Raw genomic sequence first — 56,207 nt, forward strand, 5'->3', positions numbered from 1 at the left:
CGTCCGCGGCGCGTCGCACCTCGCGCAGGATGCCGAGCTCGCGGATCGAGACCACCGGGATCTCCGGGTCGGGTACCGCTTCGAGCACGCTCCAGGCGCGGGTGAGCGCGGGATCGGTGGCGGCGGTCGTGGCGGTCGAGGTCGTCATCGCGGGCTCACCAGCTCGCGCCCGGATACTGGCGTGCGAGGCTCTGCATTTCCGCGAGCACGAAACCCATGTGCTCCGAATGCTCGCCGTGCTTGCCGGTGCTCACGTGCCGCAACGTCGCGGGCAGCGTCAGCGTGGCCGCGTCGAGCGTGGCGCGCACGTCGTCGAGCCATGCGGCTTCCAGCGTCGAGGTGCGCGGGCCGACGCCGGCCGCGGCGATCGCGTCTTCCACCGCGTCCGCGCTGAAGAACTCGTACGTGTACGGCATCAGGTAGTCGAGCGCGGCCTGCGCGCGACGGTGCGATTCGTCGGTGCCGTCGCCGAAGCGGATCAGCCACTCGCCCGCGTGATGCACGTGGTACTGCGTTTCCTTGATCGACTTCGCGGCGATCGCGGCGAGCTGTGCGTCGGCGGAACCCGTCAGCGCGCTCCACAGATGCCTCATCAGCGTCGAATACAGGAAGTTGCGCACGATCGTCACCGCGTAGTCCTTCTCTGCCTGCGCGGTGCCGGCGAGCGGCCCGTAGTGCGGCAGTTCGACGAGCGTGTAGTTCGCGAATTCGCGCTCGGCGCGGAAGTACGCGTAGTCGTCCTCGCTGCGCTGACGGCCGGTGAGCTGCTGCTCGAGCGCGGCCGCGTGCGTGTACAGCAGGCGCGCCTGGCCGATCAGGTCGAGGCTCATGTTCGACAGCGCGATGTCCTCTTCGAGGATCGGGCCGTGGCCGCACCACTCGCTGTTGCGCTGACCGAGGATCAGCGCGGTATCGGCGAGGCGCAGCACGTACTGCAGATGTTCGGGCGTGACGGATATTGTGGTCATGGCGCGCTTACATGTGGTTGACTTCGTCGGGCAGCGTGTAGAACGTCGGGTGGCGATAGATCTTGTCGCCCGCCGGTTCGAACAGCTCGGCCTTCTCGTCGGGCGCCGAGGCGGTGATCGCCGCGGACGGCACCACCCAGATGCTCACGCCTTCCTGGCGGCGCGTGTAGACGTCGCGCGCCATGCGCAGCGCCATCGGCGCGTCGGCCGCGTGCAGACTGCCGCAGTGCTTGTGGTCGAGTCCCTGCTTGCTGCGCACGAACACTTCCCAAATCGGCCATTCCTTGTTCATTGCTGATCTCCTGATTCCTGTGATGTGCGGTGCCACTCAGGCGGCGTGCTGTTGCGCGCGCTGGCGCTGTTTTTCGGCATGGGCGAGTGCGGCTTCGCGCACCCAGGCGCCGTCCGCATGGGCCTTCACCCGCGTGGCGAGGCGCTCACGGTTGCACGGGCCGTCGCCATTGACGACGCGCCAGAACTCTTCCCAGTCGATGTCGCCGTAGTCGTAGTGGCCGCGCGCCGCGTTCCATCTGAGCTGCGCATCGGGCAGCGTGACGCCGAGCACCTTCGCCTGCTCGACGGTCGCGTCGACGAATTTCTGGCGCAGGTCGTCGTTGGTGATGCGCTTGATGCCCCATTGCGCCGACTGGTTGCTGTGCACCGAGTCCCTGTCGCTCGGGCCGAACATCATCAGCACCGGCCACCACCAGCGGTTCACCGCCTGCTGCACGAGCTCGCGCTGCGCGTCGGTGCCGGCCATCATCGCGAGCAGCGCGTCGAACCCCTGGCGCTGGTGGAACGACTCTTCCTTGCAGATGCGGATCATCGCGCGGGCGTACGGCCCGTAGGTGCAGCGGCACAGCGGGATCTGGTTCATGATCGCCGCGCCGTCGACCAGCCAGCCGATCACGCCGACGTCGGCCCAGGTGGGCGTCGGGTAGTTGAAGATGCTCGAATACTTGGCCTTGCCCGCGTGCAGCGCGTCGATCAGCTGCTCGCGCGACACGCCGAGCGTTTCGGCGGCGCTATACAGATAGAGCCCGTGGCCGGCCTCGTCCTGCACCTTGGCGATCAGGATCGCCTTGCGCTTGAGGCTCGGCGCGCGGGTGATCCAGTTGCCCTCGGGCAGCATGCCGACGATCTCCGAGTGCGCGTGCTGCGAGATCTGGCGCACCAGCGTCTTGCGGTACGCGTCGGGCATCCAGTCCTGTGGCTCGATCTTGCCGTCGGCGGCCATGACCGCGTCGAAGCGCGCCTGTTCGGGCGAATTCGCGTCCGCGTCCGGTGGGGCGACGTGGCCGGGGATATCGAGGGATTGGGTGTACATCTGCACCATCCAGAATAAGTGGCAATGTGACGCAGTATAAATTAACCGACCGGTCGGGCAATTGAATTTTACTTTCGGTCGATAAGCGGAATAGGATCGGGGATACCCTCGGGCCATCTTTGTGCACGCGGGCCAGATTGCTCTACCGTCAATCCATCCAGGAGGTAGTGATGTCACGGACTGTCAGGTTTACCGAGGCCGGTGCACCCGAAGTGCTTCGATTCGTCGAAGAATCGGTCCGCGGCCCAGGCCGCGGTGAAGTTCGAATCAATGTGAAGGCGATTGGTCTGAATCGCGCGGAAGCGATGTGGCGCACCGACCGGTACATCGAACCGGTGCGCTTTCCGGCCGGGCTCGGGTACGAGGCGGCCGGCATCGTCGATGCGGTGGGCGAGGGCGTCGTCGATTTCGCGCCCGGAGACGAGGTCAGTGTGATCCCGTCGTTCTCGATGAATCAGTACTTCACCTACGGCGAAGTCATCATCGTGCCGGACCATGCGGTTGTCAGGCATCCGAAGTCGCTTTCCTTCGCCGAGGCCGCTTCGGTGTGGATGATGTTCGTCACCGCTTATGGCGCGCTGATCGAAGATGCGAGGGTAGGCGCTGGCGACCATGTCGTCGTACCGGCCGCTTCGAGCAGCGTTGGACTGGCGGCGATCCAGCTCGCGAATTACGCGGGCGCGACGTCGATCGCGGTCACGCGCCATGCCGCCAAGAGACAGCAGTTGCTCGACGCGGGTGCCGCCCACGTGATAGTGACGGACGAGTCGGACCTTTTCGAAGAGATCATGCGGATCACGGATGGAAAGGGGGCTCGCGTCGCATTCGATCCGGTCGGCGGCCCGAACTTCGCGAAACTGATCGAGGCGCTGTCCTTCCAGGGAATCGCGTATCTGTACGGCGCGCTCGACGAGCGTGCTACGACGCTGCCTGTGCTGCAGATGATCGCCAGGATGAATTCCGTGAAGGCGCACAACATCTGGCTAACGAGTGGCGACCCGACGCGCCGGAAGGCAGCGGTGGAGTACGTGCTCAAGGGCCTCGAAAGCGGCGCGCTGAAGCCGGTCATCGATCGCACCTTTGCGTTCGACGAGATCGTCGACGCGCACCGCTACCTCGAAACCAACGGGCAGTTCGGCAAGATCGTGGTAACGATGTAGCCCAGGGCCTGGCATTGCCCTGAGCAGACTTCCCGTGCGTGTCAGGACACCACATCGGCGAGCGGGCGCCTCGGCGCATGACGGACGCGCGGGCCGCGCCCGACGCGAAGCAGAAGCTGCGGAAACGCGTCCGTGCGCAGCAGCGTCCGGAGCCGCTCGCGCAGCGCGTCCACTTCGATCGGCTGGTTCAGGTAGGAAGCGGTCAATCCCGCCGATGCCGCGACCAGCAGCATCCGTTCGAGCGCCTGTCCCGCCGCGAGCCATGCCTCGCGGTCGTCGCGCATCGTCGCGATGCCGACCATCAGCGGCGAGCCATCCACGAGGTGCTGGTGCGTGGCCGGCTGGCCCGCGCCAGCATCGAACACCCGGACGGCCAGGCTGACGAGCGGCGCTGCGAAATCGAGCAGCGCGCCGACAGCGGTACCGTAAGCGGGCATGCCATCCTCGCGTCGCCGCGGGTGAATCCAGCTGGCGAGCTCGCGCCTGAAACGCGGGTCAGCGAACTGCGCTCGATCCGCATCGGCGACCAGTCGCGCGAGCGCCTCGCGCGCGGCTTTCTGCTCCACGCAGCAGGCAAGCGCGCCCTCGTCGTCGCAGGCGTCGCTGAACTTGCGTTGCAGTGCGGCGGGCACACGGTTATCGACGAACGGCGCACGCGTCGTCACGCGCTCTGTCAGCGCGTCGAAAAGATCATGCAGGTGCGGGTCGCGAGGCCCGTCGCGCGACACACGTACGAGCGCCACGATGTCGGGATCCGCTTCCGCAGGAAACAGCGTGATCGCATAAGCGAGACCGAGGCGGCACAGCGCCACGCGAAGATTGAACAAAGCCGCGCCGCAGCTCATCAGAAGTTCGCGATCGAAAGGATCGACCACGGGAAGCGCGCGCATGCGGTCGGCGCAGATCTGTACGGTCTCGCCGTCGACGATGAACCGCCACGGTTGCGTGTTGTGATTCGACGGCGCGAGTACCGCGTAGTGCAGCGCAAAGCGCAATTGCTGTTCCACTGGCGTGGAGGCGGCGAAGTGCGGTTCGCCGATTTCCCACGCATCATGTTGCGCGGCATCGCTCATCTCGAAGGCTCCTGTCGGATCAGGGCCGCAAGCACGCGGTTTGTACCGCTATCGTGTCACCGGGCGCCGCGGCGGGGAAGCACTAGAAATCGTTCTCGTCGTCGAACAGCTTGTGGCGGATCGCATATCGAACCAGCCCGTTCTCGTTCGGCATCTGCATTTTTTCGAGGATGCGCGTCTTGTGGGTGCTGATCGTTTTCACGCTGACGCAAAGTTCATGGGCGATCCCGGTGATGCTCTGGCCTTCGACGAGGCGCCGGAACACGTCGAATTCGCGGTCGGACAAGCGCTGGTGCGGCAGCGTGTCGGCCGGCTCGTTCAGATTCTGCGCGAAGCGTTCGGCCATCGCGAGGCTCACATAGACGCCCCCCGACGCGACTTTCGTCACCGCGCCGACCAGTTCCGCGCTCGCGCTTTCCTTAGTCAGATAGCCCGATGCGCCCGCCTTGAACGCACGCACCGCGTATTGCTGCTCGGCATGCATCGTCAGCACCAGAATGCGCAGATCGGGTTTTTCCTCCTTGATCTGCTTGATCAGTTCAATGCCGTTGCGCCCCGGCATCGACAGGTCGAGCACGAGCACGTGTGCCTGGGTCGCGCGGATCAGCGCGATCGTCGTCGCGCTGTCGCACGCTTCGCCGGCTACCTCGAAGCCGTTCGCTTGCTGCAGGATATGGCGCAGTCCGTCGCGCACGAGCGTGTGGTCGTCGGCCAGCAACACCTTGATCATCGGGTGATCTCTTCCGGTTGCATCCATTGGCAGGAAAACCTGAAGCAATCGCGAAGTTCGCGCTTTGCGCTGTGTCGATGCGCATCGAATCGCCGGGCATCGACGCTTGTTCGCGCAAATCGATTTTAGTCGGCTTTTCGTGACCGTTGGCTCCAGCGGTTTCGCGATCGGCGGCTCGTTCACGATCCGCGATCCACTGACCGCTTGCCCGGCTACCGAGCGGTGTCCGTAACACGCGACGCAGCCGCGACGGCTTCGATACCCGGCTGCATCAACTCGATCACCGGTCGCCAGAACGCGGGCGAGTCGAACGCTGCGATCGGTACCGCGGTGTCGAACGACAAGGTCAGCGCCTGTTCCGCCGGCGTCAGTGCGTCGGCGCTCGCGAGTTGACGCGCGAGCGTGGCGGTGTCCGCGTCGGAGAGATCGCGCGGACCACGCCGGCGCGATTCGATGCGTTGCGCGAGCACCGCTGGGTCGGCACGAAAGTCGAGAATGCGGACCGGTACGCCAAGCCGTTCGGCGAGCGCGAAAAACGTGCCGCGCTGACTCGATGCGAGAAAGGTCGCGTCGACGATCACGCTGTGGCCGCTTTGCAGCACGCGGTGCGCGAGTCCAAGCAGGTGATCGTAGATCGCGTGACGCGCAGCTTGCGTGTAGTGTTCGGCGCCGAGCGTGATTTGCGCGTTGGACACCGGCCGCATGCGTTTGCGTTCCGCATCGCTCGACACGCGCACCGCGCCGCACAGGTCTGCGAGAGCCCGGCTCGCGACCGATTTTCCCGAACCGGAAAAGCCATGACACAGCAGCAGAACGGGTCGCGGCTTCTCTGTTTGCGCCCGCGCGACCTCGAGGTAGCGCAGGGCCGGTTGCGGGACCGCGACGTTGCGGCTCGCCACGTGCCCCGCTTTCAGACACGCGACCCACGCCCGCACCAGCGCCCGATAGGCGACGTACAAAGGCATCAGAGACAGCGCCGCATAGTCGCCCGACGTTTCCAGCCAACGGTTCAACATGCGATTCGCCAGACGCGGTTCCGCTCGCGCACACAGGTCCATCACCAGAAACGCGACATCCGCCGCGACGTCGATCCAGCGTAGCGCATCGTCGAAGTCGATACAGTCGAACATCGCGATGGCGCCGCGCCAGCGCACCACGTTGTCGAGATGCAGATCGCCGTGGCAGCCGCGCACGAAACCCTCGGCGCGGCGCCTCTCGATCAGCGGCGCGAGTTCGTCGAGCTGTCGCGCGCACCACGCGGCAATGCCGGGCAGCGCGGGCTGGCTGCAATTGGCCAGCAGCGGTGCGTTGATCGTTTCGATCTGGGTTCGCACCAGCGTCGCGCTGCCGTAGCGCGACGAGGGCGCGTTGCGGGGGGCGCTCAGGTGATAGTCGGCGAGCCGCCTCGCCGCGCCGTCGATGTCGTGCGGCGTCAATGCTCCGTTCTCCGCGAGACTCGAAAAGAGCATCGCCTCGTCGAAGCGGCGCATCTTGACCACGTGCTCGACAGCGACGCCGCCGGCGCCGAGCGCCAGCACGCCGGCACGGCGCGCAATCGGTATCACGGCGGCGTAGATACCTCGCGCGAGTGGCCGGTTCAGGCGGAGCTGGGCTTCGCAGCAGCGCTGGCGTGTCGAGGCGGAGGTAAAGTCCGCGAAGCCTGGTGCGACGGGTTTGATGATCTTGTACGCGAAGCGCCCGGCGAGATACACGACGGATATATGCGTTTCGATTCTGACGATCCCGCCCGCCGGATGACCGTAGGTGCCCGGCCTGCGCAGCGTCGCGTCGAGTCCGCGCAGGCTGCGACGCGCGGCGCGCAATCGGTTGGCGACATGAAGGATGCCGTGGAGTGTGGCATCAGCTCGGCGTCTGGAAGGCTTGCGGCTCGGCGGCGAACTCATGCCAGGCTCCATGTCGTGGCGAGCGGCGCGCCGGGCCGCGTGTCATTGGGAAACACGAGCGTCTGATTCCACACGGTTGACCTCCACATCGTAGGACGGCCGGCGCCCGCCTTGCGCGCGAGCCAAATCGTCTACTCATTTAAGTCATCGCGTATGGTAACCGGCTTGATCTATATCGACGAGGCGGTCAAGCGGACGATACCGGCGTACGCTTCCATATGAAGTGGAGCGGGGGCACCGTTTGACCCCAGTCGAACCGCGTGCGATCGTGGCAGCGACGCGCGGGCGGAGCAGCGGATGAAGCGATTCGATATTTTCAATGGCGATGCGGACGGCATTTGCGCGCTGCATCAGTTGCGGCTCGCCGAGCCTGCCGACACCATCCTGATCACCGGGGCCAAGCGCGAGGTCACGCTGCTGCACCGCGCGAACGCGCAGCCGGGCGACAGCGTGACCGTGCTGGATATTTCGCTCGATGCGAACCGCGATCCACTCCTCGCGTTGCTGGCTCTTGGGGTAAAGATCGACTATTTCGATCATCATTTCCCGGGACCGATACCCGCAAACGCTTTGCTGACGACGCATATCGATACGTCATCAGATACGTGCACGGCGCTGCTCGTGGACCGCCATCTGCAAGGCCGGTACAGGCGCTGGGCGGTGGTCGCGGCCTATGGCGACAACCTGCATCCGGCAGCGCACCGGGCCGCCACCGCGTGCGCGATGAACTCGTCCGACGAGCGCAAGCTGCGTGAACTTGGCGAAGCGATCAACTACAACGCGTACGGGGATAGCGTCGCCGATCTTGCCGTCGATCCCGTCGACATGTATCGCGCAATTCAACCCTATTCGGACCCGCTCGCATTCATTGCGTCGACCAGCGTGCTGCCCGAACTGCAGGCGCGGCGCACTGAAGACCTCGAGCTGGCCTTGGGACTCGTGGAAGTCCGGCGGCTCGCCAATGCAACGCTGCACATTCTTCCCGACGCGGCGTGGGCGCGGCGCGTGCGAGGCGATTTCGCGAATCTGGTTGCGCGGCGCGACCCGGCGCGTGCGCACGCGGTGCTGACAGCCGGCGCCGATGGCCGATACACGGGCAGCGTGCGGGCTCCGCTCGATTGCCCGCGTGGCGCCGACGTCCTTTGCAGAAAGTTCGGCGGAAATGGCAGGGTCGCTGCCGCCGGTATCGACGGGCTCGATCGGGCGCGGCTCGACGAATTCGCGGCAGCGTTCAGCATCGCGTTTTGCGGCGAATCTCGGGGGGCGGGTGGCCGGTAATCGATTGCTGCATCGTCGCTGCGTCAGCGGGGACGGGCTTGATGCAAGTCAACGATCGCCGGCCGCTGCGCATCGATCATTGGGCTGTACTCGAACGCCCGGCGAGCGGATTCGAAGTGGGTGCCGAAGGGAACACGGCGACGCGTCCTTCAGCGCCTGTCCATTGCGTCGCCTCGTGCCTGCCTGCATCGATGTGCGGCAGCGCAGGGCACTCGATACGGAGGTCACTATGCAAGCCTCGGACATCATGACGACCCAGGTCGTGTCGATCGCACCGGACAGCTCGGTCTACGACGCGGCACAGCTGCTCGCCGACCGCAAGATCAGCGGCATGCCCGTTCTCGACGACAAAGGCAGCGTGATTGGCATCGTCAGCGAGGGCGATCTGCTCCGGCGCGTCGAAACCGGCACCGAAACGCCGCGGCGCTCGTGGCTCGCCCAGTTCATCGCGCCTACGCGTCAACTCGCGGTCGAGTATCTGAAGGAGCGTTCGATTCGGGTGCGTGACGTGATGAGCGCCCCCGCCGTCACCGTCGACGAATCCGCGCCGCTGACGGCGGTCGCCGAACTGCTCGGGCGCAAACACATCAAGCGTCTACCGGTCTTGCGCGACGGCAAGCTCGTCGGCATCGTCAGCAGGGCTAATCTGGTGCGGGCTCTCGCGAGTTGCGCACCCGCGCAGCTCGATTCGCAACCGTCGGACGAGCAGATTCGCGTCGCGATCATGAAGGAACTCGAAGGACAGCGTTGGGCGCTGGACGCCGACGACCTGATCGTCACGGATGGCGTCGCTCATTGCTGGGGGCCGATACGCTCCGAGGAAGAGCGCCAGGCGATCCTCGCCGCCGCCGCGCGCGCGCCAGGCGTAAAAGAAGTAAAGGATCATCTGGAATATCCGGTTCCGTTCACGCCGATGTGAACAGGGGCGCTTCGGTCCCGTCACTGGGCTTCGCTGTCTAGCAGCGCATTGAGCTTGTGAAGGCGCATCTCCCAGATCAGGCTCAATACATGAAAGGAGTCTTCCAGTCCCTGCAGGCACTGTCGCGCGATGGAATGATCGACTCCACCAACAGCAAGTCGACGCACGAGCGCCTGTTGCCGCAGCAGACGTTGATGGGATATGGCAACCCGAGCCCGCGTGGCGGCTTCGTAGCGGATCGCCGCGGACAGTTGCGCCGAATCCGTGTCTTTACGCGCAGTCGCGTCCGCGGCGCAGGCGAAAGCATGATCGCGGAGTTCGGTAACCTCTCCATTCATGACGACATCCATTGTCTGTATTGCGGATCATGTCGCTGTCTCGAACGCCTGGGCGGCGCTCCCGCCGCCGTCCACCGCGACCAGAATGTTGGAGAACACGTCGGCCTCCGCGTCTCGCGTGTTGTCGGTATTCATGATCGGCCGCCGGTTCGGACCAACTACTGACCTACGTCAATCGAACTGCGCTTTGATTGCGCTGCGTCGAGGAACGCTTGATGCTAGCAATCGATGGCATAGTGACCGAGGCAACGCGCTCGGGCGTTGCGGGGGAGGAAAAGTGATGGGCAACCGGTTTCGCGACCGCGTCGACGCGGGCAAACAGCTAGCCCACGCGCTGCGCGACTATCAGGGTCGCGGCGATCTGGTCGTGCTGGCCCTGCCGCGCGGCGGCGTTCCGGTCGCGTTCGAAGTCGCGCGGGAGTTGCGCGCGAAGCTCGACGTTCTGGTCGTCAGAAAGCTGGGCGCGCCTCAAGACGAGGAACTGGCGATGGGCGCCATCGCTTCCGGGGGCGCCCTTCATCTGGAAAGGTCGGTACTTCGCGAACTGCAAATCAGTGACACCCAATTGACCGATGTGATCGCCCGCGAAAGGGCGGAACTCGCGCGCAGGGAAGTCGCGTACCGTGGTCACAGCCCCCCGGCGGCAGTGCAGGGCAAGACGGTGATCGTGGTCGACGACGGCATCGCGACGGGGGCGTCGATGCATGCGGCGATCGACGCACTCCGTGACAGACATCCTGCCCGGATCGTGGTGGCGGTCCCGGTGTCGCAATCCGATGCGGCGATGTCATTCGAAGGAATCGCGGACGCGTTCGTCAGCGTGTTGCAGCCGGACTTGCTGATGGGGATCGGCGGGTTCTATGTGAATTTCGACCAGACGAGCGATGAAGAAGTCCGCGCGTGTCTCGCTGCGGCGCGCGGTTGGGAGCCCGAGCAGAGCTCGGACTCGGTCGGGTGACGGCGCGGCGAACGGATACACGGCGGCAGGCCGTGTCGAACGTGGGGCATGGATCGTGAATGCAGGAACCATCTGTACGCGGGACGTCACCGTCTGCCGACGGCAAGCGACGATTCTCGAGGCCGCGCAGCTGATGCGCGAACAGCATGTCGGCGACCTCGTGGTGGTTGAGACGATCGGCGGGCACAGCGTGCCTGTCGGGATGCTGACCGATCGCGACATCGTGTTGGCCATCGTGGCCAAACAGGCCAACCCCGAGAAGATTTTCGTGAACGACGTGATGTCGTCGCCGCCGGCGCTCGTGGCCGAGGGGGACGATCTCTGGCTTGCCGCTTCGCGAATGCGTCTGAACGGCGTGCGGCGCCTGCCGGTCGTCGACACCGCAGGCGCGCTCACCGGCATCGTGACGCTCGACGATCTGCTCGAGGGGGTGGCTGGGCTTCTGTCGGAGCTATCGCTGGTGACGGATCGCCAGCCCCACATCGAAGAGAAGAACCGCGCGTGACGCCGACCCGGTGCATGCGTTGACCCGGATCAACATCCGCGCCGCGAGGCGCCGTAGGCTTGTAAGTGGAACGCCGGTCAGACAGCGGCCAGCAAGACGACGCGATTGACCGGATGCAATTCGACCGTCTTGATCGAAGGCACCGCAAATCATGGAAGACGCTCTCGAAAGGCGCGCGCTGCTGCTTCATCTGGGGCGCGTGATGCAATTGATCGTTCGGCTCGACGATATGGCGCCGAGCGCCGCAACCATTGGCGAGCTGATCGCGCGATACCCGATTCTCGGTGACGAGCCGCTGCTCGCGCAGCTGCGCCCCGATTTGCCCGTGGACGCGTTCAGAACCCGTGCGCTTCATGCGTTCTGCAGGTGGCCGCAAGGGTTGCTCGACGACCCACTCGACAGGGACGCGCTGGCCGCATCCGTGCGCGCGTCTCTGTTCAGTGATCATCCGCGAGGCTGGCGTGCCTATGTTGTCGGCTTGCGCCGCGACGTCGCGTGGTTCGATGCGAAGGCGACGAAGCGGCGCTCGTCGCGTCGCGTCGCGGACGTGGCGCCGCCGCTTCAGGACGACGGCCCGCCGGCACTGGACGCGCCGGCCGGCCGAGGCATCGCGACGGACATCGAGCGCGGCTTCGGCGCCGCGGGTCATCCGATCGAAAGCGTGGAAGGGGCGAGACGGCTAGATGACGGCCGCGCCGACGAGCAACGGGTCGCGCAGTGAGACTAGCGCTCAGGCGTCGTCGACTGTCGGGAGATGACGTGTCGATGGCTCATGTTCCGAGCGACACGTACAAGAGCACGATCGGTGCCTTCGAACCATTTGGCGTCGCCGAGCGTAATGGCGCGCCGTAGGTGCAGCGAAAATCCACGAATCTCGACCATTGAAAGCGCACGCCCGCGCCGACACCCGCGAGCAGACCGGGATTATTCTCCGCTGGCTGATCGATGGTGGTCCATACGCGGCCGGCATCGAAAAACACAAAAGGTTGCACGACTGCGTTGCTCGCGCCGAGAGCGATCGCAGGCGTGCGCACCTCGGTCTGGATGTTCCAGCCGCGATCGCCGAGCGTCACGTATGGGTCGTAGCCTCGCACACTGGACTCCCCGCCGAGCCCCATCTCCTCGCTCGGCAATAACGTGTTCGGCGTCCACTGAAACGTTCCGTTCGTGATCAGTGTGAAGCCTGCCCCAAGCGCGGTGGCGCGCGACGCAGTCAACTGCATATAGATGTAGCGGGCCGTCGCGCCCTGCCGCGCGGCGTTGAATGCCGCGTCCTGGTTGCTGCCATCCCATCCACCCGGACTGGCGACGAGTGTCGCCGCGGCATGCGCCGTGCCCGCGTCGGTCGGTTTGCTGATGCTGTAAGCCAACACGAACTGATGGATGTGCGTATTCGAGTTGAAAACCTGGGAGCCGCCGAATTCCAGATCGTTGTTGCTCCGCTTGAAGTCGTATCCGATCTGGACGAGCTGGGTCGTGTCCGTGATGGTCGGCAGTCGCAAGTCATAACGGAAGCTAAGCTGCGCGGAAATGCCCGTTTGCCCATACGTGTCGGGAAGGCGTGGCGTGCTCTGCGCGTAGACGCCGAACAACTCGATCGTGTCGAGCCAGGGCAGCGGCGCCGTGTAGTTCAGCGCGTGCGCGGTGAAGCGGGCGCGGTTCGGCCGGCCTTCGATATCCGGATTGCCGCTGAAAAAATCGTTGCTGGCCGTGAATTGATAGGCGATCTGCTGATCGAGCCCAAACAGGTTGCCGTAGCCGATGCCCGCAAAGAACCGGTCACGGCCGAGGTCCGGCACGCCTTCATTGTCGTAACCCGCGCTGACCCGAAGCGGCAGACGGTCTTCGGTTTGCAGCACGACGTCGGTCGTGTCCGCTGCTTCACCGGGTGCAAACACAGCATCGACCCGTCGATAAGGATTCGCGTTGAGCACGGCGAGTCCCTTCGAGACCGTCGCTTGCGGGATCGGTGCGCCGGGCTCGAGCGGCATTTCACGTTCGAGAAGGCTGCTCGAAAAGTAGCTGTTGCCGCTGGCATGAACCCGCCCGAGCTTGAACTCGGCAATGGCGATACGCACGACGCCGGAGCTGACGTCCTGTTCCGGCACGTAGACGTCGACGAGCGGCTTTCCCGCTGCCCGATACCGCGCGACCACGGCGCGGCGAATCTCGGCGAGGCGGCCGAAAGTCAGCGGCTTGTCCAGGTCCGTGGCGAAGCTCTGCAGGAACGCGTCGTCGAGTACGGGCAGTCCTTGCGCGACGATGCGTTGTTGCTGCATTGGTGATGCCGTCGCAGGCGCGGCGGCCGGTTCGAAGACGAGCCCGGCGAGCCGCTCGACTGCGATCCGTGCAGAGTCCGCCTGCGTTTCCGGGGAGGAGGGCGGCGGCGCGCTTCGCGGCGCCTGCGGGGCGGATTGAGGGGCGACATCGCGCCATGCCTGTGCGGCTACGGGTGAGGTCTGCATGAGTCCCGCGATGCACGACGCGGTCATCAGGACGGCAGTGCAGTCGGCGGATCGCGGTTTCATCGAGCGCTTTCATGCAAAGCGCTGAGCCTACCGGCAGCAGGCTGCGGCGACCAGGCGCGCGCGTCGCGCTGCAAACGATGCCATCGCGCATGTAATAGGAGCCTGCCGTTGTTCATCGCGATACCTGATGACGGATGTAGTGCATCGAATGCGCAGCCGCGCGTCGAAATCATTCTAGTCGAACCGTCTCGCGCGAAATTCCAAAAGAAACTTGAACCCTCTAAACGGCTCCGGTCACTTCTTGCCGCGTCCGGGGGTGTGTAGGAAACATTCAGTAAGGGTATCCACCATGTGTACTGCCGCGAATCTTGTCTTTACTCTTCCAGACTTGTCATACAACTGATGCAATTTGTCCGGAGGAGACCCGATGTCCAGGCTGTCGTGCGATCTTGATAAAAATGCGCCCGCAACGGGCGACACCTTGCGCATTTCGCGCCGTGGCTTCATTGGGCTGGGAGGCGCGTTGGCGGGCAGCGCACTCTTGCAGGCGTGCGGCGGGGGCGGCGTTTCCGCTGCCGCGGGCGGAGGCGGCAGTTCGACGCCAGCGGCCGGAAGCACGCCGTCAACGGCCGCGGCCGACCCGATCTGGGGCCCCGACGGCTCGGCGACGAACATCATCAATGCGCTGCAGAAAATCACCCAGAGCGCTTTCCCGGCCGTCGATTTCCCGGTTGAACAGTACGGTGCCCAACCGTGCGCGGTCATCGCGCAGGCCAGCCCTTATACGGGCAGTTCATCGCCGGTGAGTACGGGTGCTGGCGCGACCAACGCACCGGGATCGTTCGATTCACGTCCCGCTTTCCTCGCGGCAATCGCGGCGTGCAGTGCCGCCGGTGGCGGCCGGGTGGTGGTGCCGGCCGGCACGTGGTATTGCGCGGGTCCGATCGTGCTGCAGAGTAACGTCAACTTCCATCTGAGCGCGAACTGCACGATCTATTTCAGCCCGAATCCCGCCGACTACGCGAAAGACGGCCCCGTCAATTGCGGCGCCAACGGCAACCTGTACTACAGCCGCTGGCAGGCAAACGACTGCCTGAACTTCGGCTCGCCCGTGTACGCGCGAAACGCGAACAATATCGCGCTGACTGGCGAAGGTCCGACATCGGTGCTGAACGGTCAGGCGATGACGCCGTTCGCCGGAAGCGGAAACACCAGCACTTGCTGGTGGACCTACAAGGGTACCAGTGGCGCATACGGCTGCGCCGGGTCGTCCACGCCGTCGCAGGCTTACACCAACCCGAACAACGTCGATCTGATGGTGGCCGTCCCCACCATTTCGGCCTCGCTGTACGCGCAGTTGACCAATCCGGCTACGCCCTGGCAGCAGGACCAGAACTACCTGCCAGCGCTCTCCGAAGCGGGCGTGCCAGTCGCGCAGCGAATCTTCGGTCTCGGCCACTATCTGCGGCCGTGCATGGTCGAATTCCTCGGTTGCACGAACGTGCTGATGGAAAACTACCGGACCAACAACACGCCGTTCTGGCAGCATCATCCGACGGACTGCACGAACGTCGTGATCCGCGGCGTGACAGCCGACAGCATCGGACCGAACAACGACGGCTTCGATCCCGACGCCTGCAACACGGTTCTGTGCGACAGCGTCACGTTCAACACGGGCGACGACTGCATCGCGATCAAGTCAGGCAAGGATCTCGACACGGAGTACGGACCGGCGCAGAACCATGTGATCCAGAACTGCATGATGAATAGCGGTCACGGCGGCATTACGCTCGGCAGCGAGATGGGCGGCGGCGTGCAGAACATCTACGCACGCAACCTGACCATGCTCAATCAGTTCTGGGCAACCAATTCGCTGAACATTGCGATCCGTATCAAGACGAACATGAACCGCGGAGGCTACGTCAAGAACTTCTATGTGAACGGCGTCACGCTCCCGCACGGGGTGAGCCTCACCGGCGGCGGCTACGGCAGCAAGATGCTGACAGGCAGTCCGATCAACAGCACCGTGCCCATCGGTGTGGCCACCGCGACCGCCGCAAATCCGTCCGCGTCGCAAGGCGGCCTGATCACGTTCGATTGCGATTACCAGCCTGCTGCCGATGCCATCCGCACCCGCCCCGCGCTCATTGACAACGTCAACATCACGAACGTCAATGCCGCGAACGTGACATTGGGCAGCACAACCGGCTCGTGTTTCCAGGCCATCGTTGCACAAGGTCCAGTCGCGTTCGACTACAACGGTCCGGCGCCTGCACCGAGCGTCCCGGCAATCACCGGCGTGACGATTTCCAACTGTGATTTCGGCACGCCTGCGGCCGCGGGCCCTGCTAGCGCCAGCACGCCGGGACCGATCTACCTCTACAACGTGCACGACATCACGTTGCAGAACGTGATCATCGCTGGGCAGACGCTCAATCAGACGCTGTCGGATCCGCGTTAAAGGCGACGGGCCAAAGAGCGGCGAGGCGCCGCTCTTTGGCGTCGCAAGGCCGAAGTGAAGTCGTCGCGCGCGGGGCTGTCACGACGAGGCATTTTGCAACTCGTGCAACTCGCCGAGCAGACTCGCCGCGTAGGCCGGAATATGCGCCGCTTGCTGTGGCGCGGCGAAGTAGTATCCCTGAATGATCTCGCAGCCGGCCTCGGCAAGAAAAGCCAATTGCTCCGCTCGTTCGACGCCTTCCGCGACGACTTCGAAACGCAGGTTGCGGGCAAGTGCGATGATCGCCCCGATAATCGTCTCATCCGCACGATTGCTGCCAATGCCGCGGATGAACGACATGTCGATCTTCAGACGGTCAGCGTGGAAGCTGCGCAGGTAAGCCAGGCTCGAGTAGCCCGCGCCAAAGTCGTCGATCGCTATGCACACGCCAATGTCGTGCAGCGCGCGCAGCGTGGGCAGCGCGCCCGGGGCAACGAGGCCTCCTTCGGTAATCTCCAGTTCCAGCCGGTCCGCGGCCAATCGCGACGCGGCAAGAGCACGGCGCACGACGGCGCCGAAATCACTCGACGTAAGCTGGCTCGGCGACACGTTGACCGACATGCGCAGCCCCGGCAGCGCTTCTTCCCAGCGCTTTGCCTGTGCACACGCAGTTTGCAGCACCCATTCTCCGATTGGCGCAATCAAACCGATGTCTTCGGCCAAGGGTATGAACGTCGTCGGGCTGACCGTGCCGAAGTCCGCGTCGTGCCATCGGATCAGCGCCTCGACCCCGCTCAGCCGGTAACTGCGTATGTCCACTTGCGGCTGGTACACCAGCTCGAAGCCGTTCTGCTCGACGGCGTTGCGCAGCTTGTGCGATAGCGCGATGCGCTGAGCCGCTTCATGTGCGAGCGAAGGCGCAAATCGCTCGACGCCGTTGCGCCCGCCTGCCTTGACCCGATACATCGCAAGGTCGGCGTGTTTCAGCAGGGTTTCGCAGTCCGTGCCGTCCTGCGGATAGCAGCTGACCCCAACGCTCATCCGGACCCGCAGTTGCATGTCGTCGATTTGCACCGGCTCGTCCAGCGTTTGCGTCACGCGCGCCAACAGCGCCCAGAGTTCGGCATCGCCGGTTGAACCCTTCAACATCGTCACGAACTCGTCGCCGCCATAGCGGGTGACCACGCCATCCGATCCGACCGAAGCCGACAGCCGCCGCGCGACTTCCTGCAACAGGCGATCGCCGGCGCCGTGGCCCAGGCTGTCGTTGATGTCCTTGAAATGATCGAGGTCGATGAACAGCAGCGCGAACTCGTGACCCTCGAAGATCGCCGTGTCGACCAGTTCGCGCAGCGTCACGCGGTTGGGCAAGTCCGTCAGCGCATCGCGGCGCGCCTGCCTGACGAGCAGATCGCGCGACTCGATGAGCTCCGTCAGGTCGCTCACCACGCTGATGTGATGCGTAACCTTTTCCGACTCGTCGCTTACTTGTGCAACGTATAGCTGATACCAGAACTCTGTTCCGTTTGCGCGTTGGCTTTTCGTCAGCGTGGTGGCCTCGCGTTTCTCGGCAATCGCCGCACCGATCTGTTGCCACAATCCGGGTGTTTCCGGCCGCGCGGAGTGATCGCCTGCGTTCTGCGGGCGCTCATAGCCGGTTATTTTCTCGAATGCCGGGTTCGCGTATTCGACCACGTCGCCGTTCGGATCCGGTCGAGTGATGAGCACGCCGTTGCCAATCGCGTCGAGGGCACGGCTTCGCAGCAATAGCGCGAGCTCGGCGTTCTTTCGCTCCGTGACGTCGACAGCTGTGATGAAGCACGCTCGATGACGGCCATAGGTCAGGAAGTGGTACGACAGTTCGACGTACACGGGCGTGCCGTCGCTGTGTCGATGCCTGCAGACACCGGCCGAGCCGCTGGTGGTGGCCGCGGCCAGCAGCGCGTGCAGATCGCGCAGAAACGACGGCAAGTCGGCTTGCGCATACAGGGCGGCCATCTCGAGCGAACATAGCTGGCGGCGCGTGCGCCCGTATTGCGATGCGGCGGCGCGGTTCGCAGCGAGGATCGATAGCGTCTCGACGTCGAAAATCAACATCGGCAGTGGATGATGATCAAAGTACTGACGGAACCGGCGCTCGCTTTCTGTTGCGATGACGCGCGCGCGTTGCCGCGCGAGACGGGCGCGATAGTGAGCGATCAGCGCATAGCAAAGAAGCAAACATGCCGCCAGCGCCGTGGTTGCAAGCACGGTCCGTTCTATCACCAGGTGGCGCGTCGCGCTGTCGGCTGCAGCCCTCAGGGAAGCGGTCTGCGCGTCACGGAGGGTCACCAACTGGGTGACGATGTTCGCCAGCATGCGGTTCGCTGCGAGCAGCTCAGGGCTGTCGACCGAGACACGGCCATCCGCGACGTGCGCACGTACCGCGATGTCGGCCAGCAGCCACGCCCAGCCGGCCGTCTCACCGCGCAGACGCCGTACCACCAGTTCGCTTCGCGGGTCGCTTGCGTAACTTTGTTCCAGCCGGTCGAAGCAGGTGGCGGCCAACACTACACGCTGCACCGGCCACGCGAAAGATGCAACCCGTGCACTGTCTAGCCCCTGCAGGAAGTCGGCGTTCGCCTGAATGTGCACGGCTTGCAGCGTCTCGATGTCATCGCGCGCACGCAGGGCGTGAATGCGCTCTGCAACGGACCGCTCGTGCCATACCAGCGTGTAACCGATGCCGACAGCAAAAATGACGAGGCCGGTCAACACCAGTGCGACGGTGATGATCAGTTGCCGGTCGACGCCATGTCGCCGCCTCCACCGGCCAATGACGCCAGCGATGCCTAAGCTCGGAATATGTTGCATCGATTCAGAATCAGCGCGCGTGAGTGCGGAACATTGATACTCGACGGCGGCATGGCTGTGCGTCAGCATCTTTTACCGGTTATTGCGCGCAGTAACCGGGCTATTGTCTCCTCAGTGAAGGTATCGGCAGCAATACGAAGAACTTGAGAATCAATCTGGATCGACCGCAGTCTGGCGGACCGATGGTTCGACGGAGAACGTTCAAAATGTGAGCCGCCGTCAGCTTGATAATTCGCTCGGAGTTTGCGCGTAGAATCCATTCACGAATCCAATACGCCAGTGTCCGGCCAGCGCTTGTGCCTGGCGTTCGTCGAAGGTCGCACATCGGAGACGCCACAGTGAAAAGCTCTGCCACTAGCTACGGTTCGATTGCCCAATTCCTTCACTGGTGCACGGCAATTCTCGTGCTCGTGACGTTCATTTATGGTCCAGGTGGATCTGAGCAGCGCGTCTACTCTTCGGCCCACGAGTTCGACCGGCGACTCCACGAGACTTTGGGTTTGTGCGTATTTGCGCTCACGCTCATCCGCCTGTCGTGGCGGCTAGTCGACACGCGTCCCGAGACACCGCCAATTTCTCGCTGGATGGTTGTTATGTCAGCAACCGTTCAATGGATGCTGTATCTGCTTCTCCTTGGATTACCGCTGACCGCCATCTCTGGCGCGTGGCTAGAAGGGCATCCGCTGACGCTGATCGGCGCTCGCAATATCCCGCCGTTGCTCGGTACTTCACATGGAGCAGGCTCAGCCATCGCATCGCTGCACACGTGGCTCGGCGACGCCATTATGTGGCTTGCGGGGTTTCACGCGTTCGCGGCTATTTTTCATCATGTGTTTCTTAAGGACGACGTCCTGGTCGGCATGCTTCCACGCTGGTTTCCGACGGGGCGGGCGCGTACTGGCCGATAAACCCGAATGGCAAGACCGCACGCCTAGTGATTCACAGCGGGACTGGCCGCCGCCTCTGTCTCTGCGGGAAACGCCTCCATGAAGGCAGCAACGGCTCGGATGTCCCGATCCGACATATTGTCGGAGATAGTCTTCATCACTTCGCCACGGGGGCGTAGCCCGGCACTCCGGAACACCAGTATCTGTTTTTCAACGTAGTCCGCGTACTGCCCGGCGAGGCGAGGAAATCCCCCTATCCCTTCCCCACGCTGGCCGTGACAGGCACTGCACGCCGGTACACCTTTGTCCGGAATGCCCAACAAGAAAATCGTCCTGCCCGAATCGATGAGCCGATGATCGGCTGGCGCTCGTGGTACCGGAGGCGGCTGGCTGGAGAAGTACGCGGCGAGTTGTTCGATTTGCGTTTCACTCAGATGCGTGAAGCCCCACATGAATCTTCTGGCATTCGGGTCGCTTCGCGCATGAGCCTTGAAGTCCGTCAGTTGATTGACGAGGTATTCCCGTGGTTGGCCCGCGAGTTTCGGAAACGTGGGAGATACCGAAACGCCATTTACGCTATGGCAATTCGAACATACCTGCAACGCGATCGTCTTTCCGGCGACCGCGGGATTGTCGATCTGTCTGGACTGCTCCAGGTTGTGGCAGCCGGTTGCGCCGAGCGATAGGGCGACGAGGATCAATCGCGCTCGTGGGAAGCGGCACGTTGAATCCTCAATGGAATTCGCTGGATGTTTCATCGATGAGCCTTCTAAAGAACGTGAGCCGATACCGTCACCAGTACGCGGCCCATAGGTATAGAAATAGCGTGTCGTTGTCGCTCGCATTGCGTCCATGGCCGTCGTAATTCGACCGGGCGCCGAGGTATTTGGTGAAATGCGTGTATTGAAGACCGACGCGGATGTTCGGAACCGGAATCCAGAAGATCTCGGGCATCCACCCTTGCGTGGCCGGCGACGAGTTCGCGCTGCCGGCGTACGCAACACTATCGGCGGTGCCAGTCACGTTGAAGAACGAAAGACTCACGCCATATTTGGCCTGATAGATGTACGAGGCTTTCAGGCGTAAGGAATTCAGATTCGCTGACTGGCTGTTGCCAAACACGAAATTATTTGGATCGCTGATGTTTTCATGGATGTAGCGTGCCTGTGCGGTGACGGTGTTCGGCTCGAGGATGTACTGGTACTGCGCATCCACACCGATGTCGCGATAGCGGGTGACTCCCTGGGTAAAGAGCGGCATCGAGTTCGCGTCGTTCGGATAGACGTTCGCATTGATGCCAAAGGTCCCCACCATGATGTTGTGCGGCCCCCACTCATGAGTCAGGGCCAGACGCCAGTACGGATTTTGACCCTTCAGATAGATCTGCGGATGGTTGGGGTCGCCGGCCTTGTTGCCCTTGCTCATGAACGACCAGATGCCATCAGCGGTGCTATACAGCGACACCTCCGCATAGACGGTCCGGTTCCAGTAGAGGTAGCCGCCTGCACCCACGACCTGCTGCGCGAGTGTGCCTTCAAGGAGTGGCAGAAACTGGGGTGAGCCGACCGTGCTGATCGAAGAGGAAATGTACGGATAACTCCATGCCGGAGAACTGTTCCACACGTCCTGCACGGTCGGATTGTTGTGCAGGGTGGTGCCGAGAATCAGGTCGCTGGCGTCCCCTATGATCCTGTCCACATAACGGAAATCCATGTTGTCGGATGCCCAGTGGCCGATCCAGTGTCCGTCGCTGCCCTGATGATCGTAGTTCGAGTAGGTGAATTGCGTGAACGCACCGATCCTGTCGGTGATCTTGCCGGCGAGGAAGATGCTGGCTGAATCAAAGATCGGCAGACCGTCTTTGGGCGAGACGATATTGCCGCTGGCATCATGGTTGAGCCTCGTCCTGGTCATGTCGAGCATCGCCATCACGGCGATCGGGACCGTACGTTCGCCGAAGGTATATCCATTGAGCTTGAACATTCGACCGTACGGCGTCAGTTCGGGAAACTGTCCGCCCGCGTGACACGCGACGCAGCTTTGCCCTGTTTGACGGGCGAATATAGGCAGCGCTCGAACGACCGGAGCAACCAGCAGGCAAAACACGGCGAGCGCCAGCATCCAGAAGTGACCCATCAGCCGATGGGCGGCATCGTCGCCTGCAATTGCCTTTGACATGTCCGTCTCCCCGACAGCCAGTTCCGCATTCGGTCATGCGCAGCGCGCACGAATCCCTGCCCACTGCGGAAACTGGGCGACAGCATCGCACTTCGCGCTCGGCATGACCGGCGTCGGATTTACATCGGCGTAGTGGGGCAAGCTGATGCCGCGTTGGGGTTGATGCTTGCCTGCGCGAAGCGCTTTCTCCAGACTCCAGAACGAGCGCGCACGCCGATTTATTCCCGCGCATGCGCTTGAACGCGCAAGGCGGGAGATCGAGAGGGGCCTTGTTGAGTTGCCGCGGCTTTGGTTATTCGGGGTCGCGCTAGATCTTCATGCGCTGTAGAACGCGGTCGCCGGAGACGAACTGATGAAACATTGCCGCAGCGATATGCAGGCAGATGACACCGAACAGCACCCACGCGAGAACGCCATGCACATCGCCCATTGCATGCCCGAATGACGAGCCCGGTGCCGACAGTGAGGGTAACGAAACAAGTCCGCCGAGGCGTACCGTCCACGTGCGCGACGAAGCGTTGATCCAGCCGAGCAGCGGCACCAGCACGAGCAGAACGTACAGCGCCAGGTGGGTGACTTTGGAGGCGACGCGAAACAGCGGCTGCAGATTGTCCGGCGGCGACGGGTGAGTCACGCGCCACAGCACCCGCAACACCATCGCCGCGAGCAGTGCGGTGCCGACGCCAAGGTGCCAGGCGATTTCGCCATCCGGCACGGTATCGCGGTGCACGTCCGGCATCGTCCAGCCGATCACGAACTGCGCGGCAACCAGCCCGACCACGAGCCAATGGAGCAAACGGGCGACGATGTCATAGCGGTGTTCAATCGAGACTTGCATAGGGGCGCCTGTGAGTTGGTTTCTGTCGAAACGGAATCGTACACGGCGGCACCTTAAGGTCAGGTTAAGAACCGGTCGCCAAGGCCGCCTGTCTGCGCCGTTCGAATAACTCGAAGATGGCCATTCCCGCGATCATCGCCGCCACGAATACCCACGCTTTGGCCGACCCGAGCCCGAGCGCGACGAGCGCGGGGCCGGGACAGAACCCTGCAATTCCCCAGCCGACGCCGAACGCGCCAGTGCCCAGCACCAGCCTTGCCGTGACGTGCGTCGACGCGGGAATTTGCAGCGGCAATCCGAGCAGCGACTTGTCGCGGCGTTTCGCGATCGCGAAGCCGATTGCCGCGACGGCCACCGCGCCCATCATCACGAAAGCGAGCGACGGGTTCCAGCGTCCGGCGAGATCGAGGAAGCCCTGCACTTTCGCGGGGTTCGCCATGCCCGACAACAGCAGGCCGAAGCCGAACAGCAGCCCGCATACGAATGAAACAGCTGTTGCCATCTTAGGCTCCGAGAAGATGTCGAATGATATAGACGGTGACGAAGCCGGCCGCCATGAACGTCGCCGTCGCGACCAGCGAGCGGGTGGCGCCGCGTGAAATGCCGCACACGCCGTGTCCGCTCGTGCAGCCGCTGCCGTAGCGGGTGCCGATGCCGACCAGCAAGCCGGCCGCGATCACGGCGGGCCACGACGCGTCGACGGTGATCGCGACAGGCGCATCGAGCGCGCGCACGATCAGCGCGGCAACGATCAGCCCGGCGACGAAGGCGACGCGCCATGCGCCGTCGCGCTTCGTCCAGCGCAGCAGGCCGCCGACTATCCCGCTGATTCCGGCGATGCGGCCCAGCAAAAGCACCATCGCCGCAGCCGCGACGCCGATCAGCAGGCCTCCGCACAGGGAGGCGATCGGGGTGAAATTGTCGAGATCGATCATCGTTCGCTCTGTTTGATTGTTGGGTGGGTTGGAGGGCAGCAGCAGCGCTTACATCAGCGCCGCTTTGACCAGCAGGCCGAGCGCCACACACACGAGGATGCTCGCAAAGCCCAACTGCACATGACGGGCGGGGATGCGATGCGACGCGAGCCGTCCGCTGAGCATGCCGGCGGCGGTGGCGCCAGTGAACCACAACGCGACTTCGAGGGGAAGTGTCGCGCCGTGCGTGGCCGTTGCGAGAACGCCGCCACTGCCGACGAGCGCGATCACCATCAGCGAGGTCGCGACGATGCCGTGCATCGACACGTCGGTCAGCTTGCGCATCATCGGCACGATGATGAAGCCGCCGCCGACGCCGAGCATACCCGTCATCAATCCGGTCAGCGAACCGGTGGCCGCGAGTGCGGCTGCGGTCGGCCAGGTCCAGCGAAAGCGGCCGGTCGCCGGGTCGACATGCGCGACGCACATCGACGATTGCGGCTCGCCCGACGCGCGGCGCGCGAGCGTCTGACGCAGCAGCCGGAACGCGACGACCAGCATCACCGCGGCGAACAGCGCGAGCAATACGCGTTGCGGCAACGCATGCGCGAGGCGCGCGCCGGCGGCGGTGGCGGGCACCCCCGCGGCGGCCATCAGCAGCGCGGCGCGATAGCGGACGAGCCGCTTGCGGAACGCCTCCAGCGCGCCCACCGCTGCGCTGCCGGCCACCGCGACGAGCGCGACCGGTGTGGCTTGCTGCAGTGGCCAGCCCATGCCGAACACGAGCGCGGGCACGGCAAGAATGCCGCCGCCCGCGCCGGTCAGCCCGAGAGTCGCGCCCACCAGCGCGCCGAGAACAAGAGACAGCAGCATCGAAGACCCCGTGAGCAGTGCGTGCCAGCGCTCAGTCCGCCAGTTGCGGATCAGCGAGCCATTCGCGTCCCTTCAGCATGCCGCGCCAGTAGAGCGGCGGCAGGATTTGCTCCTTCAGCAGCCACGCGAGCCGCGATGGCTTTTTGCCGTCGATGAGCCACGCCGGAAACGTCGGCGCGACCTTGCCGCCATACAGAAACTCGGCGAGCACGATCTTCCCGCGCTCGACGGTGAGCGGGCAGGAGCCGTAGCCGTCGTAGGTCGCGACGCCGCGCGCCGCGCCCAGCGCGGCGAGCACGTTGTGCGCGACGACCGGCGCCTGCTTGCGCGCGGCGGCGGCGGTCTTCGCGTTGGACGTGCTGGTTGCATCGCCGAGGCCGAAGATGTTCTCGTGGCCCTTGTGCCGTAGCGTGGCCTGATCGACATCGAGCCAGCCGGCCGCATCGGCGAGCGCGCTGTCGCGTATGAAGTCGGGCGCCTTTTGCGGAGGCACGGCGTGCAGCATGTCGGAGCCGGTCTCGAAGCTTTCCTTGCTGCCGTCGGCAAACGTGTGTGTGAATCTCGCCATCTTCGCGTCGCCGTCGACCGCACTCAGCGTGGAGCCGAAGTTCAGCGCGATGCCGTAACGCTCGACGTATTGCATCAACGCAGGCACGTAGTCGGCGACGCCGAACAGCGCCGCGCCGGCGCTGCGGAACTCGACGCCGATATGTTGCAGCCGACCGCTGCGGCGCCAGTGATCGCACGCGAGATACATCGCTTTTTGCGGCGCGCCGGCGCATTTGATCGGCATCGGCGGCTGCGTGAAAATGGCTCGACCCGTTTCGAGCTGCTGCGTCAGCTTCCACGTGTACGGCGCGAGGTCGTAGCGGTAATTGGACGTGACGCCGTTGCGCCCGAGCGTGTCGACGAGGCCGTCGATCGCGTTCCAGTCGAGTTTGAGGCCGGGGCACACCACTAGCTGGCGGTATTCGACGGCGCGCGAGTCGTCGAGAATCACGAGGTTTTGCGCCGGCTCGAAGCGCGTGACGGCGGCGTTGATCCGCTTCAGGTTCGCGGGCAGCACGCTGTCCATCGAACGTGCCGTCGTTTCCGGGTGGAATACGCCGGCGCCTACCATGGTCCAGCCCGGCTGGTAATAGTGCGTGTCGGCGGGATCGATGACCGCAATGTCGAGATCGGGACAGCGCGCGAGCAGGCTCGATGCCGTCGCGATACCTGCCGCGCCGGCGCCGACGATCACCACGTCGTGCCGGTGCGTCGGCCGCATCCGTTGCGAGGCGGCGGCGAGCGTGTCGGCCGCTGGATTCGAAAGGTCCGTGAGTTTCGTATTCCGCATGTAGGGTCCTCCTGTTTGTTTTACGCCGTCGCGCTTACAGGGCATCGACCGGTACCTTGATGTACGACACGCCATCGCTTTCGGGCGGTGGCAGATGGCCCGCTCGCATGTTGACCTGCACCGAGGGCAGGATCAGCACGGGCATCGCGAGCGTGGCATCGCGGGCCGTGCGCATCGCGATGAACGACGCTTCGTCGATGCCGTCGTGGACATGGATGTTCTGTTCGCGCTGCTCGGCCACCGTGGTCTCGAACAGCAGCGGCCGGCCGCCCGGCTGATAGTCGTGGCACAGATACAGGCGGGTTTGCGGCGCGAGACCGAGGATGCGCTGGATCGAGCGGTACAGCGCCGCCGCATCGCCGCCGGGGAAATCGCAGCGCGCGGTGCCGTGGTCGGGCGTGAAAAGCGTGTCGCCGATGAACGCGGCTTCTTCGCTGCCGTCGCTCGCGACATAGGTTACGCAGGCGGGCGTGTGGCCTGGCGTGTGCATCACGCGCACGGACAGGTCGCCGACGTTGAACGTCTCGTCGTTGTCGAACAGGCGGTCGAACTGCGAGCCGTCGGCGCAAAACTCAGGCCCCGCGTTGAACAGCTTGCCGAACACGGCTTGCACGCGCGTAACCTGCGCGCCGATCGCGATCTGACCGCCGAGCCGTGCTTTCAGATAGGGCGCGGCCGACAGGTGATCGGCGTGCACGTGGGTTTCGAGTATCCATTGCACACGGGCGCCGAGCGACTCCACGCGCGCGGCGAGACGATCCGCGCTTGCGGTGCAGGTGCGTCCCGACTTCGGGTCGTAGTCGAGCACGGTGTCGATCAATGCGCAATTCCTCGTGCCTGCATCCATCAGCAGATAGCTGACGGTCGATGTTGCAGGATCGAAGAAGCCCTCGACGGCGAGCTTGCCGGTTGCCATTTCGGTGGGTTCCTCACGATAGCGGACTAAGCCAGTCCGATGCGCCCACTACTGCAGGAGTCGTGCCATCAAGCCGCAGCGTCGCGGTCCTCGTTTGTAACGCACTCATTTTTAAAGACTTGTCGCGCGCGATATGGCGGATTGACGATGCGCCTGCCGGACCATCGGCATCACCCGTGGCATAAAGTCACTGCCATTTGGCAGTCGTGGCAGAAATGGCAGGTCCGGCGTATAGTGCGGCAGCCAACGAGTACCCACGATGATCCCGCCCGACATTCCGCCGCTTCCTTCGACCGAGCTTCCGTCGCAATCCTTTGGCGCGCCTGACGGCGTGGCCGCAGTGGTACCCGACGTGAGCACGTTGGTGTCGTATCTGGAGCACGATCCGCAACCGGCGATCGTGCTCGATCCGCACTATCAGATTCTGGCCGCGAACCGCGCGTATCAGCGCCAGTTCGGCGTCGAAGGCCAGGCGCACATCGGGCGCCGCTGCTATCAGGTTTCCCATCACTACGACGTGCCGTGCGATCAGGCGGGCGAGCACTGCCCGATGAAACGCGCGACGGAAAATCGCAGTGCAGATCGCGTGCTGCATATCCATCACACGCCGAGAGGCCCGGAGCACGTGGACGTCGAATTGCGGCCGATCTTCGACCGGCAAGCACGCATCGTCGCCTATGTCGAACGTCTCGCCACGGTCAGGAGCGCGTCCGCGCGGCCAAGCTCCGAAGGTCTGGTCGGGCGCGCGCCCGCGTTCAACGAGGCGATTTCCGCTTTGCAGCGCGTCGCGCCTTCGATGCTGCCCGTGCTGCTGCTCGGCGAATCGGGCACCGGCAAGGAGCTGTTCGCGCATGCGCTGCACGAAGCGAGCAGCCGCGGCCAGGGGCCGTTCGTCGTGGTGGATTGCTCGGGCATCACCGAGACGCTGTTCGAAAGCGAGTTGTTCGGCTTCGAGAAAGGCGCGTTCACCGGCGCGACGAGCCGTAAGCAGGGCCTCGTCGAAACCGCGCAGGGCGGCACGCTGTTTCTCGATGAAATTGGCGACGTGCCGCTTTCCATTCAGGTGAAGCTGCTGCGGCTGATCGAAACGGGCACCTTCAGGCGCGTGGGCAGCACCGATATGCTGCGTGCCGACTTCCGGCTCGTCGCGGCCACGCATAAGCCGCTAGAGCGGATGGTCGCGGACGGGCAATTTCGCGCTGACCTCTATTTCCGTATCAGTGCGTTTCCGATTCATTTGCCCGCGGTGCGCGAGCGTGTCGACGACATCGCGCTGCTCGCGGATTCGATCCTGACGCGCATTGCGTCGACGCGAACGGGGGCGTCGCATAAGGCGTCGATTTCGGCCGAGGCGTTGGCGCCGTTGCGCGCCTATGCGTGGCCCGGCAACATCCGGGAATTGCGCAACGTGCTAGAGCGCGCCAATCTGCTCGCCGACGGCGGCGTGATCCGCCCGGAACACTTGCCCGAGGCGGTCCGCGAAAAGACTTCCGGCGCGGCGAAGGAATCGCTGGTCGTGGGTCTGGGCTTGCCGCGCAAGCTCACCGATGCGGAACTCGCGAGCGCAGCGGCGCAGTTCCGCGGGAAGCGCAGTGAGCTTGCCGCGCAGCTCGGTTTGAGCGAGCGCACGCTTTATCGCCGGCTCAAAGCGATCGCGAGTGGTGAGGGTGACTAACGTTTTAGGCGTCGTGGCGAAACGTATGCGTATTCGCCTTCACGCTGGTGGTTCTCACCGACTGCCCGCACGCGTGCGCATCCGATTCAGCGTCGCAATAGTTCTGAAACCCGGACCCATTGGCTGCGAGGCGTGCCGGCCAGCCGGGAAAGCAAGGGAGCCTCGGGTACCAGGCACACGACCGGAAAGCAGCGTGCCCCGGTCGAAGTGAGCCAGAGCATGCGGTCGATGCCATCGGCCACACACACATATGGCTGGGTCGTCGTTTGAACAAAGGACGATGCGTTGGTCGATCGAGCAATCGATTGCGGGCGCACCCGGCATCGAACTTCAGCCAGCGGTATAGGGGCGATGCTGCCCAGCATGAAAGCTTCTTCGGCGAACGCAAGCTTTCTTCTCAGCGGGGTCGATGGTGCACGAGACGAGCAGACGAGTTCGCTTTCAGTTGTGGTCCAGTTCCGCCATAGCCCCAGCAAAGCATCGCGCCGGACTTCAACGATTGCGCGCTCTTCGTTCTTGTCTTGATCGGAGTCCACGCTCATGATGATGTGACCGCGATCGGTAGCAACCTTAAACAGAGCCGCTTTGCTAGCAACTGCGGATTCAGATGGTCCAATGTAAGTTTGCACGGTAATCCCGATCTGCAGAAAACTATTCGAGCGGACCGCGGCCGGCTCAGCGTCCAGCCAAACTGCTCCACTGTTTCAAGAATGCTCCATTCAGTGCAAGGCCCGCTCTGGCATTCGCGGGTCGGAGGCTGCGGGGGCATCGTCATTTGTGAATACATGCGTCGGCCCCGGCGCTAGAAGAATTGCGACGTTTCGCTGGAACAGTACGCTCGCTATTACGTGCGGTACTGACCAGCGTCCACACCGCTAGTCACCCGCCAGATAGAGCGTGCCGGTATCTAGGGATGATCAGATCCGTGGCGCAGGGCCGCATCGCCTTGCGAACCCGAAATCTTGCGTTTTTCACGGATGCATCATCGAATACGTGGCTGAGGCGATGTCCCAGGCAACGGATTCGAGCACCCTGTCGTGCGCGCTCACGAAGGCGTCGTACCTCCTACCTCGAGCATTTCCAGATACGACAGAGCGTCCGCTTACTCTATCGCCCAGCTTCGGCGCACGCACAGACCAGAGCACGGCCAGCTTCACCGTCCCGTCCGCCGACAAATCAAAGGTCTGCACATCAACCGAAACTCGGTACGCCGTATCGTCGGCGTGTTGCGGGTACGTGGATACGATCGCACCCGGGATGATCTGCTCGAGATCCGCGGCCAATACGCGCGGAATCTGGTTCTTGAGAGGCTCCGCCCAGCGAGCGAACTCATCGATCGACACCCGGTTCGGCTCCAGCCGCACGACCATCTGCGGTCGATCGACGAGTTCGGGAAGCGTAATCGGATCGAACGCGATCGCAACGCGTTCGACGGCCGGTGAGGTGCGGGTAATCCGGACAGGGCTCAATGTGTAAAACTTCGACGCGGGCGGGGCAGTGCACGCCACCAGACAGCCGGTTACGATGATCGACAAGGATAGCGATATCAGTCTTTTCATGGCGAATCCTCCCGCTTGCCACGGATCAGCGATTCCGGATGACGTTCGAGGTACTCCGCGAGCGAGCGGATCGACGCCGCAGCGCGCGATAATTCACGCATTGTTTCGGCCGTCTGCTGCTGTAACGGCGAGTCGCTTTGCAGCGTACGGTTCGCGGAGGTCAGCGCATCACGAGCCGCGCTCAGCGTTTCTTTTGCCCCAGGCGCAATATCGGTATTGATGGTTTTCAGCAATGCGTCCGCATCGCTGAGCGTCTTGTGCAAGTCCGCGCTGATTCCGTCAAACGGAATCCTGTTTAGCTTCGCGACGAGCGTCGTGATCGACTCCTGTAAGCCCTGCAGGTTGCCCGGCACGGTTGGCAATTGCGGTACCTTTTCATTCCAGTCGACGGCCGCTTTGGGCGCAGCCGGGAAGAAATCGATCGACACATAAAGTTGTCCGGTGAGCAGACTCGCTGTTCTCAGTTGCGCGCGCAATCCCTTCGACACGAGGTAGCCCGCAAACGCTTTTCGCGCCGACGGCGTACTGCCGGCGTCTCTTTGCCAGTCTTCTCGCGAGACCAGTCGTTCGGGAAAGATGCTGACTTCGACGGGAATGCTGAATTCCTTCCTGGCCGGATCGAAGTGCACGCGGATCGCCGACACCTCGCCGATGACGATTCCCCGGAAATCGACCGGCGCACCCACGGTCAAGCCGCGCACGGACTCGTTGAAAGTCAGCACGTATTTGTCGACGATGGCGTCATGCCGCTTCATGGCCTCGCTGCGGCTGGCAAAAAGCTCGTAGGCATGTTGGGCCTGCGCTTCAACCTTGTGAGACGAATCGGGCGGGGTTTCGAAGGCGAGGCCGCCAATCAGGATCGATACCAGCGATTCAGTGTTGACTTTGACGCCGGTCGTGTCCAGCGTTACATCGACGCCGCTCGCCTGCCAGAAACGTGTGTCATTGGTCACGTACCGGTCGTAAGGGGCATTGATGAAAACGTGGATGGTCATGCCGGCCCCGTCGGCGTCGAGCGCGTAGGAGACGATCCGGCCGACCTGGAGCCGCCGGAAGAAAACCGGCGAGCCGACATCCAGCGAACCGATGGTGCCGCTCTTCAGTACGAACTCGCGTCCGGGTGTCCCGGATGCGAGGACCGGGGGCGACTCGAGACCGGCGAAAGCGCGGCGCGCTATCTGCGAAGTACCGATGTCCATACCGATGTGAGCACCGGATATCAAGGTGGTGATCCCCGATACCGTGCCGCCCGATATGCGCGGTCGAACCACCCAGAAGCGGGTGTCGTCAACGAGCATGCGGGCGGAGTTGGGAGACATCTCCGCGTGGGCTATCACGGTCTTGTGATCGTCGGAGAGTTCGAGGCTCTTGATCACGCCGATATCGACGTTCTTGAACTTGATCTTTGTCTTGCCGGCCTCGATTCCGTCACCCGTGGCAAAACCGATCGTGATGGTCGGGCCTCTTTGCATGATGGACTGCACCGCCAGCCCGCCGGCGATCAGGAGTGCGACAAGCGGGACGAGCCAGACGAACTGCAGGCGCCAACGCGGCGGTTGTGCAACGACTGCGACGGATAGGTTGGATGCGTTCCGCTCGCCGCTCCCTCCAGACGGGTTATTCACTTCCGGGCTCCACGGCGTCCCAGATGAGTCGCGGGTCGAAGGACAATGCGGCAAACATCGTCAGCACGACCACCGCACCGAACGCGATCGCACCGGGTCCCGCATCGATCGTCGCAATTTCGCCGAATTGCACGAAAGCCACCAGAATCGAGATCACGTAAATGTCGAGCATTGACCAGCGGCCGACGAACTCGATCAGCCGATAGATCCGGGCTCGCCTGCCAGGAATGAGCGGAGATCTTGCCTGGGTGGTCCAGGCGAGAAAAACCAACGACAGGATTTTGAGCACGGGCACCAGGATACTTGCGATGAAAACGATCACGGCGAGCAGCCGCGATCCGGAGCTCCACAGAAAGACAACGCCGCTGAGGATCGTGTCCGATTGAGCGCCGAACAAGGTACTTGTCATCATGACCGGGAGCAGAACGGCCGGTATGTAGAGAACCATGGCGGCGAGCAGGAATGCCCAGGTGCGAGCGAGACTGTCGGGCTTGCGCAGATGCAGTACCGAGCCGCAACGCGGGCAGGTTCCGGGGTGGTCAGGCGCGAGCGGCTTTGAGAGCAGGCCGCAAAGTTGACAGGAGGCCAGACCGACCCGTGCCGCCGTGGTCCCGGTGCAAGTGCTCCACCCAGCGGGTGAAATGCCGACATGCGCCGGGGAAGACTCGATACGCGCCCAGATCTCAGGGCTGGAGAAAGCAGCGGTTGCGGCGGCCAGCAACACCATCAGCGCGACGAATGCAGCGATTCCGACTCCCGGAACGACGTCTGCGATGTGCTGGAGTTTGACGAGCGCAACGAGCATCGCAAGCACAAGCACCTCGATCATTGCCCAAGGGGCGACGTGTCGCAGCACCCGTAGCGCCTGTTCCGGCCGTTGCGGAATTCGGCCGAGATGCAACGGGAGAAGCAGATAGATCATTGCGGCAATGTTGAGTGCCGGCATCAACAGCGTCGTCACGATAACCAGGCCTGCGATGGGCCACGTGCCCTCTGCGTAGAGCGACGAAGCGGCTCCGAGAAGTGTGGTTTCAACGAGCGTCTCGTGAAGCCGGAACCCGAATATCGGAAAGCAGTTGGCGATCGCAAACAGGACGGCGGCAGCGAGCGTGAACGCCAGTGCGCGACCGGACGTGGCAGGCGAGCTTTTGTAGAGAACTGCGCCACAACGTGCACAACGCGCCGCACCGCCATCCGGGAGTGGCGTGACCGCTTGAAGAAAGTCGCATTCGCGACAGGCAATCAACATGGTTTTGTCCGTTCTCCGTTGTCCGGTTGCCGGCGTATGAGCCTGCAGGCCGTGCCTAAAAGACAAGGCGTCTGGGTCGTGGGTAAGCAGACCGGGTATTACGGCGAAGCGGCAGTCGCTCGTGGGCAAGGTCGGCACTCCGCGGACTCACCGTAGCGGGGAATGAATATTTGCATCGAACCCGAGAACCCACGTGATATAGACGAGTGCAGCGAAAACGCCTGCCAACGTACCGAGCACGTCCCTCGCGAGCGCACCGCGCGTGAAATGGACTGGAATGCCAACCAGCAGGTACGCCACAGAGAAGACGATGGCGACCATCAAAGGTGGGCACGCGAATGCAGCATCGACATCGGTAAGTGCAGACATGATGGGATCTCGCGGGAGTCGTAAATTCAGTGGAGTTGATCCACAAGCGCATCGGCGCCCTTGTCAAGGCCCGTTCTGGCGGCGCTCAGAGAACCGAAAGCGGCCGGGAGATTCATTGCGTTCGGGTACTGCTTCGAGACGTAGGCTTTCAGCAGTTTCCCGCTGCTGCCGTCATAGATTTCCACAGCATAGGAAACCGACCCGCTGAATGCGCCCTGTCCCCCACGGACCGCCTGAACACCGTTATAGAGATTGCCGGCAATGTCGAAATGCATGACCTGACCGACGATCGCTGTCGTTTTTTCCGCACCGGTCAGCGTGAGCTTGATCCGCAGCGTGTTCGGGCGGGCCTGCTTCGCAATGTCGAACCGTTTCGCCAGTTTCTTCGCGAAAGTCTCCGCCATGTAATTGGCCAACTCGGTTCGGTCCTCGTTCTTCATGTCGCCGAACTGGTTGTCGGTGCCCTGATACACGGCTACGGGTTCCAGCATGACTTGGGTGTACCGCGACCAGTTAGCCGGCGCCCCGTATTTGTAGGGCACCTTGCTCGAATCGCCATCGCGGTTTTGCTTCAATTGCGACGACGATGAAATAGCCGTGTAGGCGACAGGCTGCACACCAGCGCATGCCGCGAGAGATAGCGCGGCCGTGACGGAAATAAGAAGCGGGACGAGCTTGTGCGTGAACATGTTGTGTTCCTTGAAGAGGTGGCCTGACTGAGCGGCGGGGCCTCGAATGAGCGAGAACCGATGGGATCGAACAGTAGCATCGTCCAAATTGAATGTAAACCGTCTACCCGGTTTGTTTTTATGCCGCCCGCGGCGGTACAATTCCCCGAAATACGGCGACTGCCCCCTTGCGGTAACGGGTTGGGGGTGGTGTGCCGACACGCATTCGCCACGCCGGGTGCCCACCCAATACCATCGCGACGCGACAGCAATCGGGCCAGCAACGCCTCGGTTGCGACGTCATCAATATCGACAATGGACAACCAGACCCGCTCGGAGATATCCCGCAAGAAAGCAATTGATGCCGCTCTCGTCATCCTGACCCGGGAAGGAGTGGGCGGACTGACGTTCGATTCCTTGTCGCGCGAAAGCGGCATCAGCAAGGGCGGACTGCTGCATCAATTCCGCACCAGGCAAGGCGTGCTTGGTGCGTTACTCGAATACCAGCGGCAACAGTTCGAGCAGATTGCTCGTGAGTATGTGGCAAAGGAGGGCGCGTCGAAAGCCGAACCGACCCTTGCGGCCCAGATCGCCATTTACCGGGAATCGGTCAATCAGCCGCACTCCATCGCACGGGCCGTGCTTGCGGCGATTATCGAGAGCCCGAACCTGCTGGACGGAATGAAGACGTCGGACGAAGCGAAAATGGAGGCGTTGCACGACGAGGCGACGGACCCGGATTTGTCGTTGCTGCGCTACTTTGCCGCCAGTGGCCTCGCGTTTCACTCGCTGCTGGGCATGTCGCCGCTGGATGATACGGTCCGAAATCGTCTATTCGATCGGCTTCTTGACGAAGAAAAATGGCACGGTCCGCGCGCGCAAGGAAAAGGTCGCAAACGATCTGCCGGATGAACTGACGGTCGGCTCGCTGCTCGCCTCTCAATGCACGATGCCGAAGAACAGGATTGCACCTTCGGCTGGCGTCAGGCCCGCCTTGAAGTAGCCTTCGAGCCGGTCGGCTGTCGCCTCATCGAGTGTGAAGGGCGGGTGGATGTAGCCCACGGCGAATACATAGTCGTACCAGTCGCTGAGCCACGCGCGCAGTTGGATCACGTCCTGCGGGCCGATGAGTTTTTCGACCTGAGAACGCAGCGATATGTTGCCCGCCATGATTTCCCCCTTCGATGCACGATGCGTCGATGCTATGGCGATCGGCGAGTGCGTCCAATCGGCACCGGCGGAATGTCGTCTCAGGAAGGGCTGTTTTAGCCATCAGGATTTGCTCCATCTGAATCGGCATGGCCTAAGGATTTCCTGACACGCGAATCAGGATGTGTCACCCTGGTTTTCCAGCTTGCACTGAATGCGACACGACTTCTGCTCATAGATGATGAGGTATCGAAATGCAATGTCGGATTGATGGATCATGATGGGCTATCTGTCGGAGCGGGAGAACGTCGTCGAACAGATCGACTCGATATGTCTACGACTGTTCGACGCGTGGTGCGAGGCGCGCAGCGTGAAATCGCTCGCATATTTGATGCACTGCTGGCCGCTGATCGACAGCACGCCCAACGCGCTCAAACGGCTGGGTGAAACGATGCGCGAATTGCGTCGCAATCACGCGGAGCAGATCAACGAGTATGACTTTCGCGCGCTGTGCGAAGTGGCCGACTTGATCGACGAACTGACCGAGCCTCGCGCAGTCCGGCTGCTGGCCGTGGTGGGCGAGGCGGCGCAATAGCGAGCCGCAACGCAGCAAAAAACGCACAATAGCGGAGCAAAGCGTGCGAGCGGCGAGAGGCGAGCAGCGTGCGGCGGCAGTGAGGCCGCGGCGCGGCTGTGTCATCGGACGTTTCAAAACCTTTGAGCGCGCGATAGACCGGGCTCTGACATCGAGTGCAGAATAGGACAGCCTGCAACTCGTTGAGCGGTCTCTGAAAGGGAACACCGCATCATGAGCCATTTCGCCACCCCGGTCGCGCAGACCGGCACTATTCTGATAGTCGACGATACGCCGGGCAATCTCGGCGTAGTTGTCGACAGTCTCGAAGCGCGAGGCATACGCGTGCTGGTGGCGCTCGACGGTATCGAAGCGTTGGAGCGCGCGGTCTTCTCGCAGCCCGATGTGATCCTGCTCGACGTGAAGATGCCGGGCATCGACGGCTTCGAGACCTGTCGACGCCTCAAGCTCGACGAGCGCACCCGCGATATTCCCGTCCTGTTCATGACCTCGCTGACAGGCAACGAGGACCGCGTCGAAGGTTTTCTTGCAGGCGGCGTCGACTATGTGACCAAGCCGTTGCGCGTCGACGAGATGGTCGCGCGCGTCGGCGTGCATCTCGAGCTGCGGGTGATGCACAAGCGGGTTCTCGCGCAAAACCGGCAACTGCTGGCGGAAGTGGCCATGCGCAAGGAAACGGAGGCTGCGTTATCGCAAGCGCGCGACGATCTCGAGCGGCGTGTCGCGTTGCGTACGGAAGAACTGGCGCGCGCGAACGCGTGCTTGCAGGCAAGCGAGGCCCGCTTTCGCGCAATTGTCGAAACGAGCCCGGTGCCGCTGTGCATCACGTCGATGCCTGACGGGCACATCCTGTACACGAATCAGCCGCTGCGCGAACTGTTCGGCATGGACGAACGCTTGTCCGCCAATATCACGGATTTCTACGCCGACCCGGGGGAGCGCGAGCGTCTGATCGAGCATCTGCGCAAGGAGGGCAGCTTGCGCGATAGGGAGATACAGTTCCGGCGTGCGGACGGTACACGGTTCTGGGCGATGGCGACGGCGCGCGTCGCGACTTATGACGATGCTCCCGCGATCTACGTCGGCCTGAACGACATCACGGGTCGCAAGCAGATGGAACAGGAACTCGTCGAATCACGCGAGCAGCAGCGCGAACTGTCCGCGTATATGGAGGCGATCCGCGAGGAAGAGAGAAAGCGCATTGCGATGGAGATTCACGACGAACTGGGCCAATTGCTGACTGCGCTCAAGATGGACGTGTCGTTGCTCAAGATGCGCATAGCGCACGACGCGGAAGCGTCGAAGAAAGCCGATGATATGCGTCAACTGGTCGAAGGCACGATCTCGATGGTGCGCAATGTCGCGAGCCATTTGCGGCCTGCCGCGCTCAACTTCGGAATCGTGTCTGCGCTCGAATGGCTTGTCGAGGAGTTCAACCGCCGCCATGCGATTGCGTGTGAATTGCGCATCGAAGGCGGCGACCCCGCGTTGTCCGACGCCCATGCGACGGCCCTGTTTCGCATCGCACAGGCGTCGCTGACGAATGTCGCGCGGCACGCCGACGCCACCCATGTCGAGGTGACGCTTGTTTCGACAGCGGCGAAGCTCCTGCTGCAGGTGCGTGACGACGGCCGAGGCTTCGATCAGCAAGTCGTGAGGCGCGACTATTCATATGGCCTGCTCGGCATGAACGAGCGCGCGCGGCTGATCGGCGGATCGCTTTCAATCGACAGCGCGCCCGGCGCGGGCACCATGGTTTCGATTCACATTCCGCTCGATGCTGTTGGAAGGTAAGGCCCAGCGATTCACGTTCCGCGGCGCCAATTATCGGATTTATCTTCCTTCCAGATATTGCTCGACGAAATTGAGAATCGACTTGGACCGGTAAGCCTTCGCCAACCTGCTGAGGTGGTCCGCGAAGGGTCGGTAGCGCTCGTCGAGCTCGGTCAAGTGTTGCGCGTGTTGCGCAATGGCACGCATATCGCCGAGTCGCGCGAGGTAATGCAGCGCTTGAATTTCCTCCGGCGGGGGCGCCTTCAAGTCGTCCGGAAGAGGCGCGACGGCTGGTACAGCAGATGGTCCCGCTTCAGTGACTTGCGCCTCTGAAGCTGCATCGATCCACTCGACATTCAGAAGCGCCGCGACGACGGACAATAGCTGGCCGAAGTCGATCGGTTTGGCCAGAAAGGCATTTGCGCCGGCCTCCAGACTTTGCGCCGCATCGGTTCTCGACGCGCGCGCGGAGACTGCGACGATCGGGAGGTCCCGGAATTCGGCCATCTGGCGCAAGCGACGCGTGGCTTCGAGGCCGTCCGTCCCGGGCATGACCACATCCATCAGGACCAGCGCAGGATGCAGGGATTCGATTTTCTCCATTGCTTCAGATCCATTACCCGCCTGCGCCATGTCGAATCCGAGCGGACCGAGCATATCGACCATCACGGCACGGTTCTCCGCCACGTCATCCACAACGAGGATAGTCTTGCGCGGCCCTCTGTAGCCGCTCACGATTCGTCCGGGCGTGGCGACAGCCGCGCAAGGCGCTACCACCTCGACGTCCAGCTCGATCGAAAAGGCGCTGCCTATATCGCGGCGACTTTCGACACGGATCTCGCCTCCCATCAGGCGCACGAGTTGCCGGCTAATGGCTAGCCCGAGGCCCGTACCGCCAAAGCGATGATGGTCCTCGCTGACCTGCTCGAAAGGACTGAAGATTTCCTCCAGACGCCCTTGATCTATGCCGATGCCGGTGTCGCGGACTTCAAAACATAGTCGCGTCGGCGGTGTGAAAGCGACGCTCAGACGCACGCTTCCCTGCTCGGTAAATCTGATCGCGTTCGACAGCAGGTTGAGCAGCGCCTGGCGTAACCGTATTTCGTCCACCCGCACACACGCGGGCAGATCCGGCGGCATCTCGCAAACGAAGGCCAGGCCTTTTTCCGTGGCCTTCACCCGTATCGTCTCGGCGATAAAAGAGACGAACTGTTCGAGCGGGACGTCGGACAGATTGAGTTCCATTCTCCCGGCCTCGATTTTGGCGATATCCAGGATGTCGTCGATCAGCGTAAGCAGGTGTTCGCCGCTGCGCTGGATCACTGCAAGCCCGTCGAGCTGGTGCTGATCGAGGGTCGTGTCGCGCTTGAGGATTTGCGCGTACCCAAGAATTCCGTTGAGCGGCGTGCGCAGTTCGTGGCTCATGTGTGCCAGAAACTGACTCTTTGCCTGATTGGCCGCATCGGCACGCTCCTTGGCAACGGCTAGTTCCGCTGTCCGCTCGCGAATCATGTCTTCGAGGTGCTCGCGATAGCGCCGCAACTCCGCTTCGGCATGCTTTTGCTCCGTGATATCACGCGAGATACCGAGCAGGAACCGGGGCTCGCCGCGCACATCGACGATCGGGATCTTCATCGTGTGCACGAGGCGAAGTCCATGGCGCGTATGAACCGGCTCGTCCGGTATGTCGATCATTTGCCGCGACTCCAGCACCTCGCGATCCTTCAGCGCGAAGAAATTGGCCTCGTCGACGGGAAACAGGTCATGGACGGAGCGGCCGAGGAGCTCCTCGCGCCGGTAGCCGAGAAGTTGCTCCGTCGCCTTGTTCAAGCGCACGAAATGGAAGGTCTCGGCCTCCTTGACGAAGACCATGTCCGGGATGTTTTCGATGATGCTGTTAAGAAAGTTCTCGCTTTCCCGAAGCGCATCTTCGGCGTGCTGACGTTCGGCGATTTCGGCGGCTTGACCCGCGAGCGCCGTACTGAGTTCCGCCGTGCGCTGGGCGACGCGTGCCTCGAGTCCGGCGTTGAGTTCTTTTAGCGCCTGCTCGGCCTGGCGGCGTTGGCGCCGGTCTTCGAGGAACTGCTCGACAGCACGCGCCATATCGGCAATCTCGTCGCCGCCGTGCACGGGGACGCCGGCTTGCGGGCTCCCGGCATCGCCATGTCGCAGAAAATGGCTGACACGGCGCAGGCGCGCCACCACATGGCGCCCGAGGAATTCGCGGGCGATTAGCCAGGTGAGCAACAGGCTGACAGCGAGCCCGCCTGCTACCCATTTACGAGTGCGATCTGCGCGAGCGGCCAGATCCTGGACTGCTTCACGGTATTCGCTCGTCAAATCATCCGACTGCCGGTGCGCCGCGGCCGCGAGCGCGTCGGCCGCGCCGCGCAGATCCGCGTCGAGGCTGGCCAGCGACACGCCTGCCGGTTGCACCGACGCCGAGGCACCCCCGCGGGCGAGCGCGGTCTCGCGCACCTGCGCCTCGATGTTGACGATGTTGCGAAAGCGTTGGCTCGACCGATAAAGTGTCAGCGGGTCGACGCCCGGGTCTTCGCTCGTGGTCGCCGAGGCCAGCCGGCTGACCAGGCCGTCGAAGGATGCCAACTGTTCGAGCACCTGCCGATGCGTCTCGCGCACGGCTTCAACCGTATCGTCGCTAGACAGCTGCAAGGCGAGGCGTTCGATCGTCAGCGTGTGCTGCACGAGATCCTGCGCATCCACGAGGCGGGCGAGCCGCTCTTCGGCGAGCTGACGGATCGAGTAGGCCGAAGTGGCCAACGAGTAGATCGACGTGGCGCCGATCACGACCACCAGCGCGGCCAGGCACGAGGCGACGAGCGCAAACTGAGCGGTCAGCGATTGTGGGAATGGCAGTTTCACGGGCGTTGCCAGATCCGACGATAAATGTCGCGATAGCCGTTGTCGGGATCGTAGAGCAGGTGATCGCCGCCGTCAGCGGCGATGTTGTCCGCCGTGACGAGATGCACGGGGATCACGTAACCCGTTACGCCTTCTCCGGCGAAAAGCCGGTTCAGTTCGTCCACCATCTGCCAGCCGTGCAGATTCAGGGGTTCGGCGACGGTCCCCGTCTGGAACGTACCCGTGCGGATGCGCAGGAAGGCGGACTCGCTGCCGTCGCCGGCCGACAGCATGATCATTGCGGCGTTTGGTATTCCCGCCTGCGTCAATACCGGCACGGCGTAGTCGAAGTAGATGTCGTTGATCCCCAGCGCACAGGTCCAGCGCGGGCCGTAACGCGCGAGCAGGGCGCGTGTCGCCTCTGGCACCAGCTTCTCGCTGCGCGAGATCGCCACGTCGCGCACTTCGAGCAGGGTACAGCCACTGCACTTGCGAACGAGAGCAGCCATTGCGTCCGCCTTTTCCTGTGCGATCCGGAAACCGGTATCGGTGAAGATGACGACGCCCGCATTTCCGGCAGACTGCACGATGGCCGCGAGCGCGGTCACCCGTGCAACCTCGAGCGGATCCGTCGAGACGTTCATCGCGACGGGCGTGCCTGGCACGGGTCCGGCCCGCGCCGCCACGTGCCAGCCGACGATCGGGATGTTGCTGTCGGCAAACTGCCGCAGTGCGGGGAGCAGCGCATGTGCGTCGCCCCCGGCGAGGATCAGACCGTCGGGGTGGCCTGCCAGCGCATTCGCGAGCATCTTCAGACGGAGCTCGGCCGTACCGCCGGAATCGAAGATCCTGACGCGCCAGCCTATGACCTTGGCCGCCTCCAGCACACCACCGACCACCCCGAGGATGCCGCCGTTGCGCAAATCCTCGGCGACCACGGCGATATGCTTTCCGGATTGCGCGCGCGGGCCATTGCGCGGCCCGCTCCAAGGCGCAGCGGGTCGCGAAGCGGCGTCGACCACTCGCTTCGCCATGGCCAGAAAGTCCGTCGCGGCGACCGGCGCTGAAGTCGAAGGGGCAGGTAATAAATCCTGCGCCGTGGCCGCCGACAGCTCACACGCGCATGCCAATGCCAGAAGGAAGCCTCTCATGCTGTCCCTCCATGGGGCTCCGTCGAGATCGATTGGTGTCGCCCGAGCTGCTCGCGGAGCATTTGCTGGTTAGCATATTACAACCGGATTTCCGCGTGACCTTGCGCCTCGCGCGACGGCTGGCCCGCCTTCAGCAAAATAGCGCGCGCCGGCTCGAGCCATCAAACCTCATGGCGCGTGCCGGGCTGCGCGACCGGCTCGCGCAGCCTGCGCCTTTGAGAAGGCGTCGACAACATCGAATCGATATAGGTGTGCGCCCGATTTTCTCCATACCTGAACGCCTCCCGCTCAGTCAGAAAATCGAACTGTTCCGGAAAGCTGACCACTTCCTGGTGCGGATTGCCGGGCAAGGTCACGGTCCATGACACACGAAAACGGCGATATTTCCCGCCGAGCCAATGCGTCTTCGATAGCGTGACGTTGACCTCGATATTGCAGCCGCGATACGGCGCATATTCCTGAATGGACATCGCTTTTCTCCCGCCACTGAACGGGTCGCGCCGTTCGGCCGCGACAAGCGCGCAGCCCATGGCTGTCTCCGTTATGCGTTTCGTATTGACGATGCACGTTTAGCAACGCGCGTTCCCGGCCAACCGCCGCGGCCGTAATCGCGAGGCGGGCAGCAGCATGCGGAATGCAGCATGCGGAATGCGGAATGCTAGCGGATGGTACGGTCCGTCACGATGGATCACAAAGACCGAACACGAGAACACGCGCATACCGAAGCGCTGTGGTTAGGAGCAGAGATGAGCGCGCAGGTGAATTGGACAAAGCACGCCGTTTGTCACGGCAATATCGTGATCATTGGACTAGGAAGCATCGCGAGTTCGCTGCTACCGATACTTTTCAGGCACATCGATGTTTGCCCGAAACACGTGACCGTGTTTTGCCCGCCCGGCAACGATACGGCGATCGCTCGCGAATTCGGGCTGAGCGTCGTCGAGCAGGCGCTGTCGGAGAACAACTTCGAGGCGCTGCTCGCTGGCTACGTCAAAAGAGGCGACCTCGTGCTGAATCTGTCAGTGAACGTGTCGAGCGAATCGCTCGTGCGTTTCTGCTGGTCTCGTGGCGCGCTGTATCTCGACACATCCATCGAACCATGGGAAGGGGAGTCGACCGATCCCGATCGTTCCGCCTCCAGGCGCAGCAACTATGCACTTCGCGAAGCTTTGCTGGCCTTTCGCCTCGACAAGCGCGACGGTCCGACCGCCATTCTCACGCAAGGCGCGAACCCCGGACTGGTTTCCGCGTTCGTAAAACAGGCGCTGCTCGATATGGCCTCCAACAGCGGCATCGAGGCAACAGCGCTGCGCAGCTACGAGGACTGGGCTGCGCTCGCACACCGGCTGAACATCAAGGCGATCCACATAGCGGAGCGGGACTTCCAGGTCGCCAAATGCCGCAAGGCGCGAAACGAGTTCGTCAATACGTGGTCCGTCGACGCTTTCGTGGAAGAGGGCATGCAACCGGCGGAACTTGGATGGGGTACGCATGAACGGCATTGGCCTGCGGACGCGCGTCGGCACGGATTCGGCAGTGATGCGGCGATCTACCTGCAACGCCCGGGACTCGCGACCCGCGTACGCAGTTGGACGCCGCTCGCCGGTAGTTATCATGGGTTCCTCATTACGCACGGAGAGTCGATCTCCATCGCCGACCATCTGACACTTCGCAAGGATGGCGAAGTGATCTACCGTCCGACGGTGCACTATGCTTATCGGCCTTGCGACGATGCGTTTCTTTCGATCGACGAGTTCGCCGGACGAGGCTGGCGCCTGCAGGACCAAAAGCGGATCATGCGCGATGAGATCGTCGATGGCGCCGACGAACTCGGCGTGCTGTTGATGGGAAACGACATCGGAGTCTACTGGTACGGCTCCCGTCTGACCACGCCGCAAGCCCGTCGACTCGCGCCGCATAACGACGCAACGAGCCTGCAGGTGGTGGCCGGCATCCTGGCCGGCATCGTATGGGCGCTCGAGAATCCGGACGCCGGCGTAGTCGAGCCGGACGACATCGACTATCAAACCGTGATGCGGGTCGCGCGACCCTATCTGGGCGAGATGATGGGCGTCTATGATTCATGGACGCCGCTCGCGCAACGCTCGCTCCTTTACGATTCGCCGTGCGACGACGATCCCTGGCAATTTCTCAACATACGCGTTCCATAGCGGGCAGACCTTTGGAGACCGGCTTATGTCGTCACTGTTGAACAAGGAACAGGGCGTTGTCGAGGACTCGTATTACGAGGCGAGCGTCACCCGTGCGCAGCCTCATCCTCCGTTGCTGGAGAAACTCAACGCGGACGTGTGCGTGATCGGCGCTGGCTATGCGGGGCTTTCGTGCGCGCTGGAGCTAGCCGAGCGTGGCTTCGACGTGGCATTGCTGGAGGCGCAGCGCATCGGCTGGGGGGCGTCTGGGCGTAACGGTGGGCACGCGATTGTCGGCTTCGGCGACGAGGGTGAAGATGCAATCGAGCACCAATGTTCCCGCGAGGTCGCGCGAAGGGCGTGGGATGTGTCGCTGGAGGGTATGCGACTGTTGGAAGATCGGCTTGCGCGCTTCGGCATCGATTGCCATTATCGGCGCGGATATCTGACGCTTGCCGTCAGCGATCGGAAGGCGAAACAACTGATGAACTGGGTGCGGCGCACACACGACAGGTACGACTACCCGCTCGAATGGCTGGGACGCACGGCGCTTGACGCTCATATAGCGTCGCAGCGGTTCGCCGCGGGCGTGTACGACGCCGGGTCTGGCCATCTTCATCCGCTTCTCTATTGCCTTGGTCTCGGCGAGGCGGCGCGTCGCGCGGGCGTCAAGATTTTCGAGAATTCCGCCGTGTCGCGGCTGGATCGGGGCGCTCGGCCTGTGGTGAAGACAGCCGAGGGAGAGGTGTCGTGTGACCGTGTGGTAATGGCTGGAAACGTTTATCTGGGAGAGTTCGGCGATCATCCCGCACCGGAGATCGAGGCCCGCATCATGCCCGTGGGCACCTACATGATTGCGACGGAACCGCTTACCAGTGCGCGGGCCGACGCGCTGATGCCCGGCCGCGCCGCGGCGTCCGACAACAATCTGATACTCGATTACTTCCGGCTCAGCGCGGATCATCGTTTACTGTTCGGTGCAGGCGAATCGTATGACGCCACCACCCCGCGCGATCTGATCGATCGCATGCGCAGACGCATGACGGGCGTTTTTCCGCAACTCGCCGACGTGAACATCGAGTATGCATGGGGCGGCTTCGTTGACATCACGATGAACCGCGCGCCGGACCTCGGTCGTATCGGCGACAACCTCTACTATGTGCAAGGCTTCTCAGGACATGGGCTGGTGTTCGCGGGAATGGCCGGCAAGATTCTGGCGGACGCGATCGGCGGCGATGCTTCCCGCTTCGACGTGTTCAGCCGCATCAGGCATCGACGGTTCCCGGGCGGCAAGAGGCTACGCACACAGGCTTTGGTTCTGGGCATGTGGTATTACAAGCTCCGTGAACTCATCTGACCGACGCTTGTGATCGGGCCGGTGCCCGCTGATGTTCGCGGGCAGCCGCTTCAGTTATGTCCTCATACGTCTATCGGACCAAGCGGTGTGTCTCCGGTGTCAGGCGCCGACCAGTATGGTCGCCGGTTGTAGTACTTATGCAACTCGGTTCCCCATGCTGGATCTGCCATGGACGGCCAGTGATCCTTGTCGAACCCTGGGTCGTCCTTGATCCGTTGCGCGGTGATGTCGACACGGAAGCATTTTTCCGCCGTGTCGAGAGTGAGTGCATTCCACGGAATCGCGTGCAGCGTGTCGCCCATGCCGAGGAAACCTCCTTCCGACAGGACGGCGTAGGCGACGCGACCACCCCGGACGTCGAGCATGATGTCGGAAATCTTGCCGACATGTTCGCCGTCGGTGGTGATTACCTTGTTGCCGTCCAGTGTGTCGGCGGACATCACATCCGGCCCCGGTCCTTCTCCTACGCCACCGCCAACTATCCGCGCGCCCGCTTCGCCGGTCGTTCGATGTGGATCAAGCCTCGTCATGATGTCCTCCCTCGTTTCTGCTGGTATCAGCCGGGTCGCAACCGCCATGCCCGCCCGAACGAGCTAGTCGGCAGGTGAGTCGCAGCGGACCGTCGTGGCGTTGGTTCTTTCTACCGTCAGATTGATCGAGCGTTCCGTGGCAGGACGGGTACGGTGGCGCATGCCGGCCGGAACCGTGAGCATTTGGCCTCGCCGCAACTCGACCTGGCCGTCGTCGAAGTCAATGATCAATGTTCCGTCGATCGCGATGAACGTTTCGTCGGAGTCGGGATGGATATGCCAAAAATATGGCGCATTCATCACGCTAATATGGACTTCGTGATCATTGACGGTCGTCAGGACTTCATTTCGGTAACCGTCGCAAGCGGTATCTATCGTGGTGAGAAATTCGACTGGTTCGATCATCCATCTCTCCCTACTGGATCGGCGGTACGACGCCGAGTTTTTCGGCCAGCATCCTTTCATAGACGCCGAAATGCAGATCGACCTCTTCCTGCGTCACCACCGTCACGAAGATGTTGATCTGGTCCAGCTGCAAACCCAACACAGTGCCGATCGCCGCTTCCAGCTGCGGCGCGCAAAGCCGATCGTCCGCGAAAGTGGTGCCGACGGAGATTTCGTAAGCCGATTCCTGCCGGAATACCACTTCGACCAGCCGCGCGCGGGCGCTCATATTGTTGTCGATCGCCAGCCGGATGACTTCGGCCGCCGAGCGCATCGTCTCGGTTGGAAAACCTTTCGTTGAGCGCAACCGGATTCGGTGCCGCCCAAGGGTGAGCCAGTCATGTTCGAATTCCATGAAGACCTCGCATGGTTCGTCGGAGTGTCGTAAAAATAGTGCTCAGCGAGCCGATTTCAAGAACAAAATTTTGCGCTACCCACCTTGAAATTTTCTCCGTGCATACTATTCTAAATTCCGCTCAGGCAGCCGCGCCCGCCATGCGGCGCGCTGCGTGTTTCGATTTGTTTGCCGCAGCCCGGCAGACGGACTGGAGCGCGTAGGCCGGTTCGTTTCCGTGCTGCATCCAAGGAGGAAACGATCATGAGTGACCTTTACTTCGGGACCGACCTGTTCAGTGAGTTCGACCGTCTGCAACGGCAGATGGCGAGCCTCTTCGGCGGCTTCCCTTCCAGTATCCGTTCAGGCCGCGCTGGCGCCTTCCCGCAGATCAACATCGGTTCGACCGACGACTCGATCGAGATCGTCGCGTTCGCGCCCGGGGTCGATCCGGCCAAGCTCGACGTATCGCTAGATAAGGGTTTGCTCACCATCAGCGGCGAGCGCGCGAGCTCGCAACCGGAAACCCGCGGCGACGATGTGCGCACCTATGCACAGGAGCGATTCGCTGGCGCGTTCCGGCGCGTGGTCGAACTCCCGCAAAACGCGGACCCTGGCAAGGTCAGCGCGCGGTACACCAATGGATGCCTGATGGTGAGCATCGGCAAAAGCGAGGCGTCAAAGCCGCGGGCGATCACCGTTCAGTGAGCGGCTGGCAGAACTACGGAGGACATCATGAACGACACGACTGAACTCGCCAGAAAGGACCAAACGGCGGTGGCCCAGCGCGACGGCGATGCGTCGCAACGCCGGATCACGTTGACGCCGCCGGTCGACATCTTCGAAGACAGCCACGGCATCACGCTGTGGGCGGATCTTCCGGGCGTGACCAGGGAGCGGCTGGACGTCAAGGTCCACGATGGCAACCTGTACATCGAAGCAGAAGCGGTGGTGCCGACACCGGCGGAACTGCGTCTGCAGCATGCGGAGATCCGTCAGCCTCACTTCGCGCGGGCGTTCTCGATGAGCGCCGACTTCGATGCGTCGAAAATCGAAGCCAATCTGAAGGACGGCGTATTGAAGCTGACGATACCGCGCCGCGACGAAGCGCGACCGCGCCGGATCGAGGTGAGTACCGACTGAACGATCCATCGACATCGGCTAGCACCGACGCCAGGATTACCCGGCAGCGGGTGACGATCTGGCTGGCTGGGCCGTTAGCTCAATTGGCAGAGCAGCGGACTTTTAATCCGTTGGTTACTGGTTCGAATCCGGTACGGCCCATACGAGTTGCAGCTATATGGCGCAGACGACAGGCAATTCTCGCCTGCTTCCGAGTGCGAATTTCGTCGCGACGAAACGTCTTGCGCTCCCGGGCATCGTCCATGCTGAGTGATGTTCACGCGCGGCATCACGCGCCGCGTGACATTGCAAGGAGCAAATCATGACGACCCAGCAACAGCAGCCGAAAACGCCGAAACCTGCTGACGCCGACACGGGCAACGAAGGCACGTTCGAAACGGACATTTCCGAATCCGGCGATGACGGCACGAACGTGCGGCAAGCAGAAGTCAAAGAAGAAGACCTGTCCGAAGTGAAGCCATCGCAGGAAAAGGGCGGCCAATGATGATGCGCACAGCGTCTCGCGTGTAGAACTGTCCGTCGCGCAGGGTTACGGACACTCCGCGCTGCGGGCGCGTTTCCTATACTGCCCTAGTCCTCCGCTTGGACTCCAGGGGACAGCGTTCTCAGACGTGCTTGTGGCGACCATGCCGGTTGAAGGCTGGTCGCTCTTTTTTACGCGAACGTTGCCGCGCATCACGCGATCTCGGCCTTCACGAACGTCGCCATGAAGGTGCGGGTCGTGCCATCGGGAAACAGCACCGCGACCTGTTCGTCGGTTGAAAACACCACATGGCCCGAGCCGTATTTGCGCACGCGGACTGCATCGCCTCGGCCGAAGCGCGCTTTCGTGCTGGCGTGGCGCGGCGGCCGTTTTTCGGCGGGGGCGGTTCGTTGCGCTTCTAGCGTCGCCGCCAGCGGGTTCAGGCAGTTGTCGCAAGTACCGCAGCGCTCGAATCCCTGCGCATCGCCGAAATATTCGAGCATCACCCGCCATCGGCAGCCGCCGGTTTGCGCGTAGTCGATGATCTGCTGGAGTGCGTCGCGATCGCGCGTCGCGAGTTGCGCATACCGTTCGACCGCGGCCTCGATCGCGCTGTCCTCGGCGTTATCGTGGCCACGCTCGGGGCCACGCTCGCGTAGCCGATACCGCTGCAGCCGGCCGCGCGATACGTGCCCCGAGTCGGTCAGCATCTTCAGCGCCACGGCGAGCTTGTTGCGGCCGACGTCCGGCACCGCGTCGAGCAGCTCGCGCGCCGTCACGCCAGGACCGGGCGTTTTCGCGCGCTGCGCGAGCGCGTCGCAGATCCGCCGCAGCAGCGCAGCATCGGGATAGCGGCCCAGCGCGAGAAACTGCTGCACGCGCCGATCGTTCAGATCGAACAGCAGCTCGCAGCGCGCGACCTTGCCGTCGCGTCCCGCGCGTCCGCTTTCCTGGTAATACGCATCGATGCTGCCGGGAATCTGGTAATGGACGACGAAGCGGATATCGGGAATATCGACGCCCATCCCGAACGCGTTGGTTGCGATCATCACGCGCACGTCGCCCGACACGAAACGCTCCTGCGCATCGTGCCGCTCGCGCGCCGGCATCCGGCCGTGATAGCAGGCGGCGGCAACTTCCCAGCTGCGCACCGTCGCCGCGAGTTGTTCGGCTTCGCGCACGGTCGCCGTGTAGACGATGCCCCGGCCGGATTCGCTCGCGAGCAGCGCGCGCAACGCGGCCGTCTTCGCCTCTCTCGCGCGCGTCGATGCACGCTGTCGTCCGCCACCCACCGACACCTGCGTCACTCGATAGTGAAGGTTGTCGCGATACACGCCGGTGTTCACGATGCGCGGCTCGTGAAGGCCGAGCGAACGCACGATGTCCTCGCGGATGTCCGGCGTCGCCGTCGCGGTCAGCGCGAGGATCGGCGGCTTGCCGAGCGCCTTGACCGCATCGACGATGCGCAGGAACGCCGGGCGAAAATCGTGGCCCCACTGCGATACGCAGTGCGCCTCATCGACGACCACGAGTTTGATGCGCTGGCGCGAGCCCGCCTGCAATGCGTCGATCAGCTCGGGCCCGGTCAGCTGCTCGGGCGTGACGAACACGATGCCGCGGCGCATGTCGCGCAACGCTTCGTAAGTCTCGCGAAGCTCGGCAGCCGGCACCGCGCTGTTGATCCGCCAGGCGTCGATGCCGGCCTCGCGCAGCTTGTCGAACTGGTCTTTCATCAACGCGATCAGCGGCGACACGACGAGCGTCCAACCGTCGAGGTGCAACGCCGGCAACTGGTAGCACAGCGATTTGCCGGCCCCCGTCGGCATCACGGCGAGCGTGTCGCGCTGTTCGAGCACGCTGCGGACGATGTCCCGTTGGCCCGGGCGCAGCCGGCTGATACCGAACACCTCGCGCAGCGTCCTGCGCATCGCGTTCAGACGGGCAGACGTGTCGCGCGTGATGTCGGTGTCAGTCATGAAGATCGGGTTCGCCGGTTGGCCTGGGGGGCAGCTAGTCAGCCAGCGACGTAGCAACCACCGTACCTCGACGGGGCGACGCGGGCGGGATCGCGCCGTGCTCGTACCTCCTGACGTCAGTTGCGCAATCCACGGACCGCGCGGCAGATCGGAACGAGCCGCGCGACCAGTGGCTCGGTATGGGGTTTGCTGGACGGGAGAACCTGGTCGATCGCGGAGCCGCCATGAATGACCGCACAACGGATTCCCCTTCCGACGAAGCGGAACTCGTCGCTGCACGCGGAACCAGGAGAACACCGGGCAGTCGCGCGGTCCGACAGGATCTGACGGACGCTAACGCCATCGAGCATCGGAGGTGAATGATGAAGGCAGTGGTATTTCACGGGATCGGGGATATCCGGCTCGACAATGTGCCGGACCCGCAATTGCAGCAGCCGAGCGACGCGCTCGTACGACTCACGTCTAGCGCGATTTGCGGCACGGACCTGCACATGGTGCGCGGCACGCTCGGCGAGATGGAGCCCGGTACGATCCTCGGGCACGAGGGACTCGGCATCGTCGAGGAAGTGGGGCGCTCGGTGCGCAATCTGCGCCAGGGCGATCGTGTGCTGATCCCGTCAACGATCTCGTGCGGCTTCTGCTCGTATTGCCGCGCCGGTTATACCGCCCAATGCGATACCGCGAATCCGCACGGGCCGGCGGCCGGCACCGCATTTTTCGGCGGTCCGAAATCGACTGGGCCGTTTCAGGGTTTGCAGGCACAGTTCGCGCGCGCGCCGCTCGCGAACGCGAGCCTGATCCGGTTGCCCGACGAGATCGACGACGACCGCGCAATCATGCTGTCGGATATTTTTCCGACCGGCTATTTCGGCGCACAACTGGCGGGCATTCGTACCGGCGATACGGTGGCGGTGTTCGGCGCGGGACCCGTCGGTCAATTCGCGATCGCAAGCGCGAAGCTGATGGGCGCGGGCCGGGTGTTGGTGGTCGATCGCGTTGCTTCCCGGCTCGACATGGCGTGCGCACAAGGGGCCGAAGTGATCAACTTCGACGACGAAGACCCGGTCGACATGATCCTGCAACTGACCGGCGGCATCGGCGTGGATCGCGTGATCGATGCGGTCGGCGTCGATGCGGTGCGCGCGGAGCACGGACCCGCCGCACAGAAAGCGCAGGACCAGCAGAAGCTGTTCGATCAGGAGGTCAGGGAGATCGCGCCGCAGACGAGGCCCGACGGGGACAACTGGCAGCCCGGGAGTGGCCCGTCGCAAGTATTGCAGTGGGCGGTGCGCGCCGTCGCGAAGGCGGGCACGGTGGCGATCATCGGTGTATATCCGCCGACCGATCGGGTGTTTCCGATCGGCGAGGCGATGAACCGCAACCTGGTGCTACGGATGGGCAACTGCAACCATCGCGCGGTGACGCCGCGGTTGATCGAACTCGTACGCAACGGCACGTTCGATCCGCTCGCAGTGTTGACCCAGCGCGAGCCGCTAGTCGATGCAATCGCGGCGTACCGCGAGTTCGACCGGCGGGAGCCTGGCTGGATCAAGGTGAAGCTGGTGCCCTGACTAGCTCACTGCCGTGAGAAACCCGGCTCAACTGATTCTCCGTCGCAGGACCGTCGATATCGCTGGACCATCAGACTCATGGCTCCTCATTCCAACTCGCTCGATGCGCGAAAGGTCACGGTTGCGCTCGTTTGCTGCGTGGCCGAAGCAGCTCGCGCACAGCTCGCGCCGCAGGATGCGCTGCATCCGGCCGGCATTCAGGCCGCGCACATCTTGCGGCTGTGGCACCTGTCGTTGATCGTATGCGGCGCGGTATTCGCCGCTGTGCTATTGGCGATGCTGATTGCACTGGTGCGCCGCACGGACCGAGGCGCCGATACGGAAGGCGACGCGCACCCGCCGCTCGCTCGACCGAGCGAACGAGGACCGCAGCGCGTGGTGGCAGCAGTCAGTATCGCCTCGGTCGCGCTGTTGCTCGGGCTGATCGTCGCCGACGTGTTGACCGATCGCGCGCTGTCACGCTTACCCGTCGACAACGCGTTGCATCTCGAAGTCACCGGCGAGCAGTGGTGGTGGAAAGTCGATTATCCCGGTGACGCCCAGCAGCCGGGGTTTTCGACCGCGAACGAATTTCACGTGCCCGCGGGACGCCCGGTGATCATCGCATTGAAGACGACCGATGTAATCCACAGCTTCTGGATGCCGAATTTGCACGGCAAGAAGGACATGCTGCCGGGCATCGATTCGACGATCGAATTCCGCGTCGATCAACCCGGCATTTACCGCGGTCAGTGCGCCGAATATTGCGGCGCCCAGCATGCATGGATGGCAATGTTCGTGACCGCCGACACGCCCGAAAAATACGCCCAGTGGCGCGCGCAGCAGGCCACGCCCGCCGTGACCGAGGCGCTCAGTCCGTCCAGTGTGCTGGTGCAACGCGGCCTGCGGATCTTCGAGCAGTCCAGCTGTGCGAACTGCCATACGGTGCGGGGCACGTCGGCGCAGGGTACGCTCGGCCCAGACCTGACCCACCTGATGAGCCGGCAGACGCTCGCGGCAGGCGTTCTGCCGAACACGCAGGAGAACCTCGCGGCATGGATCCGCGACCCGAACGCGACGAAGCCGGGCACGACGATGCCGACGGTGCCGCTCGCCGCATCCGACCGGCAAGCGCTGGTCGCCTGGCTCGGAACGCTACGATGAGCACGCTCGAGCGCCCGCCCGTCTTGCACGTCGACCTTGCGATCAAGGACGGACCCGACGCGCCCGCCGACACGCGCGCGCTGCTTGCCGACACGTGGCGCGATCCGCCGGGCGTGATTGGATGGTTCTCAGCGATCAACCATAAAACGATCGCGCGGCGGTTCATCGTCACGACGTTCGCGTTCTTCCTGCTGGCAGGCTTGCTCGCGCTCGCGATGCGCACGCAACTCGCGCGACCGAACAACCGCCTCGTCGGTCCCGACCTCTACGACCAGCTGTTCACGATGCACGGCACGACGATGATGTTCCTGTTCGCCGTGCCGGTGATGCAGGCGGTCGCGGGCTACCTGATTCCGCTGATGATCGGCGCTCGCAGCGTCGCATTTCCGCGTATGAACGCGTACGCGTACTGGGTGTTCCTGTTCGGCGGACTGACGCTCTACATCGCGTTCGCGATCGGTGCGGGGCCGCGCTCGGGCTGGTTCAGCTACGTGCCGCTGGCGGGCCCCGACTATGCGACCGGCAAGGGCTCCGACATCTGGGCGCAGATGATCACGTTCACCGAGCTGTCCGCGCTGCTCGAAGCGATCGTACTGATCGCGACCATTCTGAAGATGCGCGCGCCCGGCATGTCGCTGAACCGGTTGCCTTTGTTCGCGTGGGCGACGCTCGTCACGCAGTTCATGGTGCTGTTCGCCATGCCCGCCATCATGCTCGCAAGCACAGCGCTGATCCTCGACCGGCTGGTCAGCACGCAGTTTTACAACCCGTCGCTCGGCGGCGACGTGCTGCTTTGGCAGCACCTGTTCTGGTTCTTCGGACACCCGGAGGTGTACCTGATCTTCATTCCGGCGCTCGGCTTCATGTCGTCGATCATCGAGACGTTTTCGCGCCGGCCGGTGGTCGGCTATCCGGCGATGGTGCTCGCGCTGATCGCCACCGGGTTCCTTGCGTTCGGACTCTGGGTGCATCACATGTTCGCGACCACGGTGCCCGAACTGGGCAAGAGTTTCTTTACGGCGGCGAGCGTGCTGATCGCGGTACCGTCGGGCATCCAGGTCTATTGCTGGCTGGCGACGCTGCTGACCGGCAAGCTCAGGCTCCGCACGCCGATGCTGTTCGTGCTCGCGTTCTTCTTCATTCTGGTGCTGGGCGGCATGACCGGCATCATGCTCGGCTCCGTATCGCTGGATCTGCAGGTGCACGACACTTACTTCGTGGTCGCGCATCTGCATTACGTGCTGATCGGCGGCGCGGTGTTTCCGCTGTTCGGCGCGCTCTACTACTGGTTTCCCAAGATCACCGGACGCATGCTCGGCGAGCGCCTCGGGCGCTGGCACTTCTGGCTGTTCTTCATCGGCTTTAACGTGACCTTCTTCCCGATGCACTGGCTTGGCCTGCATGGGATGACGCGGCGCGTCTGGACTTATCCCGCCGGGCTCGGCTGGGGGCCGATGAATCTGGGCGCGACGCTCGGCGCGTATCTGATGGGCGCAGGCGTCCTGCTGTTCCTCGTCAACGTGGTGCGCAGCCGCCGGCGGGGCGCCGCTGCGCCGGCCGATCCGTGGGGCGGCGGCACCCTCGAATGGAACGTACCGAGCCCGCCGCCGCCGCACAACTTCGACGTGCTGCCGATCGTGCATGGCCGCCATCCGCTGTGGGAGCCGACGCAGCAGCCGGCGTCGGTGTCGGGGCTCACTGCGGGCGCGCGCGAGGTGCTGACGACGAGCGCGCTCGATGCGATTGCCGAAACCCGTCCGCTGTTTCCGACGCCGTCGATCTGGCCGTCTCTGAGCGCGGTCGCGACGACGATCTTCTTCATAGGCTCGATCTTCACGCCGACGGCCGTATGGTGGGGCACCGTCCCGGTCGCCGCGGCGATGATCGCGTGGTTCTGGCCAACGCGTGCGAGCAATGCGCTGGCGTCCGCGCTGGAGCGCTGGCCGTCGCCACGCGCCGGTGCAGCGCAGCACGAAGCGCCGCAAATCCGCGCGCTCGCCAAGCCGGACGATGCGCCGGCGCTCAGCGTCTCGACCCTCGACGTGCGCGCGCTGCCGAGCTTCGACTTCAGCCATCGCAGCCTGATGTGGTGGGCGACCGCAGGTCTGATGGCGATCGAAGGCACCGTGTTCGCGATCGCGGTCGCGATGTACTTCTATCTGCGCGGCGTGAACGCGACGTGGCCGATGCACGCGCCACCGCCCGCGCTGCTGTGGGGCACGCTGAACACGGTGGTCCTGTTGCTGAGCCTCGCGCCGAACCAGCTCGCAAAGCGCGCGGCGGAGCGTGGCGAACGGGCTCGCGCATGTCTGTGGCTTAGCGTTTGTCTCGCGTTCGCGCTGGCTTTCCTCGTGCTGCGCGGCTTCGAGTTCACGGCGCTGAACGTGATGTGGTACGCGAACGCCTATGGGTCGATCGTCTGGTTGCTGCTCGGGCTGCATACCACGCACCTCGTGACCGATACCGTCGATACCGCGGTGCTCGCGCTGTTGCTGAAGATCGGTCCATTCGAGGGCAAACGGCTGCTCGACACCAGCGAGAACGCGATCTACTGGTACTTCGTCGTGCTGAGCTGGCTGCCGGTCTATGCGGTGCTGTACCTGGCGCCGCGCATGCACGGCTGATTCGTGAGGTGCCGATGGATATCTGGCTAGGTTTGCTCGCGGCACCCACGGCGGTGCTCGCGACACAGAGCATCGACTATGCGCTGATCCGGCTCGCCTGCGCGAGCGGCGCCGCGTGGCCGATGCATGCGGTCAGCGCGGCCGCGTTCGCGTTCTGTGCGCTTGCCACGTGGCTCGCTTATGGCCGCTGGCGTGCCGAACGATCGCGCGGCACGCCAGCGTATGCTCCGCGCGCCGCGCGCGCCGGCTTTTTCGCGCTGATGGCGATGATCGTCGGTGCGCTGTCCGCGCTCGTGCAACTCGCGATGTGGTTTCCGCAATGGCTGCTGCCCGCTTGCCGATGAGAAGGCGAATTCGCTGGTTCGCAAGCGCGGCCTGGCTGCCCAGCGCAGCGGCTGCCGCGCATGGGCTGCCGGCCGCCGACCGCGCGACCCTGTCGTTCGGCTGGAGCTTCGAGCCGTGGGTCGTTGCGTTGATGGCACTCAGCATCGGCGGGTATCTGATCGGCTATGCGCGGCTGCAGCGACGCTCGCGCGCGCAGCGGCGCGGCGCCCGCTCGCGCAGGCTGCATCTGCTGGCCTTCGCCAGCGGCTGGAGCACACTCGTGCTGGCGTTGATGTCGCCGCTCGATACGTTGTCCGGCGCGCTGTTTTCCGCGCATATGGTGCAGCACGAATCGATGATGCTGATCGCGGCGCCCCTGTGCGTGGCCGGGCGTCCGCTCGCCGTATGGATGTGGGCGTTGCCCCGGCGCGCGCGTCTGGCGCTCGGACGGGCGGTGCACGCTCGCCCGGTCGCGCGTGCATGGAGCTGCCTGAGTGCGCCGCTCGTCGCGTGGGCGCTGCACGCCGTCGCTCTGTGGGCGTGGCATGCGCCGACGTTGTTCGACGCCGCGCTTGCGCATCGATCCGTGCATACGTTGCAGCACGCG

Annotated in this window: 53 protein-coding genes, 1 tRNA gene and 1 pseudogene (1 of these 55 running past the window's edge); 23 read left to right on the top strand and 32 right to left on the bottom strand. The window is 63.4% G+C overall.

Features of this window, described 5'->3' with window-relative positions:
- The 4 genes and pseudogenes from AB3X86_RS22555 to paaA all read right to left on the bottom strand — a co-directional run.
- Positions 1–148: pseudogene (locus AB3X86_RS22555) on the bottom strand (phenylacetate-CoA oxygenase subunit PaaJ); the annotation flags it as partial.
- A gap of 7 nt (positions 149–155) precedes the next feature.
- Complete coding sequence (gene paaC, locus AB3X86_RS22560) at positions 156–959, bottom strand: 1,2-phenylacetyl-CoA epoxidase subunit PaaC (RefSeq protein WP_368597870.1); 804 nt, start codon at positions 957–959, stop codon at positions 156–158.
- Positions 960–975: 16 nt separating this feature from the next.
- Positions 976–1,260, bottom strand: a complete 285-nt coding sequence (paaB, locus tag AB3X86_RS22565) for a 1,2-phenylacetyl-CoA epoxidase subunit PaaB (RefSeq protein ID WP_368597721.1) — start codon at positions 1,258–1,260, stop codon at positions 976–978.
- Between the two features lie 36 nt (positions 1,261–1,296).
- On the bottom strand, positions 1,297–2,295 hold the full coding sequence (gene paaA, locus AB3X86_RS22570; RefSeq protein ID WP_368597722.1) for a 1,2-phenylacetyl-CoA epoxidase subunit PaaA: 999 nt from the start codon (positions 2,293–2,295) through the stop codon (positions 1,297–1,299).
- 170 nt (positions 2,296–2,465) lie between these two features.
- On the opposite strand from paaA, the gene AB3X86_RS22575 reads away from it, so the two are divergent.
- On the top strand, positions 2,466–3,455 hold the full coding sequence (locus tag AB3X86_RS22575) for a zinc-dependent alcohol dehydrogenase family protein (protein WP_368597723.1): 990 nt from the start codon (positions 2,466–2,468) through the stop codon (positions 3,453–3,455).
- A 41-nt stretch (positions 3,456–3,496) separates the two neighbouring features.
- Here AB3X86_RS22575 and AB3X86_RS22580 read toward each other — a convergent pair whose 3' ends face one another.
- From AB3X86_RS22580 to AB3X86_RS22590, 3 genes are all read right to left on the bottom strand, one after another.
- Positions 3,497–4,528 carry a nitroreductase family protein gene (locus AB3X86_RS22580; RefSeq protein WP_368597724.1) on the bottom strand — a complete coding sequence of 344 codons (1,032 nt, stop codon included), beginning with the start codon at positions 4,526–4,528 and terminating at the stop codon, positions 3,497–3,499.
- Between the two features lie 82 nt (positions 4,529–4,610).
- Positions 4,611–5,258, bottom strand: a complete 648-nt coding sequence (locus AB3X86_RS22585) for a response regulator (protein WP_368597725.1) — start codon at positions 5,256–5,258, stop codon at positions 4,611–4,613.
- A 212-nt stretch (positions 5,259–5,470) separates the two neighbouring features.
- Positions 5,471–7,162, bottom strand: a complete 1,692-nt coding sequence (locus AB3X86_RS22590; RefSeq protein WP_368597726.1) for an AAA family ATPase — start codon at positions 7,160–7,162, stop codon at positions 5,471–5,473.
- A 297-nt stretch (positions 7,163–7,459) separates the two neighbouring features.
- Between AB3X86_RS22590 and AB3X86_RS22595 the strand changes: the two genes are divergently transcribed.
- Together AB3X86_RS22595 and AB3X86_RS22600 are read left to right on the top strand one after the other, a co-directional pair.
- On the top strand, positions 7,460–8,440 hold the full coding sequence (locus AB3X86_RS22595; protein WP_368597727.1) for an acetyltransferase: 981 nt from the start codon (positions 7,460–7,462) through the stop codon (positions 8,438–8,440).
- 229 nt (positions 8,441–8,669) lie between these two features.
- Positions 8,670–9,359: a CBS domain-containing protein gene (locus tag AB3X86_RS22600; protein ID WP_368597728.1), complete on the top strand. Its 690-nt coding sequence runs from the start codon at positions 8,670–8,672 to the stop codon at positions 9,357–9,359.
- Between the two features lie 20 nt (positions 9,360–9,379).
- On the opposite strand, the gene AB3X86_RS22605 is transcribed toward AB3X86_RS22600, so the two are convergent.
- Positions 9,380–9,697, bottom strand: coding sequence for a hypothetical protein (locus AB3X86_RS22605; protein WP_368597729.1), 318 nt, complete (start codon positions 9,695–9,697; stop codon positions 9,380–9,382).
- A gap of 280 nt (positions 9,698–9,977) precedes the next feature.
- Here AB3X86_RS22605 and AB3X86_RS22610 point away from each other — a divergent pair, with 280 nt between their 5' ends.
- The 3 genes from AB3X86_RS22610 to AB3X86_RS22620 all read left to right on the top strand — a co-directional run bounded on the left by AB3X86_RS22610 (position 9,978) and on the right by AB3X86_RS22620 (position 11,881).
- Positions 9,978–10,655 carry a phosphoribosyltransferase gene (locus AB3X86_RS22610; protein ID WP_368597730.1) on the top strand — a complete coding sequence of 226 codons (678 nt, stop codon included), beginning with the start codon at positions 9,978–9,980 and terminating at the stop codon, positions 10,653–10,655.
- A 55-nt stretch (positions 10,656–10,710) separates the two neighbouring features.
- Positions 10,711–11,160, top strand: a complete 450-nt coding sequence (locus AB3X86_RS22615) for a CBS domain-containing protein (RefSeq protein ID WP_368597731.1) — start codon at positions 10,711–10,713, stop codon at positions 11,158–11,160.
- A 151-nt stretch (positions 11,161–11,311) separates the two neighbouring features.
- Positions 11,312–11,881 carry a hypothetical protein gene (locus AB3X86_RS22620; protein ID WP_368597732.1) on the top strand — a complete coding sequence of 190 codons (570 nt, stop codon included), beginning with the start codon at positions 11,312–11,314 and terminating at the stop codon, positions 11,879–11,881.
- Between the two features lie 49 nt (positions 11,882–11,930).
- Here the strand turns inward: AB3X86_RS22620 and AB3X86_RS22625 are convergent, their stop codons facing one another.
- The gene (locus AB3X86_RS22625) at positions 11,931–13,652 is read right to left on the bottom strand and encodes a ShlB/FhaC/HecB family hemolysin secretion/activation protein (protein ID WP_368597871.1); all 1,722 of its coding nucleotides are present in this window, start codon (positions 13,650–13,652) and stop codon (positions 11,931–11,933) included.
- Positions 13,653–14,055: 403 nt separating this feature from the next.
- Between AB3X86_RS22625 and AB3X86_RS22630 the strand changes: the two genes are divergently transcribed.
- Positions 14,056–16,089: a glycoside hydrolase family 28 protein gene (locus AB3X86_RS22630; protein WP_368597733.1), complete on the top strand. Its 2,034-nt coding sequence runs from the start codon at positions 14,056–14,058 to the stop codon at positions 16,087–16,089.
- 78 nt (positions 16,090–16,167) lie between these two features.
- Here AB3X86_RS22630 and AB3X86_RS22635 read toward each other — a convergent pair whose 3' ends face one another.
- Positions 16,168–18,921: a putative bifunctional diguanylate cyclase/phosphodiesterase gene (locus AB3X86_RS22635; protein ID WP_368597734.1), complete on the bottom strand. Its 2,754-nt coding sequence runs from the start codon at positions 18,919–18,921 to the stop codon at positions 16,168–16,170.
- A 338-nt stretch (positions 18,922–19,259) separates the two neighbouring features.
- Here AB3X86_RS22635 and AB3X86_RS22640 point away from each other — a divergent pair, with 338 nt between their 5' ends.
- Positions 19,260–19,829 (top strand): cytochrome b, encoded by a 570-nt coding sequence (locus AB3X86_RS22640; protein ID WP_368597735.1) that lies wholly within the window; start codon positions 19,260–19,262, stop codon positions 19,827–19,829.
- Between the two features lie 23 nt (positions 19,830–19,852).
- On the opposite strand, the gene AB3X86_RS22645 is transcribed toward AB3X86_RS22640, so the two are convergent.
- From AB3X86_RS22645 to AB3X86_RS22680, 8 genes are all read right to left on the bottom strand, one after another.
- On the bottom strand, positions 19,853–20,509 hold the full coding sequence (locus AB3X86_RS22645; RefSeq protein WP_368597736.1) for a cytochrome c: 657 nt from the start codon (positions 20,507–20,509) through the stop codon (positions 19,853–19,855).
- A 91-nt stretch (positions 20,510–20,600) separates the two neighbouring features.
- Positions 20,601–21,986 carry a cytochrome C gene (locus tag AB3X86_RS22650; protein WP_368597737.1) on the bottom strand — a complete coding sequence of 462 codons (1,386 nt, stop codon included), beginning with the start codon at positions 21,984–21,986 and terminating at the stop codon, positions 20,601–20,603.
- Positions 21,987–22,293: 307 nt separating this feature from the next.
- A complete protein-coding gene (locus AB3X86_RS22655; RefSeq protein WP_368597738.1) occupies positions 22,294–22,824 on the bottom strand; it encodes a cytochrome b in 531 nt (176 codons plus the stop codon).
- A 64-nt stretch (positions 22,825–22,888) separates the two neighbouring features.
- Complete coding sequence (locus AB3X86_RS22660; RefSeq protein WP_368597739.1) at positions 22,889–23,326, bottom strand: DUF6691 family protein; 438 nt, start codon at positions 23,324–23,326, stop codon at positions 22,889–22,891.
- A 1-nt stretch (position 23,327) separates the two neighbouring features.
- Positions 23,328–23,759, bottom strand: coding sequence for a YeeE/YedE family protein (locus tag AB3X86_RS22665; protein ID WP_368597740.1), 432 nt, complete (start codon positions 23,757–23,759; stop codon positions 23,328–23,330).
- A gap of 48 nt (positions 23,760–23,807) precedes the next feature.
- Positions 23,808–24,611, bottom strand: coding sequence for a sulfite exporter TauE/SafE family protein (locus AB3X86_RS22670; protein WP_368597741.1), 804 nt, complete (start codon positions 24,609–24,611; stop codon positions 23,808–23,810).
- Positions 24,612–24,642: 31 nt separating this feature from the next.
- Positions 24,643–25,950: an FAD/NAD(P)-binding oxidoreductase gene (locus AB3X86_RS22675; protein WP_368597742.1), complete on the bottom strand. Its 1,308-nt coding sequence runs from the start codon at positions 25,948–25,950 to the stop codon at positions 24,643–24,645.
- Between the two features lie 34 nt (positions 25,951–25,984).
- Positions 25,985–26,866: an MBL fold metallo-hydrolase gene (locus tag AB3X86_RS22680; RefSeq protein ID WP_368597743.1), complete on the bottom strand. Its 882-nt coding sequence runs from the start codon at positions 26,864–26,866 to the stop codon at positions 25,985–25,987.
- A gap of 259 nt (positions 26,867–27,125) precedes the next feature.
- On the opposite strand from AB3X86_RS22680, the gene AB3X86_RS22685 reads away from it, so the two are divergent.
- Positions 27,126–28,541, top strand: coding sequence for a sigma-54 interaction domain-containing protein (locus AB3X86_RS22685; protein WP_368597744.1), 1,416 nt, complete (start codon positions 27,126–27,128; stop codon positions 28,539–28,541).
- An 86-nt stretch (positions 28,542–28,627) separates the two neighbouring features.
- Here AB3X86_RS22685 and AB3X86_RS22690 read toward each other — a convergent pair whose 3' ends face one another.
- The 6 genes from AB3X86_RS22690 to AB3X86_RS22715 form a co-directional block, all read right to left on the bottom strand.
- Positions 28,628–29,170, bottom strand: coding sequence for a hypothetical protein (locus tag AB3X86_RS22690; protein ID WP_368597745.1), 543 nt, complete (start codon positions 29,168–29,170; stop codon positions 28,628–28,630).
- Between the two features lie 342 nt (positions 29,171–29,512).
- On the bottom strand, positions 29,513–30,100 hold the full coding sequence (locus tag AB3X86_RS22695; RefSeq protein ID WP_368597746.1) for a membrane integrity-associated transporter subunit PqiC: 588 nt from the start codon (positions 30,098–30,100) through the stop codon (positions 29,513–29,515).
- Positions 30,097–31,641: an intermembrane transport protein PqiB gene (locus tag AB3X86_RS22700; protein WP_368597872.1), complete on the bottom strand. Its 1,545-nt coding sequence runs from the start codon at positions 31,639–31,641 to the stop codon at positions 30,097–30,099. Before AB3X86_RS22700 ends, AB3X86_RS22695 begins: the two co-directional genes overlap by 4 nt.
- 76 nt (positions 31,642–31,717) lie before the next feature.
- Complete coding sequence (locus AB3X86_RS22705) at positions 31,718–32,974, bottom strand: paraquat-inducible protein A (protein ID WP_368597747.1); 1,257 nt, start codon at positions 32,972–32,974, stop codon at positions 31,718–31,720.
- A 147-nt stretch (positions 32,975–33,121) separates the two neighbouring features.
- Complete coding sequence (locus tag AB3X86_RS22710) at positions 33,122–33,343, bottom strand: hypothetical protein (RefSeq protein WP_368597748.1); 222 nt, start codon at positions 33,341–33,343, stop codon at positions 33,122–33,124.
- A 26-nt stretch (positions 33,344–33,369) separates the two neighbouring features.
- A complete protein-coding gene (locus AB3X86_RS22715) occupies positions 33,370–34,032 on the bottom strand; it encodes a DUF3313 domain-containing protein (RefSeq protein ID WP_368597749.1) in 663 nt (220 codons plus the stop codon).
- Positions 34,033–34,326: 294 nt separating this feature from the next.
- Between AB3X86_RS22715 and AB3X86_RS22720 the strand changes: the two genes are divergently transcribed.
- Positions 34,327–34,923 carry a TetR family transcriptional regulator gene (locus tag AB3X86_RS22720; protein ID WP_368597750.1) on the top strand — a complete coding sequence of 199 codons (597 nt, stop codon included), beginning with the start codon at positions 34,327–34,329 and terminating at the stop codon, positions 34,921–34,923.
- Between the two features lie 27 nt (positions 34,924–34,950).
- Here the strand turns inward: AB3X86_RS22720 and AB3X86_RS22725 are convergent, their stop codons facing one another.
- A complete protein-coding gene (locus tag AB3X86_RS22725; protein WP_176385276.1) occupies positions 34,951–35,181 on the bottom strand; it encodes a hypothetical protein in 231 nt (76 codons plus the stop codon).
- Positions 35,182–35,437: 256 nt separating this feature from the next.
- Here AB3X86_RS22725 and AB3X86_RS22730 point away from each other — a divergent pair, with 256 nt between their 5' ends.
- Positions 35,438–35,755, top strand: coding sequence for a hypothetical protein (locus tag AB3X86_RS22730; RefSeq protein ID WP_176385274.1), 318 nt, complete (start codon positions 35,438–35,440; stop codon positions 35,753–35,755).
- A gap of 213 nt (positions 35,756–35,968) precedes the next feature.
- Entirely contained in the window at positions 35,969–37,549 is a 1,581-nt protein-coding gene (locus AB3X86_RS22735; protein ID WP_368597751.1) for a response regulator, read from the top strand.
- Between the two features lie 39 nt (positions 37,550–37,588).
- Here AB3X86_RS22735 and AB3X86_RS22740 read toward each other — a convergent pair whose 3' ends face one another.
- The 3 genes from AB3X86_RS22740 to AB3X86_RS22750 all read right to left on the bottom strand — a co-directional run bounded on the left by AB3X86_RS22740 (position 37,589) and on the right by AB3X86_RS22750 (position 42,011).
- Positions 37,589–40,411 carry an ATP-binding protein gene (locus AB3X86_RS22740; RefSeq protein ID WP_368597752.1) on the bottom strand — a complete coding sequence of 941 codons (2,823 nt, stop codon included), beginning with the start codon at positions 40,409–40,411 and terminating at the stop codon, positions 37,589–37,591.
- Complete coding sequence (locus tag AB3X86_RS22745; protein WP_368597753.1) at positions 40,408–41,541, bottom strand: substrate-binding domain-containing protein; 1,134 nt, start codon at positions 41,539–41,541, stop codon at positions 40,408–40,410. The genes AB3X86_RS22740 and AB3X86_RS22745 overlap by 4 nt, the downstream gene beginning before the upstream one ends.
- A gap of 161 nt (positions 41,542–41,702) precedes the next feature.
- Positions 41,703–42,011, bottom strand: a complete 309-nt coding sequence (locus tag AB3X86_RS22750; RefSeq protein WP_368597754.1) for a hypothetical protein — start codon at positions 42,009–42,011, stop codon at positions 41,703–41,705.
- A gap of 276 nt (positions 42,012–42,287) precedes the next feature.
- On the opposite strand from AB3X86_RS22750, the gene AB3X86_RS22755 reads away from it, so the two are divergent.
- A complete protein-coding gene (locus tag AB3X86_RS22755; RefSeq protein ID WP_368597755.1) occupies positions 42,288–43,712 on the top strand; it encodes a homospermidine synthase in 1,425 nt (474 codons plus the stop codon).
- Between the two features lie 25 nt (positions 43,713–43,737).
- On the top strand, positions 43,738–45,048 hold the full coding sequence (locus tag AB3X86_RS22760) for an NAD(P)/FAD-dependent oxidoreductase (RefSeq protein ID WP_368597756.1): 1,311 nt from the start codon (positions 43,738–43,740) through the stop codon (positions 45,046–45,048).
- 62 nt (positions 45,049–45,110) lie between these two features.
- Here the strand turns inward: AB3X86_RS22760 and AB3X86_RS22765 are convergent, their stop codons facing one another.
- The 3 genes from AB3X86_RS22765 to AB3X86_RS22775 form a co-directional block, all read right to left on the bottom strand.
- Positions 45,111–45,578, bottom strand: a complete 468-nt coding sequence (locus AB3X86_RS22765; RefSeq protein ID WP_368597757.1) for a PRC-barrel domain-containing protein — start codon at positions 45,576–45,578, stop codon at positions 45,111–45,113.
- 63 nt (positions 45,579–45,641) lie between these two features.
- On the bottom strand, positions 45,642–45,983 hold the full coding sequence (locus AB3X86_RS22770; RefSeq protein WP_368597758.1) for a cupin domain-containing protein: 342 nt from the start codon (positions 45,981–45,983) through the stop codon (positions 45,642–45,644).
- 10 nt (positions 45,984–45,993) lie between these two features.
- Entirely contained in the window at positions 45,994–46,377 is a 384-nt protein-coding gene (locus AB3X86_RS22775) for a hypothetical protein (protein ID WP_368597759.1), read from the bottom strand.
- Between the two features lie 243 nt (positions 46,378–46,620).
- On the opposite strand from AB3X86_RS22775, the gene AB3X86_RS22780 reads away from it, so the two are divergent.
- The 4 genes from AB3X86_RS22780 to AB3X86_RS22795 all read left to right on the top strand — a co-directional run bounded on the left by AB3X86_RS22780 (position 46,621) and on the right by AB3X86_RS22795 (position 47,983).
- The gene (locus tag AB3X86_RS22780) at positions 46,621–47,064 is read left to right on the top strand and encodes an Hsp20/alpha crystallin family protein (protein WP_368597760.1); all 444 of its coding nucleotides are present in this window, start codon (positions 46,621–46,623) and stop codon (positions 47,062–47,064) included.
- Positions 47,065–47,091: 27 nt separating this feature from the next.
- Positions 47,092–47,499, top strand: coding sequence for an Hsp20/alpha crystallin family protein (locus AB3X86_RS22785; protein ID WP_176386124.1), 408 nt, complete (start codon positions 47,092–47,094; stop codon positions 47,497–47,499).
- A 68-nt stretch (positions 47,500–47,567) separates the two neighbouring features.
- Positions 47,568–47,640, top strand: a tRNA-Lys gene (locus tag AB3X86_RS22790).
- Between the two features lie 160 nt (positions 47,641–47,800).
- Complete coding sequence (locus AB3X86_RS22795; protein WP_368592935.1) at positions 47,801–47,983, top strand: hypothetical protein; 183 nt, start codon at positions 47,801–47,803, stop codon at positions 47,981–47,983.
- 191 nt (positions 47,984–48,174) lie between these two features.
- On the opposite strand, the gene AB3X86_RS22800 is transcribed toward AB3X86_RS22795, so the two are convergent.
- Positions 48,175–49,938 carry an ATP-dependent DNA helicase RecQ gene (locus tag AB3X86_RS22800; RefSeq protein ID WP_368597761.1) on the bottom strand — a complete coding sequence of 588 codons (1,764 nt, stop codon included), beginning with the start codon at positions 49,936–49,938 and terminating at the stop codon, positions 48,175–48,177.
- Positions 49,939–50,300: 362 nt separating this feature from the next.
- Here AB3X86_RS22800 and AB3X86_RS22805 point away from each other — a divergent pair, with 362 nt between their 5' ends.
- The 5 genes from AB3X86_RS22805 to AB3X86_RS22825 all read left to right on the top strand — a co-directional run.
- Entirely contained in the window at positions 50,301–51,509 is a 1,209-nt protein-coding gene (locus AB3X86_RS22805; protein WP_176122872.1) for a zinc-dependent alcohol dehydrogenase, read from the top strand.
- A gap of 78 nt (positions 51,510–51,587) precedes the next feature.
- Entirely contained in the window at positions 51,588–52,652 is a 1,065-nt protein-coding gene (gene coxB, locus AB3X86_RS22810) for a cytochrome c oxidase subunit II (protein ID WP_368597762.1), read from the top strand.
- Positions 52,649–55,276: a cytochrome c oxidase subunit I gene (ctaD, locus tag AB3X86_RS22815; RefSeq protein WP_368597763.1), complete on the top strand. Its 2,628-nt coding sequence runs from the start codon at positions 52,649–52,651 to the stop codon at positions 55,274–55,276. The genes coxB and ctaD overlap by 4 nt, the downstream gene beginning before the upstream one ends.
- 14 nt (positions 55,277–55,290) lie before the next feature.
- Entirely contained in the window at positions 55,291–55,620 is a 330-nt protein-coding gene (locus tag AB3X86_RS22820; protein WP_368597764.1) for a hypothetical protein, read from the top strand.
- Positions 55,617–56,207 carry the 5' portion of a cytochrome c oxidase assembly protein gene (locus AB3X86_RS22825; protein ID WP_368597765.1) on the top strand. The gene runs 360 nt beyond the window's last position, so 591 of the gene's 951 nt are visible here — the first part of the coding sequence; it begins with the start codon at positions 55,617–55,619; its stop codon lies off the right edge, out of view. Before AB3X86_RS22820 ends, AB3X86_RS22825 begins: the two co-directional genes overlap by 4 nt.

The organism is Paraburkholderia sp. BR14374, from assembly GCF_040948685.1.
Taxonomy (GTDB): domain Bacteria; phylum Pseudomonadota; class Gammaproteobacteria; order Burkholderiales; family Burkholderiaceae; genus Paraburkholderia; species Paraburkholderia youngii.

Bases quoted from the DNA above. Each gene is read 5' to 3' on its own strand.
- paaB (WP_368597721.1), bottom strand. From the start codon at position 1,260: ATGAACAAGGAATGGCCGATTTGGGAAGTGTTCGTGCGCAGCAAGCAG.
- paaA (WP_368597722.1), bottom strand. From the start codon at position 2,295: ATGTACACCCAATCCCTCGATATCCCCGGCCACGTCGCCCCACCGGAC.
- AB3X86_RS22575 (WP_368597723.1), top strand. From the start codon at position 2,466: ATGTCACGGACTGTCAGGTTTACCGAGGCCGGTGCACCCGAAGTGCTT.
- AB3X86_RS22580 (WP_368597724.1), bottom strand. From the start codon at position 4,528: ATGAGCGATGCCGCGCAACATGATGCGTGGGAAATCGGCGAACCGCAC.
- AB3X86_RS22585 (WP_368597725.1), bottom strand. From the start codon at position 5,258: ATGATCAAGGTGTTGCTGGCCGACGACCACACGCTCGTGCGCGACGGA.
- AB3X86_RS22590 (WP_368597726.1), bottom strand. From the start codon at position 7,162: ATGAGTTCGCCGCCGAGCCGCAAGCCTTCCAGACGCCGAGCTGATGCC.
- AB3X86_RS22595 (WP_368597727.1), top strand. From the start codon at position 7,460: ATGAAGCGATTCGATATTTTCAATGGCGATGCGGACGGCATTTGCGCG.
- AB3X86_RS22600 (WP_368597728.1), top strand. From the start codon at position 8,670: ATGCAAGCCTCGGACATCATGACGACCCAGGTCGTGTCGATCGCACCG.
- AB3X86_RS22605 (WP_368597729.1), bottom strand. From the start codon at position 9,697: ATGAATGGAGAGGTTACCGAACTCCGCGATCATGCTTTCGCCTGCGCC.
- AB3X86_RS22610 (WP_368597730.1), top strand. From the start codon at position 9,978: ATGGGCAACCGGTTTCGCGACCGCGTCGACGCGGGCAAACAGCTAGCC.
- AB3X86_RS22620 (WP_368597732.1), top strand. From the start codon at position 11,312: ATGGAAGACGCTCTCGAAAGGCGCGCGCTGCTGCTTCATCTGGGGCGC.
- AB3X86_RS22625 (WP_368597871.1), bottom strand. From the start codon at position 13,652: ATGACCGCGTCGTGCATCGCGGGACTCATGCAGACCTCACCCGTAGCC.
- AB3X86_RS22630 (WP_368597733.1), top strand. From the start codon at position 14,056: ATGTCCAGGCTGTCGTGCGATCTTGATAAAAATGCGCCCGCAACGGGC.
- AB3X86_RS22635 (WP_368597734.1), bottom strand. From the start codon at position 18,921: ATGCAACATATTCCGAGCTTAGGCATCGCTGGCGTCATTGGCCGGTGG.
- AB3X86_RS22650 (WP_368597737.1), bottom strand. From the start codon at position 21,986: ATGTCAAAGGCAATTGCAGGCGACGATGCCGCCCATCGGCTGATGGGT.
- AB3X86_RS22655 (WP_368597738.1), bottom strand. From the start codon at position 22,824: ATGCAAGTCTCGATTGAACACCGCTATGACATCGTCGCCCGTTTGCTC.
- AB3X86_RS22660 (WP_368597739.1), bottom strand. From the start codon at position 23,326: ATGGCAACAGCTGTTTCATTCGTATGCGGGCTGCTGTTCGGCTTCGGC.
- AB3X86_RS22665 (WP_368597740.1), bottom strand. From the start codon at position 23,759: ATGATCGATCTCGACAATTTCACCCCGATCGCCTCCCTGTGCGGAGGC.
- AB3X86_RS22670 (WP_368597741.1), bottom strand. From the start codon at position 24,611: ATGCTGCTGTCTCTTGTTCTCGGCGCGCTGGTGGGCGCGACTCTCGGG.
- AB3X86_RS22675 (WP_368597742.1), bottom strand. From the start codon at position 25,950: ATGCGGAATACGAAACTCACGGACCTTTCGAATCCAGCGGCCGACACG.
- AB3X86_RS22680 (WP_368597743.1), bottom strand. From the start codon at position 26,866: ATGGCAACCGGCAAGCTCGCCGTCGAGGGCTTCTTCGATCCTGCAACA.
- AB3X86_RS22685 (WP_368597744.1), top strand. From the start codon at position 27,126: ATGATCCCGCCCGACATTCCGCCGCTTCCTTCGACCGAGCTTCCGTCG.
- AB3X86_RS22695 (WP_368597746.1), bottom strand. From the start codon at position 30,100: ATGAAAAGACTGATATCGCTATCCTTGTCGATCATCGTAACCGGCTGT.
- AB3X86_RS22705 (WP_368597747.1), bottom strand. From the start codon at position 32,974: ATGTTGATTGCCTGTCGCGAATGCGACTTTCTTCAAGCGGTCACGCCA.
- AB3X86_RS22710 (WP_368597748.1), bottom strand. From the start codon at position 33,343: ATGTCTGCACTTACCGATGTCGATGCTGCATTCGCGTGCCCACCTTTG.
- AB3X86_RS22715 (WP_368597749.1), bottom strand. From the start codon at position 34,032: ATGTTCACGCACAAGCTCGTCCCGCTTCTTATTTCCGTCACGGCCGCG.
- AB3X86_RS22720 (WP_368597750.1), top strand. From the start codon at position 34,327: ATGGACAACCAGACCCGCTCGGAGATATCCCGCAAGAAAGCAATTGAT.
- AB3X86_RS22725 (WP_176385276.1), bottom strand. From the start codon at position 35,181: ATGGCGGGCAACATATCGCTGCGTTCTCAGGTCGAAAAACTCATCGGC.
- AB3X86_RS22730 (WP_176385274.1), top strand. From the start codon at position 35,438: ATGATGGGCTATCTGTCGGAGCGGGAGAACGTCGTCGAACAGATCGAC.
- AB3X86_RS22735 (WP_368597751.1), top strand. From the start codon at position 35,969: ATGAGCCATTTCGCCACCCCGGTCGCGCAGACCGGCACTATTCTGATA.
- AB3X86_RS22745 (WP_368597753.1), bottom strand. From the start codon at position 41,541: ATGAGAGGCTTCCTTCTGGCATTGGCATGCGCGTGTGAGCTGTCGGCG.
- AB3X86_RS22750 (WP_368597754.1), bottom strand. From the start codon at position 42,011: ATGTCCATTCAGGAATATGCGCCGTATCGCGGCTGCAATATCGAGGTC.
- AB3X86_RS22755 (WP_368597755.1), top strand. From the start codon at position 42,288: ATGAGCGCGCAGGTGAATTGGACAAAGCACGCCGTTTGTCACGGCAAT.
- AB3X86_RS22760 (WP_368597756.1), top strand. From the start codon at position 43,738: ATGTCGTCACTGTTGAACAAGGAACAGGGCGTTGTCGAGGACTCGTAT.
- AB3X86_RS22765 (WP_368597757.1), bottom strand. From the start codon at position 45,578: ATGACGAGGCTTGATCCACATCGAACGACCGGCGAAGCGGGCGCGCGG.
- AB3X86_RS22770 (WP_368597758.1), bottom strand. From the start codon at position 45,983: ATGATCGAACCAGTCGAATTTCTCACCACGATAGATACCGCTTGCGAC.
- AB3X86_RS22775 (WP_368597759.1), bottom strand. From the start codon at position 46,377: ATGGAATTCGAACATGACTGGCTCACCCTTGGGCGGCACCGAATCCGG.
- AB3X86_RS22780 (WP_368597760.1), top strand. From the start codon at position 46,621: ATGAGTGACCTTTACTTCGGGACCGACCTGTTCAGTGAGTTCGACCGT.
- AB3X86_RS22785 (WP_176386124.1), top strand. From the start codon at position 47,092: ATGAACGACACGACTGAACTCGCCAGAAAGGACCAAACGGCGGTGGCC.
- AB3X86_RS22795 (WP_368592935.1), top strand. From the start codon at position 47,801: ATGACGACCCAGCAACAGCAGCCGAAAACGCCGAAACCTGCTGACGCC.
- AB3X86_RS22800 (WP_368597761.1), bottom strand. From the start codon at position 49,938: ATGACTGACACCGACATCACGCGCGACACGTCTGCCCGTCTGAACGCG.
- AB3X86_RS22805 (WP_176122872.1), top strand. From the start codon at position 50,301: ATGAAGGCAGTGGTATTTCACGGGATCGGGGATATCCGGCTCGACAAT.
- coxB (WP_368597762.1), top strand. From the start codon at position 51,588: ATGGCTCCTCATTCCAACTCGCTCGATGCGCGAAAGGTCACGGTTGCG.
- ctaD (WP_368597763.1), top strand. From the start codon at position 52,649: ATGAGCACGCTCGAGCGCCCGCCCGTCTTGCACGTCGACCTTGCGATC.
- AB3X86_RS22820 (WP_368597764.1), top strand. From the start codon at position 55,291: ATGGATATCTGGCTAGGTTTGCTCGCGGCACCCACGGCGGTGCTCGCG.